This window comes from Pseudomonas sp. P1_F1_2 (assembly GCF_056405815.1).
The window spans coordinates 1-57,671 of sequence record NZ_JBFUBK010000019.1 but is presented as its reverse complement, the minus strand read 5'-3'; the positions used below and the strand labels follow the sequence as shown (position 1 = coordinate 57,671).

Annotated in this window: 40 protein-coding genes (1 of these 40 running past the window's edge); 11 read left to right on the top strand and 29 right to left on the bottom strand. The window is 60.4% G+C overall.

Annotated features, from left to right (window positions below; translation table 11 throughout):
* The 10 genes from AC1D2P_RS08230 to AC1D2P_RS08185 all read right to left on the bottom strand — a co-directional run.
* On the bottom strand, window positions 1-117 hold the start of the coding sequence (locus AC1D2P_RS08230) for a spermidine synthase (RefSeq protein WP_477758147.1). Its footprint begins 2,406 nt before the window's first position; the window shows 117 of its 2,523 coding nt (coding positions 1-117); it begins with the start codon at window positions 115-117; its stop codon lies beyond the left edge, outside the window.
* Window positions 118-357: 240 nt separating this feature from the next.
* On the bottom strand, window positions 358-1,947 hold the full coding sequence (locus tag AC1D2P_RS08225; RefSeq protein ID WP_046032173.1) for an arylsulfatase: 1,590 nt from the start codon (window positions 1,945-1,947) through the stop codon (window positions 358-360).
* Window positions 1,948-2,019: 72 nt separating this feature from the next.
* Window positions 2,020-3,048 (bottom strand): HAD family hydrolase, encoded by a 1,029-nt coding sequence (locus AC1D2P_RS08220; protein WP_477758146.1) that lies wholly within the window; start codon window positions 3,046-3,048, stop codon window positions 2,020-2,022.
* On the bottom strand, window positions 3,045-4,364 hold the full coding sequence (locus AC1D2P_RS08215; protein ID WP_477758145.1) for a BatD family protein: 1,320 nt from the start codon (window positions 4,362-4,364) through the stop codon (window positions 3,045-3,047). The genes AC1D2P_RS08220 and AC1D2P_RS08215 overlap by 4 nt, the downstream gene beginning before the upstream one ends.
* A complete protein-coding gene (locus tag AC1D2P_RS08210; RefSeq protein WP_477758144.1) occupies window positions 4,361-5,941 on the bottom strand; it encodes a VWA domain-containing protein in 1,581 nt (526 codons plus the stop codon). The genes AC1D2P_RS08215 and AC1D2P_RS08210 overlap by 4 nt, the downstream gene beginning before the upstream one ends.
* Window positions 5,942-6,934: a vWA domain-containing protein gene (locus AC1D2P_RS08205; RefSeq protein WP_046032177.1), complete on the bottom strand. Its 993-nt coding sequence runs from the start codon at window positions 6,932-6,934 to the stop codon at window positions 5,942-5,944.
* Window positions 6,921-7,409, bottom strand: coding sequence for a DUF4381 domain-containing protein (locus tag AC1D2P_RS08200; RefSeq protein WP_477758143.1), 489 nt, complete (start codon window positions 7,407-7,409; stop codon window positions 6,921-6,923). The genes AC1D2P_RS08205 and AC1D2P_RS08200 overlap by 14 nt, the downstream gene beginning before the upstream one ends.
* Window positions 7,406-8,335, bottom strand: coding sequence for a DUF58 domain-containing protein (locus AC1D2P_RS08195; RefSeq protein WP_477811380.1), 930 nt, complete (start codon window positions 8,333-8,335; stop codon window positions 7,406-7,408). Before AC1D2P_RS08195 ends, AC1D2P_RS08200 begins: the two co-directional genes overlap by 4 nt.
* 8 nt (window positions 8,336-8,343) lie before the next feature.
* Window positions 8,344-9,324, bottom strand: coding sequence for an AAA family ATPase (locus tag AC1D2P_RS08190; RefSeq protein WP_077432092.1), 981 nt, complete (start codon window positions 9,322-9,324; stop codon window positions 8,344-8,346).
* A gap of 11 nt (window positions 9,325-9,335) precedes the next feature.
* On the bottom strand, window positions 9,336-10,244 hold the full coding sequence (locus AC1D2P_RS08185; protein WP_109786579.1) for a transporter: 909 nt from the start codon (window positions 10,242-10,244) through the stop codon (window positions 9,336-9,338).
* On the opposite strand from AC1D2P_RS08185, the gene AC1D2P_RS08180 reads away from it, so the two are divergent.
* Entirely contained in the window at window positions 10,214-10,381 is a 168-nt protein-coding gene (locus tag AC1D2P_RS08180; protein WP_408980955.1) for an SWIM zinc finger family protein, read from the top strand. The two genes, AC1D2P_RS08185 and AC1D2P_RS08180, sit on opposite strands and share 31 nt — an antisense overlap.
* Window positions 10,382-10,854: 473 nt before the next feature.
* On the opposite strand, the gene AC1D2P_RS08175 is transcribed toward AC1D2P_RS08180, so the two are convergent.
* Window positions 10,855-11,280: a YciI family protein gene (locus tag AC1D2P_RS08175; protein WP_109786498.1), complete on the bottom strand. Its 426-nt coding sequence runs from the start codon at window positions 11,278-11,280 to the stop codon at window positions 10,855-10,857.
* Window positions 11,281-11,612: 332 nt separating this feature from the next.
* Between AC1D2P_RS08175 and tpx the strand changes: the two genes are divergently transcribed.
* From tpx to AC1D2P_RS08140, 7 genes are all read left to right on the top strand, one after another.
* Entirely contained in the window at window positions 11,613-12,113 is a 501-nt protein-coding gene (tpx, locus tag AC1D2P_RS08170; RefSeq protein WP_046032182.1) for a thiol peroxidase, read from the top strand.
* 179 nt (window positions 12,114-12,292) lie between these two features.
* Window positions 12,293-13,609 carry an MdtA/MuxA family multidrug efflux RND transporter periplasmic adaptor subunit gene (locus AC1D2P_RS08165; RefSeq protein ID WP_477758141.1) on the top strand — a complete coding sequence of 439 codons (1,317 nt, stop codon included), beginning with the start codon at window positions 12,293-12,295 and terminating at the stop codon, window positions 13,607-13,609.
* Window positions 13,606-16,710, top strand: coding sequence for an MdtB/MuxB family multidrug efflux RND transporter permease subunit (locus tag AC1D2P_RS08160; protein ID WP_223525500.1), 3,105 nt, complete (start codon window positions 13,606-13,608; stop codon window positions 16,708-16,710). Before AC1D2P_RS08165 ends, AC1D2P_RS08160 begins: the two co-directional genes overlap by 4 nt.
* Entirely contained in the window at window positions 16,707-19,814 is a 3,108-nt protein-coding gene (locus tag AC1D2P_RS08155) for an efflux RND transporter permease subunit (protein WP_046032185.1), read from the top strand. The genes AC1D2P_RS08160 and AC1D2P_RS08155 overlap by 4 nt, the downstream gene beginning before the upstream one ends.
* Complete coding sequence (locus AC1D2P_RS08150; protein WP_109786495.1) at window positions 19,811-21,292, top strand: efflux transporter outer membrane subunit; 1,482 nt, start codon at window positions 19,811-19,813, stop codon at window positions 21,290-21,292. Before AC1D2P_RS08155 ends, AC1D2P_RS08150 begins: the two co-directional genes overlap by 4 nt.
* Before the next feature lie 412 nt (window positions 21,293-21,704).
* On the top strand, window positions 21,705-23,786 hold the full coding sequence (locus AC1D2P_RS08145) for a putative bifunctional diguanylate cyclase/phosphodiesterase (RefSeq protein WP_046032187.1): 2,082 nt from the start codon (window positions 21,705-21,707) through the stop codon (window positions 23,784-23,786).
* Between the two features lie 273 nt (window positions 23,787-24,059).
* Window positions 24,060-24,806, top strand: a complete 747-nt coding sequence (locus AC1D2P_RS08140) for an SDR family oxidoreductase (protein WP_477811379.1) — start codon at window positions 24,060-24,062, stop codon at window positions 24,804-24,806.
* 145 nt (window positions 24,807-24,951) lie between these two features.
* On the opposite strand, the gene mapR is transcribed toward AC1D2P_RS08140, so the two are convergent.
* The 4 genes from mapR to AC1D2P_RS08120 form a co-directional block, all read right to left on the bottom strand.
* On the bottom strand, window positions 24,952-26,361 hold the full coding sequence (gene mapR / locus AC1D2P_RS08135; protein ID WP_046032189.1) for a GntR family transcriptional regulator MpaR: 1,410 nt from the start codon (window positions 26,359-26,361) through the stop codon (window positions 24,952-24,954).
* Between the two features lie 131 nt (window positions 26,362-26,492).
* On the bottom strand, window positions 26,493-27,920 hold the full coding sequence (ccoG, locus tag AC1D2P_RS08130; protein ID WP_109786493.1) for a cytochrome c oxidase accessory protein CcoG: 1,428 nt from the start codon (window positions 27,918-27,920) through the stop codon (window positions 26,493-26,495).
* A gap of 195 nt (window positions 27,921-28,115) precedes the next feature.
* Window positions 28,116-28,349 carry a DUF3203 family protein gene (locus AC1D2P_RS08125; RefSeq protein ID WP_109786492.1) on the bottom strand — a complete coding sequence of 78 codons (234 nt, stop codon included), beginning with the start codon at window positions 28,347-28,349 and terminating at the stop codon, window positions 28,116-28,118.
* Window positions 28,350-28,587: 238 nt separating this feature from the next.
* Window positions 28,588-28,758 carry a hypothetical protein gene (locus tag AC1D2P_RS08120; RefSeq protein ID WP_223525504.1) on the bottom strand — a complete coding sequence of 57 codons (171 nt, stop codon included), beginning with the start codon at window positions 28,756-28,758 and terminating at the stop codon, window positions 28,588-28,590.
* Between the two features lie 212 nt (window positions 28,759-28,970).
* Here AC1D2P_RS08120 and AC1D2P_RS08115 point away from each other — a divergent pair, with 212 nt between their 5' ends.
* The 3 genes from AC1D2P_RS08115 (at window position 28,971) to glgB (ending at window position 36,693) form a co-directional block, all read left to right on the top strand.
* Window positions 28,971-30,965: an alpha-1,4-glucan--maltose-1-phosphate maltosyltransferase gene (locus tag AC1D2P_RS08115; RefSeq protein ID WP_109786490.1), complete on the top strand. Its 1,995-nt coding sequence runs from the start codon at window positions 28,971-28,973 to the stop codon at window positions 30,963-30,965.
* Window positions 30,966-31,117: 152 nt separating this feature from the next.
* The gene (treS, locus tag AC1D2P_RS08110; RefSeq protein WP_109786489.1) at window positions 31,118-34,459 is read left to right on the top strand and encodes a maltose alpha-D-glucosyltransferase; all 3,342 of its coding nucleotides are present in this window, start codon (window positions 31,118-31,120) and stop codon (window positions 34,457-34,459) included.
* A 2-nt stretch (window positions 34,460-34,461) separates the two neighbouring features.
* Window positions 34,462-36,693, top strand: coding sequence for a 1,4-alpha-glucan branching protein GlgB (glgB, locus tag AC1D2P_RS08105; protein WP_477758140.1), 2,232 nt, complete (start codon window positions 34,462-34,464; stop codon window positions 36,691-36,693).
* Between the two features lie 147 nt (window positions 36,694-36,840).
* Here glgB and AC1D2P_RS08100 read toward each other — a convergent pair whose 3' ends face one another.
* From AC1D2P_RS08100 to AC1D2P_RS08035, 14 genes are all read right to left on the bottom strand, one after another.
* On the bottom strand, window positions 36,841-37,911 hold the full coding sequence (locus AC1D2P_RS08100; protein ID WP_109786487.1) for an autotransporter domain-containing protein: 1,071 nt from the start codon (window positions 37,909-37,911) through the stop codon (window positions 36,841-36,843).
* Between the two features lie 320 nt (window positions 37,912-38,231).
* Window positions 38,232-40,787 carry an autotransporter family protein gene (locus tag AC1D2P_RS08095; RefSeq protein ID WP_477758139.1) on the bottom strand — a complete coding sequence of 852 codons (2,556 nt, stop codon included), beginning with the start codon at window positions 40,785-40,787 and terminating at the stop codon, window positions 38,232-38,234.
* Window positions 40,788-41,074: 287 nt separating this feature from the next.
* Window positions 41,075-41,863 (bottom strand): endonuclease/exonuclease/phosphatase family protein, encoded by a 789-nt coding sequence (locus AC1D2P_RS08090; protein WP_477758138.1) that lies wholly within the window; start codon window positions 41,861-41,863, stop codon window positions 41,075-41,077.
* Window positions 41,864-42,153: 290 nt separating this feature from the next.
* Window positions 42,154-42,912 (bottom strand): PIG-L deacetylase family protein, encoded by a 759-nt coding sequence (locus AC1D2P_RS08085; RefSeq protein WP_109786578.1) that lies wholly within the window; start codon window positions 42,910-42,912, stop codon window positions 42,154-42,156.
* Between the two features lie 179 nt (window positions 42,913-43,091).
* The gene (gene glgX / locus AC1D2P_RS08080) at window positions 43,092-45,251 is read right to left on the bottom strand and encodes a glycogen debranching protein GlgX (RefSeq protein WP_046032198.1); all 2,160 of its coding nucleotides are present in this window, start codon (window positions 45,249-45,251) and stop codon (window positions 43,092-43,094) included.
* A 103-nt stretch (window positions 45,252-45,354) separates the two neighbouring features.
* Window positions 45,355-45,690 (bottom strand): DUF2934 domain-containing protein, encoded by a 336-nt coding sequence (locus AC1D2P_RS08075; RefSeq protein ID WP_477811378.1) that lies wholly within the window; start codon window positions 45,688-45,690, stop codon window positions 45,355-45,357.
* Window positions 45,691-45,711: 21 nt separating this feature from the next.
* Window positions 45,712-48,501: a malto-oligosyltrehalose synthase gene (locus AC1D2P_RS08070; RefSeq protein ID WP_477758137.1), complete on the bottom strand. Its 2,790-nt coding sequence runs from the start codon at window positions 48,499-48,501 to the stop codon at window positions 45,712-45,714.
* Window positions 48,498-50,576 carry a 4-alpha-glucanotransferase gene (gene malQ / locus AC1D2P_RS08065; RefSeq protein ID WP_223525509.1) on the bottom strand — a complete coding sequence of 693 codons (2,079 nt, stop codon included), beginning with the start codon at window positions 50,574-50,576 and terminating at the stop codon, window positions 48,498-48,500. The genes AC1D2P_RS08070 and malQ overlap by 4 nt, the downstream gene beginning before the upstream one ends.
* Complete coding sequence (gene treZ / locus AC1D2P_RS08060; RefSeq protein WP_477758136.1) at window positions 50,573-52,369, bottom strand: malto-oligosyltrehalose trehalohydrolase; 1,797 nt, start codon at window positions 52,367-52,369, stop codon at window positions 50,573-50,575. The genes malQ and treZ overlap by 4 nt, the downstream gene beginning before the upstream one ends.
* 18 nt (window positions 52,370-52,387) lie before the next feature.
* Complete coding sequence (gene glgA, locus AC1D2P_RS08055) at window positions 52,388-53,974, bottom strand: glycogen synthase GlgA (RefSeq protein WP_109786479.1); 1,587 nt, start codon at window positions 53,972-53,974, stop codon at window positions 52,388-52,390.
* Window positions 53,975-54,552: 578 nt separating this feature from the next.
* On the bottom strand, window positions 54,553-55,506 hold the full coding sequence (locus tag AC1D2P_RS08050) for a D-2-hydroxyacid dehydrogenase family protein (RefSeq protein ID WP_109786478.1): 954 nt from the start codon (window positions 55,504-55,506) through the stop codon (window positions 54,553-54,555).
* 13 nt (window positions 55,507-55,519) lie between these two features.
* On the bottom strand, window positions 55,520-56,545 hold the full coding sequence (locus AC1D2P_RS08045; protein ID WP_258665835.1) for an alpha/beta fold hydrolase: 1,026 nt from the start codon (window positions 56,543-56,545) through the stop codon (window positions 55,520-55,522).
* An 85-nt stretch (window positions 56,546-56,630) separates the two neighbouring features.
* Window positions 56,631-57,065 carry a YqaA family protein gene (locus AC1D2P_RS08040; RefSeq protein WP_046032206.1) on the bottom strand — a complete coding sequence of 145 codons (435 nt, stop codon included), beginning with the start codon at window positions 57,063-57,065 and terminating at the stop codon, window positions 56,631-56,633.
* Complete coding sequence (locus AC1D2P_RS08035) at window positions 57,065-57,511, bottom strand: DUF411 domain-containing protein (protein WP_046032207.1); 447 nt, start codon at window positions 57,509-57,511, stop codon at window positions 57,065-57,067. Before AC1D2P_RS08035 ends, AC1D2P_RS08040 begins: the two co-directional genes overlap by 1 nt.
* Between the last annotated feature and the right edge of the window lie 160 nt (window positions 57,512-57,671).

Sequence of the window (57,671 nt, the reverse complement as noted above, 5' to 3'; positions counted from 1 at the left end):
CACCAGCGCCGCCGCGCCCGAGACGAACAGCAGCAATGCTGGAATCAGCAGGGCCGGGGAGGTGGCGGTTTGCGGGGCAGGTATGGCCGACGACTTGCTGGCGACACGTGAGGACATTGCGGATTGCCTTGTGCAAAACATCTTCTGACGATGAACACAACACCCCGTAGCAGCTGCCGAAGGCGGCGTCCCGCTGCGCAGCAGTGGTAATCCGGACCACTCGGTGTGTCAGATAGGCCGAGGCGCATGTTTGACGAGGACTTCGTCCTCGAACGCAGCCTTCGGCAGCTGCTACAGGGTTGTGTTCACACAAAATAGGGCCGCTCGCCGGTAAAGGCGAGCGGCAGTCACGCGGTTCTACTGTGCAGCCGGTGCAGCTTTCATTTTTTCAGCGATTTTGGCATCTACCGCAGCACGAATCTGGTCAACGCTGAAGCTGGCCGGTTTCTGGCTTGGCGGATAGTCGATAAAGGTCTGGAGGAACACCGCCGCTTTACCCGTGGCCACGGCCGCCAGATAGACGTTTTTGGTCAGCCAATCGTAATACTGATCGGAAACCACATCGGCGCGTTCATACGGGTCCATTCTCAGGTTGAAGATTTTTGGCACCCGCAGGCACACAAACGGCTCACTCCACACCTTGAAACCGCCTGGTGCACGTTGTTCGCAGAACACCGCTTTCCAGTTGTCGAAACGCATCGACACCAGCAAACCGTCGTCGTTGAAGTAGTAGAACTCCTTGCGCTCGCCCTTAGGCTGTTGGCCGGTCAGGTAAGGCAGTTGGTTGTAGCCGTCCAGGTGCACCTTGAAGTTGGTGCCACCCGCTACCGGCGCCCAGCCTTTGAGCAGCTTGTCTTTTACGCTGTCTTCACCGGCGACTGCCAGCAGGGTCGGGAACCAGTCCAGGCCCGAGAACATCTCGTTGGAGACTTCACCGGCCTTGATCTTGCCTGGCCAGCGAACAATCGCCGGCACCCGGTAGGCGCCTTCCCAGTTGGAGTTCTTCTCGTTACGGAACGGTGTGGTCGCCGCATCCGGCCAGGAGAACTGGTTCGGGCCGTTGTCGGTGGTATAGACGACGATGGTGTTGTCGGTGACTTTCAGGTCATCGAGGGTTTTCAGCAGTTTGCCGACGTCGCCGTCGTGCTCAAGCATGCCGTCCGCATAGTCGTTGCCGGGCATGCCGCTCTGGCCCTTCATCGACTCGCGCACGTGGGTGAACAAGTGCATGCGGGTGGTGTTCATCCAGACGAAGAACGGTTTGTCTGCCTTGACCTGCTTCTCGATGAACGCTTGGGCGGCGGCGGTGGTCTCGTCGTCGATGGTTTCCATGCGCTTGGTGGTCAATGCGCCGGTGTCTTCGATCTTGCCGTCGGCAAAGCTGTGGATCACACCACGCGGAGCGTATGACTTGAGGAACGCAGGGTCGTCCTTGGGCCAATACGGGCGTTCAGGTTCTTCTTCGGCATTGAGGTGGTACAGGTTGCCGAAGAATTCATCGAAACCGTGGTTGGTCGGCAGGTATTCGTCCTTGTCGCCCAAGTGGTTCTTGCCGAACTGGCCGGTCGCATAACCTTGGGACTTGAGTGCCTGGGCGATGGTGATGTCGCGTTTTTGCAGGCCCACGGGTGCACCCGGCGCGCCAACTTTCGACAGACCGGTACGCAGCGGCGTCTGACCCGTGATAAAGGATGACCGTCCTGCCGTGCAGCTGTTCTCCGCATAGTAGTCGGTGAACATCATGCCTTCTTTGGCAATGCGGTCGATATTGGGAGTCTTGTACCCGACCACACCCATGGAATAGGCGCTGATGTTGGTCTGGCCGATGTCATCGCCAAAGATCACCAGGATGTTGGGTTTTTCAGCGGCCCCGGCTGTTGCCGAAATCGCCATCACCGAGGCTGCCACGAGGGCGAGTTTCGGTAGCCACTTGTGTATGCGAGTCATCTGACTTGCTCCTTTTTCTGACTTGCGCCGCCTAATGCGACAAACGTTTATTGCAGTCCTGCGTCACGCTTTTTATTGCACTTGCTCTGGGGTGGCGGACTCGTACGGGTAGATCCGGCGCCACTCGGCGGCCATGTCCACGACAGTCCAGCCACGGGATTTTGCTTCGTCCAGGGCCTTGTCCAGACGCCCGATTTTGGAGTCACGGTCGTACGCCCATTCACGCTTGGCGTCGGTGTGATGCACTAACCCCATGAATCGTTTGCCCGACCCGGCGGCGGTCCACTGCAACATTTGCTGGTCGCCGTCAGAGTTGCCGAAGGCCAGAATTGGCCGGCGTCCGATCACCGCGTTGATGCTTTCGGGCTTGCCCGGCCCGTCATCGTTGTGTGCCAGTTTTGGCGTGCGCAGGATCGAGGCCTTGCCGTCCTTGTACTCAAACGCTGTGACAAACGTCGTACCGATCACTTGCTCCGGCGGGACGCCATAGGACTTCTCGGCGAAGGCGCGCATGAACCCGGTGTCGCCGCCGGACACGATGTAGGTTTTGAAGTCCTGGCTGCGCAGGTAGTCGAGCAATTCCAGCATCGGCTGGAAGACCATCTCGGTATACAGCTTGCCGGTCTTTGGATGTTTGGCCTGGGCCAGCCAGGTCTTGGCGTAGTCGTCGAACGCTTCGGTGGTCATGCCGGTGTGGGTGGCAACGAAGATCTTCATGATGCCTTCCAGGCCGGCGGCTTCCAGCGCCTTGTGGTCGTTTTCCAGCACCGCTTTGAACGGCTGTGTGGTTTTCCATTCCGGGTGCTGCGCTGCGGTGCGCTTGACTTCCTCAAGGGCAAACAGCAGCTCGAAATACATTGGCTGCTCGCTCCACAGGGTGCCGTCGTTGTCGAACACCGCAATGCGCTCCTCGGGTTTGACGAAGTCCTTGCTGCTCTGATCGGTGACAGCCTGGACGAACTCGATGATGCTCTTCTTGGACGGGCCATCATTCCAGGAGGGCAACGGCTCTGCAGCCTGAACCAGCAACGGCAGGCTCAGGGCCAGCGCCAGCAAAAACTTGAACCCGAGAAGTTGGCGCAGTGATATCGGACTCGTCATGGGAATTCCTTCTCGTGAACGGGGTTGAGTGGCCGTAATGCCGGCGCGGCAGGTGTCTTGTTGGGCGCAGCCTGACTGTTCAGCGTAGTCAAGGATTGCTTGAGTTGGTGCAACGCCTGATCTTTGGCCGATTCACTGCCATAACAGGCGCGCAAAAAGTCCTGCAGGCGCGGTCCTAGAGCGCTCAGCTTCAGTCCCATGCGCCGCCGCCTGGCCCACAGATACAGCGCGCTCAATTGGGCAGGTTGGCCGTCGATCTGCGCCGGAATCTGCCGCCAGGCGTAGTCGGCGGACGCCAGCCAAACGGCGTGCCGGGCACGGCGCCGGGCCTGGACATCAAGGTAGGCACGGTGGATGGGCGGGCGGATAAACCAGCCGAGCACGGCAATGGCCAGCAGCAGTGCAATCGATGCTAGCCAATGCCCGGAGAGGTACAGGCGACTGGGCTGACCGAGTTTTTTCAGGTCTGCGGTAATTGAAAACACCGGGCGATAAGCGCTGTTGGCGGTGGCCTGGAAGGTGACCGCCGGGACTTGGGCGGTACGGGCCTGGCGGGTGCCGGCATCCCACCATTTCAATGAGATTGGCGGCAAGCTGTGCGAGCCATCGGTGTCGATCCGGTAGGTCACGGTGTCGATGCGCTGGCCACCGCTGAAATTGCCCCGACCGTCACCGAGGTTGCTGATCTGCGGGGCTTTCGGGTAACGGCTCAGACCGTTGACATCACTCAGTGATGGCGTCGGCAAGGACATCGCCAGGGCGCCATCGGCTTGCAACGTCAATTCCCGGGTAACGCTGTCGCCGACTTTGAGGGGCGTCGCAGAGTTGACGATTTTTTGCGTAAAGCGCAGCCCTTGCGCGACCAATACCGGTTCGCCGGGTGCAAACCCTGGCGGTTGCGCGGCGTCGAAGTGCAGGGGCTGGCTTTGGGCGCTGAGTTCGGTGGTGGCCTGACCGGGTGTGGCCCGCACAGTCAGCGCGGGTATGTCGAAGCCCTGAGCGAGATTGGGGGTGATCCGGTAGCGGTAGCGCATGCCGCTCAATGACTTGCCGTCGAGCGTCTGATTGAGGTGTTCGGCATGACCGTCCGGCGGCATGACCAGTGCGCCGGACAGCTTCAGGTCGGGCAGGGTGGGGGCTTCGGTGAACCAGCTGTCGGTGTAGACGTCGAGTTGCAGTTCGACGAGGCTGCCGACCATGACGTCTTTTGTGGGCTGCAGCGACACCTGGACTTTCAGCTCGGGTTCAGCGGCCACTGCTGCGGTGGTGAACAGGCAAAGGAGCAGGGCCACGACACGGTCTATCGAAAGACTCATGGTTTGCCCCCCGCCTGATCTTGCAAACTGAACTTCTGCTTCAGGAATTTCGCCGGTGAAGTGCTCAGGTTTTCCAGCCACTGTGCATCGGACGCCGCTTGCTCGGTCTGCACGGCTTTGCTCTGGCCCTTGCCCGGCGCCTTGTCCATTTTGATTTCGTCCGGTTTGACCTTGGGTGCATTCTGCGCGGCGCTGTCGGTGTCTTTCTGCAAGGCAATCGCCAACGCCAGATTGGCCGTGGCCTCCGGGAACTGCGGTTGCAACTTCAGCGCCTGGGTGTACGCGGCAATCGCCTGGTCAAATTTGAAACGACGCACGTAAATATTGCCCAGGTAGAAATACGCTTGCGGCGTTTCCAGTCGCGCAAAACTGGCCAGTGCCAGGTCGAAATCCGCCGCGTTGTAGGCAGCGATACCTTTCCAGTAGGGGTCGACAAAATGCGCGGCGGCTTGCGGGAAATGTTCATGCTCGAACGCCCAGCGACCTTGCTGGTCGGGGGTGAAAAACGCATCGGTCAACGCGTTGGCTTCGGCGGGGGCCGGTTGCCAGCCAATGCCCAGTGCCAATAACAGGCCTGCCATCCAGTTCAGGCTCCAGCCCCGGCGCACGCTGAACAACCCGATCAGCAGCAACGGCCAGCACAACCAATAACCGGCGTCTTTCCAGTGCAGTTCGCGCTGTTCATCGCTGGCGGCCTGGAAATGCTGCTGGGCGTGCAGTTCAATCCATTGCAGGTCATCGTCATTGAGCGTCAGGCTGCCCAACGGCGCGTCGACTGCGGAAGCCAGTTTTTCGAGCGCCGCCTGATCAAAACTGCCCAACACCGGGCGACCATTACTGTCGGTGCGCGGTTGGCCATTGGCGTCATGGATGATCCCGCCGTCTGCACTGCCGACCGCCAGAATCAGCACTTGCAGCGGGCTATCGTTCAATTGCTTATCGAGACCGCCAAGTTGTGATGTATCGGCGCCGTCTGTGATCAGCAACAGCGTGCCCGGGCTTTTGTCGGCAGCCAGCAGCCGTTTGGCTTGTTCGATGACCGCGCCGACGTCTTTGCCCTGTTTGGCGATCAGGTCTGTACTCAGGGCCTGGATGAAGGTGTTGAGCAGTTCGGGGTCGTCGGTCGGCGGCAGCACCAGATGGGCGCTGCCGGCATACGCGATCAAACCACTGCGTGACCCCGCTCGGCGCTGGATCAGGTCGTGCAGTTTGTGTTTGGCCGCTTCCAGTCGACTGGGCTGCACATCCGTGGCGTCCATGGAGGGCGACAGGTCGATGGCGATGATCAGCGGCGCGCGGTTTTCCAGAAAGTCCGGACGGTCCTGCTCCCAGGTGGGGCCGGCCGCCGCGAGGGCACCCAGCACCAACACTGCGCACACCAGATGCACGGGGCGCAAACGTTGTTGGTCCTGTGGCGTTATCAGCAGGTGCGGCAGCAAGTGTTCGGCAATATTGCTGCGCAAGCGCCGCTGTACGTCACGGCTGCGCCGCCAGAGCCAGGGCAACAAGGCGCCGAACGGCACCAGCAACAGCCACAGTGGGCGCAGGAAATGGAACTCGCTGAGGTTTATATCCACTCACCCCTCCTGCCGCTGGCGCGCGAGCATCAAATGAGGCCGGAGCAGGGCGCCCAAATGGTAGAGCGCGAGCAAACCGATAGCGGCCCCCAGTGGCCACCAGAACAAATCCTTTTTCGGCTGATGACTGAGGGTTTTAACCTGGTGTGGGGTCAGTTTGTCGAGGGTGCTGTACACCTGATTCAACGCATTGCGGTCCTCGGCGCGAAAGAACTTGCCGCCCGTGGCTTCGGCGATTTGCTGCAAACCTTGCAGGTTGACCTTGGCTTCTCCGGAGGCGTTCGGGTCACCGATACCGATGGTGTGAATCACCACGCCTTTGGCGGCTGCCATGGCCGCGGCGTGGTCCGGGGTAATCGCGCTGCTGGTGTCGTTGCCGTCGGTCAGCAGGATCAGCACTTTCTCGGGTTCATGCGCCTGCTCAAGCAATTTCAGGCTCAAGCCGATCGCATCGCCAATCGCGGTGTTCGGGCCAGCCATGCCAATGCCGGTGTCATCGAGCAACAGCGACAGACTGGCGTGATCCAGCGTCAGCGGTGCCTGCGGATAGGCGCCGCTGCCAAACACGATCAGGCCAAGGCGATCGTCTTTACGTTTGTCGATAAAGCTGTGGACCACTTCCTTGACCGCCGCCAGGCGATTGATTTTTTGCCCGTTGGCGTCGGTGAAATCGTTGGTTTCCATCGATTGGGAAATGTCGATGGCCAGCATCAGGTCGCGCACCGGTTGTTGGCGTTCGATGGGTTTTTCGACCAGTTCCGGTCGAGCCGCCGCCAGCAACAACAATGCCCAGACCATCAGGTTCAAGACCAGTTGCCAGCGATTGCTGCGTGTCCCGGCCTGGCTCGGTGCCTGACCGACCGCGCGGCTCATGGCGCTGAAAAAAGGCACGCGCACGGCGCTGCGGGCTTCGCGGTAATCAGGCAGGAAGCGGTAGGCCAACCATGGCAGTGGCAAAAGGATCAGCAGCCAAGGGTAATCAAACTGCCACATGATGCTGCTCCACCCAACGTTTGCTGGTGTTGAACAGCCGCTCGCGCTGTTCTTCCTTGAGCGTCAGCAGTGTGCTGTCCGGCGCATAGGCCAACTGCGCGAGTTGCTGGCTGAAATCTGCCGGCAGGGGCTGCGGACTGTGGCGCACCAAAAACGTTTGCCAGTCCTCACCCCCAAGTGCTGCCACAGGGTATGTAGTGGGCATGGACAGGGCGACGCGTTTGAGCAGTTCCGGGAGTTCGCGCAGGGCCCTCAGTTGATCGTCACTGCTTTGCAGTTCAGCCAGTCGCACCAGCCCTTCACGCCGATAACGATCACGGCGCCATTGCCAATACCGCCGTGCGCTGACCAGTAACACGGCAAGCACCAACACACTGAGCAGCGCCCACCAACCCCACGTCTGCGGCGCATAACTGACCGGCGCCGGCAGTGCGATTTCCTTCAGTTGGTCGATGCTCGGGATGTTCGGATTCATCGCCGGCCTCTGCCGAGTTCGGCTCGCAGCTGTTCCTGCGCATCGGTCGCGGTACTGAACATCATCAGCGGCACCTGGCTACGACGCAGCAACGTCGCGACATCCTTGAGCCGACCGCTGAGAAAATCCCCCAGCGGCTGATGCACGCTGCGTTGCTCAACCGCCAGTTCCACCTGCAATTGGYCTTGGGTCACCAGTAAACGGCCGTTTTTCGGCAGGTTCAGCGCCAAGGGGTCATACACCTGCATCGCGATCACATCGTTGTGCGCCGCCAATTGCCGCATTAATTGCAAGGTGCGTTCACCGGCGCCGGCAAAGTCGCTGACGATGCAGATCAAATGATCATGGCCGGCCACCGCCAGGCAATGTTGCAAGACCTTGTCGAGTTGGTCCTCACCTTCGGCGTCCGGGTTGGCGGCATTGAGCAGCTGATTCTGCTCGGCGATACGACTGCAAAAGGCCTCGATGCGTTTGCGACTGCGTAGCGGGGCGATGCTGTCGATGCGTTTGTCATTGAAGACCAGGCCGCCGACCCGGTCACCGGCGTTGAAGGTCATCCACGCCGCCAGCGCGCCGAGTTCGGCGGCAATCGCCGATTTAAAGCTGCGTTGCGAGCCGAAGAACATCGACATGCGCTGGTCGACCAGAATCAACGCGGGGCGGTCACGCTCTTCGGTGAAGGTTCGCACCACCGGTTTGCCGGTGCGCAGTGACGCTCGCCAGTCCAGATGACGCAAATCGTCGCCCGGTTGATAGCGGCGCAGTTCGTCGAAATTCAACCCGCGACCACGCAGCCGCGAAGCATGGTTGCCGGCGAGGAGGCTGCCCTGGGGCTGGCGCGCCAGAAAACTCAAGTCACGGGCCTTGAACTCCAACGCCATCAATTGCGCCAGAGAGACATAGACCAGGCCGTCCGTGCTTTTCATTTTCAACCTCAGGCCGGTATTGCAACTTTGTCGAGCAAGCGGTCGAGCACCTGGTCGGCCGTTACGCCATCCGCCACCGCGTCGTAACTCAGTTGCAAGCGATGACGCAGCACCGGGTGGACCACGGCGCGCACATTGTCCGGCGAAACGAAATCCTGCCCTTGTAGCCAGGCATCGGCGCGGGCACAGCGGTCAAGGCCGATACCGCCCCGAGGACTGGCGCCGATAGCGATCCAGCGGCCGAGATCGGCGTCATAGTCCGCCGGGTGGCGGGTGGCGTTGATCAGGTCGATCAGGTAGCGGTCGATGGCCGGCGAGACGTGAACGGCGCTGACTTCGCGACGGGCCGCGAAAACCACCTCCTGAGACAGTGCAAAACCTTGGGTCGGGGCCGTTTTAGCGCCTGCCGCAAATTCTTCTTCGCGCAGCAATCGCAACACCTGGCTCTCGTTTTCCGCGGTCGGGTAATCCAGCAACACCTTCATCAGAAACCGGTCCATCTGCGCTTCCGGCAGGGGGTAGGTGCCTTCCTGTTCAATCGGGTTTTGCGTGGCGACCACGATGAACAGTTCCGGCAGCACATGGCTGTTGCCGGCCACGGTGATTTGCCGTTCTTCCATGGCTTCCAGCAGCGCCGCCTGAACCTTGGCCGGGGCACGGTTGATTTCGTCGGCGAGGATCAGGTTGCCGAACAGCGGGCCGGGCTGGAACTGGATCTGGTTCTGGCCATCGACCTGATGCAGCACTTCGGCGCCGGTGATGTCTGACGGCAGCAGGTCAGGGGTGAACTGGATGCGGCTCATCTTCGCGTCCAGGTGCCGGGCCAGTGCCTTGACCGTGCGGGTCTTGGCAAGGCCGGGCAAGCTTTCCAGGAGCAAATGGCCGTTGGCCAACAGCCCCAGCAGAATCTGGCGGATTACCTGATCCTGCCCAAGTACGCTTTCGGCGATGCTGGCTTGCAGGGCGTTGAGGTCATTGAGTGCGGTCATGGGCGTTTCCTTTACCAGGCGTATTGCAAGCGTAAGGTCCAGGTGTTGACGTCGGGGGAGCCGCTGCGCTCGGACACCGTGTCCGAATAGGCGATCAACCCGCCAAACTGGGGCGACAGCATGAAGCCGACCGTGGCACCCAACAGGCTGCTTTCCTGTTTGTTGTCCTGCCAGTCACCATTGATTTTGGTTTCGCCGCCTCGGTTGTAGGTGCCATCGATCGAGGCCCACAGCGCGCGGTTGAAGCTGTAGCTGTAGTGACCTTCGATGGAATACAGCGCTTTTTGCTCAAGTGTGCCGTCGCCGTGGTAATCGTCGTTGTCGCCGTACAGCGAGACGTAGGTGTTGAGTTCAAGCCAGGTCGGGCCAATCGGCGTGCCGAAGGCAATTTCCGGCTTGAACGCCCAGCGGTTGGCGCCGATGTTGATGACCCGGTCCTTGTCGTAATCACCGGTGGGCGCGGTGATCCACAACGCCCCCGTCAGAAAGGTCTCGGGTGTCCAGGTGGCGAATTCTTGCGGGGTCAGCGCCGGGCCACCAAAAACGTTGTGCACCAGCACCACCTGCGTATCGCCCAGACCGCCGTTGTGCTTGGTGCCATTGAAGAACTGGCCATTATCGAACGAGGCGGAAACGTCGGCGTAAGGTTGCAGGACCTGAACCGCACTGTTACGCCCGTCGATGGCAAACGAGCGGGCAAAACGGGCGATGTACAGGTCCGCGTTCAGGGACAAGCCATCAAGCGGCAATGACGTATCGATCGGCGTGTTGCTATTAACGAGGTTGTAATAGCCGAACACCATGTTCAGGTCGGTCGGCAGGTTCTGCCAGTCACGCGCGTTGTCCGCTTGGCCCGCCAGTGGCGTCATGGATAGCGTGAGTGCGGTGAATGCGGCTTTCCTTGTCGTCTTCAGTCCCATCACGGTGCTCCTGCAGGTTTTGGGTGCGTGGTTCATGGCTTTGCGCCCACGAGTGTCAGTGGCGGCATTATCCATTGGCCGCGGGTGTGCTTTCGGACTTGAAATGTCGAACAGGTTCGGGGCGCCGAGGCAGGTGACGCTGGCGTTATGGGGAGCGAGGCGAGTGCCGGATGACTGGGCGGCGCTGAGCGAAAGGTTCCGTGCAGGGTTAATTTTGTTGAGTGCATCGGCGTTATTGGCCTGCACGTAAACGGCGGGCGAAAAGCGTGCTGCCGCCAACAACAAAGCGTTATTTTTTTATGCTGAAACATCATTCCCGATTCCCTTCTGGCTCATTGGGTTACTCGGCACTTCCTGGCCGTTAATACGTAATCAATTTCCCACCAAGCCCGTAGGACAAATCTGACGCTAGCAGCTAGTCACGACTTTTCCAGTCAAAAGGATTAAATCTTTGATTTTGTGCACAGAACTTCGTTATTTGTGTGTACTAAAAAGTTAATACCAAATCATGGGGTTACCGCCGATCCTGGTGTTCAGGCGACGCCGGATTCACCTGATACACCGCGTAAAACAATCACGCGTGCACCCGGCAAACCCGGCCTGAAAATGTTCAGCGTTTTTTGGCCTCGGCGCGCAGTCGTTCTTCCTGCTCGCGCAGTTCCGGGGTGAACTCGGCACCGAAATCCTCAGCTTCGAACACCTGGCGAATCTCGATCTCGGCCTCGGTGCCCGGCATTGGGTTCGGGCAGCGCTTGACCCAATCGATCGCCTCCTGTTTCGACTGCACCTGCCATATCCAGTAGCCGGCAATCAGCTCCTTGGTTTCGGCGAACGGGCCGTCGATGACGGTGCGTTTGTCCCCTGAAAAGTGAACACGTGTGCCTTTGCTGCTGGGTTGCAGGCCTTCGCCTTCGACGAAGATGCCTGCCTTGACCAGTTCTTCGTTGTAGTTGCCCATGGCGGTCAGCAGTTCTTCGCTGGGCATGATGCCGGCTTCGGAATCCTGGCTGGCTTTGATGATGATCATGAATCGCATGGCTGTATCTCCGCTGGATTTGACTGGACTCGCTGACTAGTCGAATGAACGTCGTCTAAATCGACAGTGCTGCCAAATTAAAGACCAGCGATTGAGCCCGTGGGTTTTCGGTTGCCTTTCGTCAAGAACACCAAGTGGTGGCCGGGGAGGGCTGTACGCTATAGAGCAACCCGGGCTGCGTGCCTGCGGCCATGCGGGGTTTGGAAGGGTTGTATCCAGTTTCGCCAGCAAGACTTCACGATTTGTATCTGGGCATAGGTCGTCGGGCGATTTCGTGGTTAACTTCGGCCTCTTCAAAATTCTCCACCACAACGTTCAGAAGGACTCAGTTCATGGCTCAAGTCACTCTTAAAGGCAACCCGGTTCAAGTCAACGGCCAACTGCCACAAGCCGGTTCCAAGGCGCCAGCCTTTTCCCTGGTTGCCGGCAATCTGTCCGACGTCACCCTGAAAGACTTTGCCGGCAAGCGCAAAGTGCTGAACATCTTCCCAAGCGTCGACACTCCGACCTGCGCCACTTCGGTACGCAAGTTCAACGCCCAGGCCAACGATGTCGCCAACACCGTTGTGCTGTGCATCTCCGCTGACCTGCCGTTCGCCCAGGCACGCTTCTGCGGCGCCGAAGGCCTGGAAAACGTGCAAAACCTGTCGACCCTGCGTGGTGCCGAGTTCATCGAGAACTACGGCGTTGCCATCGCAGACGGCCCGCTCAAAGGCCTGACCGCCCGTGCGGTCGTGGTTCTGGATGAAAACGACAACGTCCTGCACAGCGAACTGGTCAAGGAAATCGCTGAAGAACCGAACTACGAAGCTGCACTCGCCGTTCTGAAATAAGCGACAGCTTTACAATTGTTAACGGCCTGGCCCTGCCCAGGCCGTTTTCATTTGTGATTCAGTGTCTTGGCCAAACAACCTGTTACGTAAGCCGAAGGTAAATTGCCGGTAAAGCCGCTTTGCTTAATAGCCGCCAGTGCTTATCGTTCAGCCTCATGTAGAAGAAGCCCACGCGCCCAATGGTTGATCATTCAATGCAATCCTCCGCTTCCCGTAGTCCTCGTCGCTGGCTGTTCGGCCTGCTTGTCCTGTTGGTCATCGCAGGCGTGTGCTGGAAATTCTGGCCCACCAGTGCGACTCACAAGGAGGGCACAGGGCAGAAAGCCGTGGCCGGCCATACCGGCAAGTCCGGTGGCATGCGCCCGGGCTTCGGCGGGGCGACCGGCCCGGTGCCCGTGCGTGTGGCCCCTGCGGTCAAGGGTGATTTCCCGCTGTACTACAAAGCGCTCGGCACTGTCACTGCACTCAACACCATCAATGTGCGCAGCCGTGTGGGCGGGGAGCTGATCAAGATTTCCTTCGAAGAAGGGCAGATGGTCAAGGCCGGTGACCTGCTGGCAGAAATCGACCCACGCCCGTACCAGAACGCCTTGCTCCAGGCTGAAGGCACGTTGCTGCAAAACCAGGCGCAATTGAAGAACGCCCAGGTCGATGTCGAGCGTTATCGCGGCCTGTACCGTGAAGACAGTATCGCCAAGCAAACCCTGGACACCGCCGAGGCCCTCGTCGGTCAGTACCAAGGCACCGTCAAGACCAACCAGGCGGCGGTCAACGACGCCAAACTCAATCTCGAATTCACCAAGATCCGCGCACCGATTACCGGGCGTGTAGGCCTGCGTCAGCTGGACGTCGGCAACCTCGTCGCCGCCAACGACACCACGGCGCTGGCGATCATCACCCAGACCCAGCCGATCAGCGTCGCTTTCACCTTGCCGGAAAACAGCCTCGACGTTGTACTGGCACGCTATCGCACCGGGGCCAAACTGGCCGCCGAAGCCTGGGATCGTGGCGACACCCAATTGCAGGCCACCGGTGTGCTGCAAAGCCTGGACAACCAGATCGACGTCACCACCGGTACGCTGAAGTTCAAGGCACGCTACGAGAACCGCGATCAAGCGCTGTTCCCCAATCAGTTCGTCAACGTCCACTTGCTGGCCGACACCCTCAAAGGGGTGGTGCTCGCGCCGTCGGCGGCGATTCAGTTCGGCACCAACGGCACCTTCGTCTATGCCCTGGACGGCGACAAAAAAGTCACCATTCGCGCGTTGAAAGTCGGCGCCAGCGACGGGCTCAATACCGTGGTCACCGAAGGCCTGGCCCCCGGGGATCGCGTAGTGCTTGAAGGCACCGACCGCTTGAAGGAAGGCAGCGAAGTCGAAGTGGTCAATAACCCCCAGGAAGTGCCGGCCACCCCGACCGAACACCTGCAAGGCAAATCGGCGGCGGACATGACTGAGCCGGCAGCCGCCGACAAGGCGAAAAAGGGCGGCGCATGAACATCTCGCGGCTGTTCATCCTTCGCCCGGTCGCCACGACCCTGAGCATGCTGGCCATTGTGCTGGCCGGTTTGATTGCCTATCGGTTGCTGCCGGTGTCGGCGTTGCCACAAGTCGACTACCCGACGATTCGCGTCATGACGCTCTATCCCGGTGCCAGCCCCGATGTCATGACCAGCGCGGTCACGGCGCCACTGGAGCGCCAGTTCGGGCAAATGCCCGGCCTGACCCAGATGGCTTCGACCAGTTCGGGCGGTGCCTCGGTGCTGACGCTGCGCTTCAGTCTCGACATCAACATGGACGTCGCCGAACAGCAGGTGCAAGCCGCGATCAACGCCGCCACCAATTTGCTGCCCAAGGACCTGCCGGCACCGCCGGTGTACAACAAGGTCAACCCGGCGGACACCCCGGTGCTGACCCTGGCCATTACCTCCAAAACCATGTTGTTGCCCAAGCTCAATGACCTGGTTGACACGCGCATGGCGCAGAAAATCGCCCAGATCAGCGGCGTCGGCATGGTCAGCATTGCCGGGGGCCAGCGCCAGGCGGTGCGGATCAAGGTCAACCCCGAGGCCCTGGCGGCCAACGGTCTGAACTTGTCGGATGTGCGCACGCTGATCGGCGCCTCCAACGTCAACCAACCCAAAGGCAACTTCGACGGCCCGACCCGGGTGTCGATGCTCGATGCCAACGATCAACTGACTTCGCCCAAGGATTACGCCAACCTCATTCTGGCCTACGCCAACGGTGCGCCGTTGCGACTCAAGGATGTCGCGGAAATCGTCGACGGCGCCGAAAACGAACGCCTGGCGGCGTGGGCCAATGAAAACCAGGCCGTGCTGCTCAACATTCAGCGCCAGCCCGGTGCCAACGTCATTGAAGTGGTCGACCGGATCAAGGCTTTGCTGCCAAGCATCACCGACAACCTGCCGGCCGGCCTCGACGTCACGGTACTGACCGACCGCACCCAAACCATTCGCGCCTCGGTCAAGGACGTGCAGCATGAATTGCTGATCGCCATCGCATTGGTGGTGATGGTTACTTTCCTGTTTCTGCGCCGCGCCAGTGCCACGATCATTCCTTCGATTGCCGTGCCGCTGTCGTTGATCGGCACGTTCGGCGTGATGTACCTCGCCGGTTTCTCGGTGAATAACCTGACCCTGATGGCACTRACCATCGCCACCGGTTTTGTGGTGGACGATGCGATCGTGATGCTGGAGAACATTTCCCGGTTTATAGAAGAGGGCGACAGCCCGCTGAATGCAGCGCTCAAGGGCGCGAAGCAAATCGGTTTCACCCTGATTTCCCTGACGCTGTCGCTGATCGCGGTACTGATTCCGCTGCTGTTCATGGCTGACGTGGTGGGGCGCCTGTTCCGGGAGTTTGCGATCACCCTGGCGGTGGCGATCCTGATTTCGCTGGTGGTGTCCCTGACCCTGACGCCAATGATGTGCGCGCGTTTGCTCAAGCGTGAACCCAAGGAAGAAGAGCAGGGCCGTTTCTACCGGGCCAGCGGCGCGGCGATTGACTGGATGATCGCCGCTTACGGGCGCAAATTGCAGTGGGTGCTCAAGCACCAGCCACTGACGTTGATGGTGGCCGTCGGCACCCTGGCGTTGACCGTATTCCTTTACATGGTGGTGCCAAAAGGCTTCTTCCCGGTGCAGGACACCGGGGTGATCCAGGGGATTTCCGAGGCGCCGCAGTCGATTTCCTTCGCGGCCATGAGTGACCGTCAGCAAGCGCTGGCCAAGGTGATCCTTGCCGACCCGGCGGTTGAAAGCCTGTCGTCCTACATTGGTGTGGACGGTGACAACTCGACGCTGAACAGCGGTCGCCTGCTGATCAACCTCAAGTCCCACAGCAATCGTGACGTGGGCGCAACCGAGGTGATTGCACGCCTGCAACCTGAAGTGAACAAGCTGGTAGGCATTCGCCTGTTCATGCAGCCGGTGCAGGACTTGACCATCGAAGACCGCGTCAGCCGCACCCAATACCAGTTCAGCATGTCATCGCCAGATGCAGAGCTGCTGAGCCGGTGGAGCGGGCGCCTCGTCGAAGCGCTGGCCCAACGACCCGAGCTGACCGACGTTGCCAGCGACTTGCAGGACAAGGGTTTGCAGGTCTATCTGGTGATCGACCGTGATGCCGCTTCGCGGGTCGGGGTGTCGGTGTCGAACATCACCGATGCGCTGTACGACGCTTTTGGCCAGCGGCAGATTTCGACCATCTACACCCAGGCCAGCCAGTACCGCGTGGTGCTGCAATCGCAGTCCGGGGAGAAGATCGGCCCGGATGCGCTGAATCAGATTCACGTGAAAACTACCGACGGCGGGCAAGTCCGCCTGTCCAGCCTCGCGCACATCGAAGAGCGTCAGGCGCAACTGGCAATCACCCACATCGGCCAGTTCCCGGCGGTGATGATGTCGTTCAACCTGGCACCGGGCGTGGCGCTGGGGCATGCCGTCGAGATCATCGACCAGGTGCAGAAAGACATCGGCATGCCGATTGGCGTGCAGACGCAGTTCCAGGGCGCGGCCGAGGCGTTCCAGGCCTCGCTGTCGAGCACCTTGCTGCTGATTCTGGCGGCGGTGGTGACCATGTACATCGTGCTCGGCGTGTTGTACGAGAGCTACATCCACCCGATCACCATTCTCTCGACCTTGCCTTCGGCGGCGGTCGGCGCGTTGCTGGCCTTGATCCTGAGCGGCAATGACCTGGGCATGATCGCGATCATCGGCATCATTTTGCTGATCGGCATCGTGAAGAAAAACGCGATCATGATGATCGACTTCGCCCTCGATGCAGAGCGCAATCAGGGCATCGACCCGGAAACCGCGATCTATCAAGCCGCGTTGCTTCGTTTTCGGCCCATTCTGATGACCACCCTGGCGGCGTTGTTCGGCGCCGTGCCGCTGATGCTGGCCACTGGTTCCGGCGCGGAATTACGTCAACCGCTGGGGTTGGTGATGGTCGGTGGTTTGCTGCTGAGTCAGGTGCTGACCTTGTTCACCACGCCCGTCATCTACTTGTACTTCGATCGCCTCGGTCGGCGCTGGGGCCGTAAGTCTGAAGCCGTGGAAGCGGTAGAGCAGCCATGAACCTGTCCGGACCTTTCATCAAGCGCCCGGTCGCGACGATGTTGCTGAGCCTGGCGATCATGTTGCTGGGCGGCGTGAGTTTCGGCCTGTTGCCGGTGTCACCGCTGCCTCAGATGGATTTCCCGGTAATCGTGGTGCAGGCCAGTCTGCCCGGCGCGAGTCCCGAGGTCATGGCCTCGACCGTGGCTACGCCGCTGGAGCGGTCCTTTGGCACCATCGCCGGGGTCAATACCATGAGCAGCCGCTCCAGTCAGGGCTCGACCCGGGTGATCCTGCAATTTGACCTCGACCGCGACATCAACGGTGCGGCCCGGGAAGTGCAAGCCGCGATCAACGCCTCGCGTAACCTGCTGCCGAGCGGGATGCGCAGCATGCCGACCTACAAAAAGGTCAACCCGTCCCAGGCACCGATCATGGTGTTGTCGCTGACGTCGGACGTGCTGGAAAAGGGCCAACTCTACGATCTGGCCTCGACGATCCTGTCCCAGAGCCTGTCACAAGTGCAGGGCGTGGGCGAAGTGCAGATCGGCGGCAGTTCGTTGCCGGCGGTGCGTATCGAACTCGAGCCGCAGGCGCTCAATCAGTACGGCGTGGCGCTGGATGATGTGCGCAACACCATCGCCAATGCCAACGTGCGTCGGCCCAAGGGCTCGGTCGAAGACGGCGAGCGGTTGTGGCAAGTGCAGGCCAACGATCAGCTGGAAAAAGCCAAGGATTACGAGTCGCTCATCATCCACTACAACGGCGGTGCAGCCTTGCGTCTGAAGGATGTGGCCAAGGTCAGCGATGGCGTCGAGGACCGCTACAACAGCGGCTTCTTCAACGACGACGCGGCGGTGTTGCTGGTGATCAACCGTCAGGCGGGCGCCAACATCATCGAGACGGTCAACGAGATCAAGGCGCAGCTGCCGGCGTTGCAGGCGGTGCTGCCGGCCAGTGTCAAGCTGAACCTGGCGATGGACCGTTCGCCGGTGATCAAGGCGACCCTGCACGAAGCGGAAATGACCCTGCTGATCGCGGTGACGCTGGTGATTCTGGTGGTCTTCCTGTTCCTCGGTAACTTCCGTGCCTCGCTGATTCCGACACTGGCGGTCCCGGTGTCGCTGGTGGGCACCTTTGCGGTGATGTACCTCTATGGCTTCTCGCTGAATAACCTGTCGCTGATGGCGCTGATCCTGGCCACCGGTCTGGTGGTCGACGACGCCATCGTTGTACTGGAGAACATCTCCCGGCACATCGACGAAGGCGTGCCACCGATGAAGGCCGCGTACCTGGGCGCCCAGGAAGTCGGCTTTACCTTGCTGTCGATGAACGTTTCATTGGTCGCGGTGTTCCTGTCGATCCTGTTCATGGGCGGCATCATTGAAAGCCTGTTCCGTGAGTTTTCCATCACCCTGGCAGCGTCCATCGTCGTGTCGCTGGTGGTTTCGCTGACGCTGACGCCGATGCTCTGCGCCCGCTGGCTGAAGCCGCATACGCCGGGCCAGGAAAACCGTTTGCAGCGCTGGAGCCAGCGCGCCAACGAATGGATGGTCGGCAAATACGCGACGAGCCTGGACTGGGTATTGCGCCACCGCCGATTGACCTTGCTCAGCCTGTTTGTGACGATCGGAGTGAATATCGCGTTGTACGTGGTGGTGCCCAAGACGTTTTTGCCGCAGCAGGATACCGGTCAGCTCATCGGTTTCGTGCGCGGTGACGACGGTCTGTCGTTCAGCGTGATGCAGCCGAAAATGGAAACCTTCCGCCGCGCCGTGCTCAAGGACGACGCGGTGGAAAGCGTCGCCGGGTTCATTGGCGGCAGCAACGGCACCAATAACGCGTTCATGCTGGTGCGCCTGAAACCGATCAAGGAACGCAACATTTCCGCGCAAAAAGTCATCGAGCGCCTGCGCAAGGAAATGCCCAAGGTCCCTGGCGCACAGTTGATGCTGATGGCGGACCAGGACCTGCAATTTGGCGGCGGTCGCGAACAGACGTCGTCGCAGTATTCCTACATCCTGCAAAGCGGTGATCTGGGCGCGTTACGCGAGTGGTATCCAAAAGTCGTCACCGCGCTCAAGGCGCTGCCGGAGTTGACGGCGATTGACGCTCGGGAAGGTCGTGGTGCGCAACAAGTCACGCTGATTGTCGATCGCGATCAGGCCAAGCGCCTGGGCGTCGACATGGACATGGTCACCTCGGTGCTTAACAACGCCTATAGCCAGCGGCAAATCTCAACGATTTACGACAGCCTCAACCAATATCAGGTGGTGATGGAGGTCAATCCGAAATACGCACAGGACCCGATCACCCTCAAACAGGTGCAGGTGATTACAGCCGATGGCGCACGGATTCCGTTGTCGACCATCGCCCATTACGAAAGAAGCCTGGAAAACGACCGGGTCAGCCACGAAGGCCAGTTTGCCTCCGAAAGCCTGTCGTTCGACATGGCCGAAGGCGTGACGGTAGAGCAGGGCGCCGCAGCCATCGAAAGGGCGATTGCCACGCTCGGACTTCCCGAAGACGTGATCGCGAAAATGGCGGGCACCGCCGATGCGTTCGCCGCGACCCAGAAGAGCCAGCCGTGGATGATTCTCGGCGCGCTGTTGGCGGTCTATCTGGTGTTGGGTGTGCTGTATGAAAGCTACATTCATCCGCTGACGATTCTGTCGACCTTGCCGTCGGCCGGGGTCGGTGCATTGCTCTCGATCTACGCGCTGGGCGGCGAGTTCAGTTTGATTTCGCTGCTGGGCCTGTTCCTGCTGATTGGCGTGGTGAAGAAAAACGCCATCCTGATGATCGACCTCGCGCTGCAACTTGAACGCCATCAAGGCCTGGCACCGCTGGAGTCGATTCGCAGTGCTTGCCTGCAACGCCTGCGACCGATCCTGATGACCACGCTGGCGGCGATCCTCGGTGCCGTGCCGTTGCTGCTGAGCCGTGCCGAAGGTGCGGAAATGCGCCAGCCACTGGGCCTGACCATCATCGGCGGGCTGATTTTCAGCCAGGTGCTGACCCTTTACACCACGCCAGTGGTTTACCTCTATCTCGACAAACTGCGCCATCGCTTCAATAAATGGCGTGGGGTACGTACCGATGCTGCTTTGGAAACTCCGCTATGACTGACCGTTCGCTTATCCATCTGGCCGCCCCGCTGGCCGCTGCCCGAGGCTCGCGTTTGCTGAGCCTGGCGCTGTGCGCGGCAATGCTCAGCGCATGTGCCGTGGGCCCGGATTATCAGCGCCCGCAAGCGGCCGCGCCGGTGCAGTACAAGGAAGCGGCGGGGTGGCGTCAGGCCAGCCCCAGCGATTCCCTGGCACGCGGTGCCTGGTGGGAGTTGTATGGCGATCAGCAGCTCAATGGCCTGATCGAAAAACTCAACAGCTCCAACCAGACCGTGGCCCAGTCCGAGGCACAATACCGCCAGGCACAAGCCTTGGTGCGCAGTGCCCGCGGGGCGTTTTTTCCGACGGTTGATTTGACCGTCGGTAAAAACCGCTCCAGCCAGGGCACCGGCAGCAGCAATTCGAGCCTGACCAGTTCCTCCAGCGGTATTCGTGACACCTACACCGCCCAGGCCGGTGTCAGTTGGGAAGCGGACGTGTGGGGCAAATTACGCCGAGGCCTTGAAGCCGACACCGCCAACGCCCAGGCAAGCTATGCCGACCTGGCTGCCATGCGTCTGAGTCAGCAGTCGGAGCTGGTGCAGAACTACCTGCAATTGCGCGTGATCGATGAACAGAAGCGCTTGCTTGAAGCGACAGTCGAGGCTTATCAGCGTTCGCTGACAATGACCGAAAACCAATACCGCGCCGGTGTGTCCGGGCGAGACGCGGTGGCGCAGGCGCAGACTCAACTCAAAAGCACGCAGGCAGACATGGTTGACCTGATCTGGCAGCGCGCCCAGTTCGAGAACGCTATCGCCGTATTGATCGGGCTGCCCCCGGCCGAGTTTAGTCTGGCGGAAACCACCACCATCCCGACCTTGCCCGAAGTGCCGGTGGGCCTGCCTTCGCAATTGCTTGAACGTCGCCCGGACATCGCTTCCGCCGAGCGTTCAGTGATGGCGGCCAACGCCAACATCGGCGTGGCCAAGGCTGCCTATTACCCGGATTTCACCTTGAGCATGAACGGCGGGTATAGCAGCAGCACCTATTCCAACTGGATCAGCGTACCCAATCGCTTCTGGTCGGTCGGACCGCAGTTGGCAATGACCTTGTTTGATGGCGGCCAGCGTTCGGCCGAAGTCGATCGCAGCGAAGCCGCCTACGACGAGACGGTGGCCAAGTACCGCCAGACCGTGCTCGATGGCTTCCGTGAAGTGGAAAACTACCTGGTGCAGCTCAAGGTGCTGGAGCAGGAAGCCGGCGTGCGCCAGGAAGCGCTGGAGGCGGCGCGTATCTCGTTGCGCCTGACCCAGAATCAGTACAAGGCCGGTTTGATTGCTTATCTGGATGTGGTGGTGGTTCAAGCCACGGCACTGAGTAACGAGCGCAACGTGCTGGATTTATTGCAGAGCCGGTTGATTGCCAGCGTGCAATTGATTGCCGCGCTGGGTGGCGGTTGGGACGGGGCGTTGCAGGTCAGCGAAAACCAGTAGTCMCCCTGTAGTCGCTGCCGAGCCCGCGTTTGCTCGTAGCAGCTGTCGAGCAGCGCGAGGCAGCGTTAGCTTGTAGCAGCTGTCGAGCAGCGCGAGGCTGCGTTCGGCTGCGAAGCAGTCGTGAAACCAGGCGACGCGGTGTTTCAGGAAAACCGCGTGCGGTGGATTTACGACTGCTTCGCAGCCGAACGCAGCCTCGCGCTGCTCGGCAGCTGCTACAAGCTAACGCAGCCTCGCGCTGCTCGGCAGCTGCTACAAGCTAATGCAGCCTTGCGGGCATCAAACAAGCGTTTCATCGGGTTGATGGCTATTTGGTTATTTTGTAAGTGCGTTCTTTTACGCAATCAGTACAATCGCCGGCATTTGCCCCCAGAGTAAAAACCCTCTACGCCGGGCGCTCGCGAGAAGTCTCATGCTGATCGGTAGCTATTCCCCCACGCTGGTTATCATTTCGCTCTGTGTAGCGATTCTCGCGTCCTATACCGCGCTCGACCTGACCGGGCGTATCGCTACGGCCAGAGGCCGGGCGGTGCATTTGTGGACGGCGGGCGGAGCCTTCGCCATGGGCATCGGGGTGTGGTCGATGCACTTCATCGGCATGCTCGCGTTCAATTTGCCGATCGACCTGGGCTACGACTTCACCATCACATTGCTGTCGCTGCTGACCGCGATCCTTTCTTGCGGATTTGCCCTGTGGCTGGTCAGCCAGCCACGGTTGCCGGCCTGGCAACTGGCGTTCGGCGCGTTGGTGATGGGTGCCGGGATCAGTGCGATGCACTACACCGGCATGGCCGCCATGCGCATGCAACCGGGCATCGATTACGACCCGACGCTGTTTGGCACCTCGCTGCTGATCGCCGTTGGCGCCTCGGGCGTGGCTCTCTGGATCGCCTTCCGGCTGCGACAGCACACGCCGTATGTGGGTCTGTTCCGTGGCGGCGCGGCGGTGGTCATGGGCATCGCCATCGTCGGCATGCACTACACCGGCATGGCGGCAGCGCGCTTTCCTGAGGGCAGTTTCTGTGGCGCTGCTGCCAGCGGCTTGAATGGCAAGGGCCTGGACAATCTGGTGCTGATCACCACGCTGGCGGTGTTGAGCATCGCTTTGCTGACGTCAGTGCTCGATGCGCGACTGGAAGCACGCACCGCTGACCTGGCGCGCTCACTGACCGAGGCTAACCGCGAACTGACCCAACTGGCCTTGCACGACCCCCTGACCGGTTTGCCCAATCGCGTCTTGCTGGCTGATCGCATCGAGCAGGCCATGTCCAAGGTCAAGGAGCAGGGTGGCTGTTTTGCGCTGATGTTCATCGACCTGGATGGTTTCAAACCGGTCAACGATGCCTTTGGCCACCACATGGGCGATCAGTTGTTGCGCGAAGTCGGGTTGCGCCTGCGTGAAGATTTGCGTAGCCAGGACACGTTGGCGCGCATCGGCGGCGATGAATTTGTGCTGCTGGTGCGGCTCGCCGAGCCGGATGACGCGCTCGGCCTGGCGGCGCGTCAGGTGGGGTTGATCGCGCGCTCGTTCCGGGTGGCTGAACATGACTTGCAGATTTCCGCCAGCGTCGGCATCGCGCTATACCCGGGTAACGGCCAGAACGCCCAGGATTTGCTGATGAACGCCGACGCGGCGATGTACCACGCCAAGGGCGCCGGTAAAAACGGCTACAGCTTCTTCGACGCGTCGATGAACAGCAACGCGCGCAAACAGCTTCAATTGTTGCAAGACCTGCGCAATGCGCTCGATCAGGAACAGTTCAGCCTCTATTACCAGCCCAAGTTCGACGCCAGCAACGGCCGGCCGGTGGGCGCCGAAGCGCTGCTGCGGTGGGAACACCCGACACGGGGCATGATGCTGCCGGACACTTTTATTGATCTGGCGGAAAAGACCGGGCTGATCATTCCGCTTGGCGAGTGGGTGCTCAACGAAGCCTGCCGTCAGATGCGCGAATGGTATGTGCAGGGTTACACCGACTGGCGGATCGCGGTGAACCTCTCGGCGTTGCAGTTCTGCCATGCAGGCCTGGTTCAAAGTGTGGCCAAGGCCCTGAGCACGCACCGGCTGCCGGCCAATAGCCTGACCCTGGAAATCACCGAAACCACCGCCATGAGCGATGCGGACGCCAGCATGACGGTGTTGCAGGAGCTCTCGACCATGGGCGTCGATCTGTCCATCGATGATTTCGGGACGGGTTATTCGAGCTTGATGTACCTCAAGCGCCTGCCCGCTAATGAGTTGAAGATTGACCGTGGGTTTGTCCGCGACTTGGAACACGACAGCGACGACGCGGCGATTGTCTCGGCGATTGTTGCACTCGGTCAGGCCCTGGGCTTGCGGATCGTCGCCGAAGGTGTCGAAACCGGCGTGCAGCAAGACTTCCTGACCAAACTGGGGTGTGATTCGTTGCAAGGCTATCTGCTAGGGCACCCGCAGCCGGCCGACCGCTTCATGGTGGACATCCGGCGCGCAGAGAAACTGTCGACGGCCTGAAGATCCCACCGTCTGTAGCAGCTGCCGAGCCTGCGAGGCTGCGTCCGGCAGCGCAGCTGTCGTGAAATCTAGCGGCGTGGTGTTTCAAACAGGCCGCTGTGAAGGTCTTACGACTGCTTCGCAGCCGGACGCAGCCTCGCAGGCTCGGTAGCTGCTACGGACGGTAGCGTGGCGGGGTGTTGGTAATGTCTGTTGATGTGTGACCATGCAAAAGCCGGCAATGACGGTTATCCTTGATTCCGATTGCTTACGCTGGAATGGGGGAACGCCTACATGGACAAAGTCATCGTCATCACCGGTGGCGGTCGCGGTATCGGTGCCGCTACTGCTCTGTTGGCCGCCAGGCAGGGATATCGGGTTTGTATCAACTACCAATCTGACGAGACCGCCGCGCAAAGCGTGCTGGAGCAAGTTCGAGCACTGGGCGCTCAAGCCATTGCGGTGCGCGCAGATGTCAGCATTGAAGATGAAGTGATCGCGCTGTTCCACCGGGTGGACACCGAACTGGGTCGGGTTACGGCGCTGGTGAACAACGCCGGCACCGTCGGGCACAAATCCCGGGTCGACGAAATGTCCGAATTCCGCATTCTCAAAATCCTCAAGACCAACGTCCTGGCACCGATACTTTGCGCCAAGCACGCGGTCCTGCGCATGTCACCCAAACACGGCGGACAGGGTGGCAGCATCGTTAACGTGTCTTCGGTGGCCTCGCGTTTGGGCTCGCCCAACGAGTACGTGGATTACGCCGCGTCCAAAGGTGCGCTGGACAGCTTTACCATCGGCTTGTCCAAGGAGGTCGCGGGCGAGGGCATTCGCGTCAATGCCGTGCGGCCGGGCTTCATCTTCACCGACTTCCATGCCCTGAGCGRTGACCCGGACCGGGTCAGCAAGCTTGAATCGGCGATTCCGATGGCGCGCGGCGGACGCCCGGATGAAGTAGCGGAGGCGATTGTCTGGTTGTTGTCGGACAAGGCTTCTTATGCGACCGGGACGTTTGTTGATCTCGGCGGTGGGCGGTAAGCCTTAGCCATTGGGATTGATCGTTCCCACGCTCTGCGTGGGAATGCATCCTGTGACGCTCTGCGTCACTTTCCAGTGCCGAACGCGGAGCGTCCGTAGCGGCATTCCCACGCAGAGCGTGGGAACGAGCGGCACCATCAATCGTTCAGAACGACCGCACAATCCGCCCCAACGTCTCCATGGCTTTCTCCGCCGCCTCATTCCAGGGGCTGCCGTAATTCAAGCGGATGCAGTTGCGAAACCGCTGCGTCGGCGAAAAAATCGGCCCCGGCGCGATGCTGATGCCCTGCGCCAAAGCCATCTGGAACAACTTCAGCGAATCCATCTGCGCCGGTAATTCCAGCCACAGGAAATAGCCGCCGGCCGGTTGGCTGACGCGGGTCTGTGCCGGAAAATAGCGGGCGATGGCGGCGAGCATGGCGCTTTGCTGTTCTTCGAGGGCGTAACGCAACTTACGCAAATGCCGGTCGTAACCACCGTGTTGCAGGTAATCGGCGATGGCTGCCTGCGCCGGCATCGAGGCGCACAGTGAGGTCATGAGTTTCAAGCGTTCAATTTTTTGCGCGTAACGCCCGGCGGCGACCCAACCGATGCGGTATCCGGGGGCCAGGCTTTTGGCGAACGAGCCGCAATGCATCACCAACCCTTGCGTATCAAACGCCTTGGCCGGTTTCGGCGCCTGCTGACCGTAATACAGCTCGGCGTAGACATCATCTTCAATCAGCGGTACTTGATGACGGCGCAGCAACTCGACCAATTCCTGCTTTTTCGCCTCGGGCATGGTCGCGCCCATGGGGTTCTGGAAGCTGGTCATGCACCAGCAGACTTTGATCGGATGACGTTCCAGCGTCTGGGCCAGTACACCCAGGTCGATGCCGTCCCGAGGGTGCACCGGAATCTCCACCGCCTTGAGTTTCAGGCGTTCCAGAATTTGCAGGCACGCGTAGAACGCCGGCGCTTCAATAGCCACCAGGTCGCCGGGTTCCGTGACCGCTTGCAGGCACAGGTTCAAAGCTTCCAGCGCGCCGTTGGTGATCAGCAACTCTTCCATCGGCAGCATCAGCCCGCCGACCATGTAGCGCAGGGCGATTTGTCGACGCAATTGCGGGTTGCCGGGCGACATGTCAGTGACGACCATGCGCGGGTCCATTTCCCGGGCAGCGCTGGCCAGCGAGCGCGACAGGCGTTGCAGCGGGAACAGGGAGGGGCTGGGAAAGGCGGAGCCGAACGCGACGGTATTAGGGTCCTTGATCGAGTCGAGCACCGAGAACACCAGTTCACTGACGTCGACTTCGGTGGACTCGTTGACTTGGCTGCTGATTACCGGCTCCGAAAACGGGCTCGGGGCGTGGGCGTTGACGAAGTAGCCGGAGCGCGGCCGGGCGCGGATCAGGCCTCGGCGTTCGAGCAGGTAATAGGCCTGGAACACCGTGGACGGACTGACGCCGTAGGTTTGACTGGCGTAGCGCACGGATGGCACGCGCTGGCCGGGACCGAGGACGCCGGAGCGGATCAGTTCGGCGATGTCGTCGGCGAATTTTTCGTAGCGTTTCATCGGGTGCCTGGATGGGTGATATTCAGAAAAACCGAGGTGACTTCTTCGCGAGCAGGCTCGCTCCCACAGGTATTGCGATGTCCTTGTGGGAGCGGGCTTGCCCGCGAATGGCAGCACCGCAGTCTAAGGGATCAGCGGTTCATCGGCGCAACAAACCGGCTCTTCGCTTCGCTATAAATGTCCGGTTCATCACTGTCGACAACCCTGAACGTGATCGCCTGCGAGCTGCTGGCTGGCCGCTCCGTGGTCATTGCCACCGACACCGGCACATCGACAATCTCGCCGGGCGCCAGGCTCAGCTGCGTTTTGCCCTGCAACTGAAAGCCGTCACCCTCGACCAAGGTCAAACGATAGTCCTGACGCTGCTGTGTTTTGTTGATGACCTTCAGGCTGTAGATGTTTTCGATCTGGCCCTGGCTGTTCTCGCGGAACAGTCCACGGTCCTTGCTCACGTCCAGCGACACCATTGGCCGCTCCACCAGCGCGAGGGCGAGGGCGCCGATCATCACCAGCAGCACCGCCGTGTAACCGATCAGCCGTGGCCGTAGCAGGTGCGTCTTGCCACCCTGCAATTCATGTTCCGAGGTATAGCTGATCAGCCCGCGGGCGTAGCCCATTTTGTCCATGATCGAATCACAGGCGTCGATGCAGGCCGCGCAACCGATGCATTCCATCTGCAAGCCATCGCGAATGTCGATGCCGGTCGGGCAGACCTGCACGCACAACTGACAGTCGATGCAGTCACCCAGGCCGACTTCGGCCGGTTTCACCTCACGTTTGCGCGGGCCACGATTTTCGCCTCGGGCAGCATCATAAGAAATGGTCAGGGTGTCCTTGTCGAACATCACACTCTGGAACCGCGCATACGGGCACATGTGCATGCACACGGCTTCACGCAACCAACCGGCGTTGATGTAAGTGGCACCGGTAAAGAACAGCACCCAGAACAGGCTGACACCGCCCATATGCCAGGTCAGCAGTTCTTCGGCCAGCGGCCGGATCGGTGTGAAGTAGCCGACAAATGTCAGGCCGGTGAGCAGGCTGATCGCCAGCCACAGCGTGTGCTTGGCTGAGCGGCGCAAGAGTTTGTTCAAGCCCCATGGCGCGGCTTGCAGCTTGATTCGCTGGTTGCGCTCGCCTTCCGTGATCTTCTCGCACCACATGAAGATCCAGGTCCAGGAACTCTGCGGGCAGGTGTACCCGCACCAGACCCGGCCCGCGAACACGGTGATCGCAAACAGGCCGAATGCGGCGATGATCAGCAGCGCCGAGAGCAGGATGAAATCCTGCGGCCAGAAGGTCGCGCCAAAGATGTGGAATTTGCTCTCGGAAAGGTCCCAGAGCACCGCCTGGCGGTCGCCCCAGTTCAGCCACACCGTGCCGAAAAACAGTAAAAACAGAAAACCCGCACCGCTCAGGCGCAAGGTGCGGAACAGGCCGGTAAAACTGCGGGTATGGATCAAGTTGTCGCTGGACTTGGCCTTCAGCTTTGGACGCGAAGGCTCAAAAGTCTGTACAGGGGCGCTTTCAACTAATCGGACGGGGATTCTATCGCTCATGGTCTGTCGCTCATCAGCCTCCATCAGGCCAGCGCACTATGAGCGTCGATCTGTTTGCATAACAGACTCAGGTATTGCAATAAAAAGCGGATCAGATGAGCGCTGACCCGCTACCTGCGACAACTTGAAGCACCTGCCACAGCAGGACGTGCGTGCGTGAATCAGACGTGCGCGGACAGTGTTGATCAGCGTCAGTCAAATCACCGAATCACTGTCGGTGACCTTCAAATGCCGGCGACCGTCCACCGCGCCTGCTACGGTCAATGCGTCGGCTTCTGCTTCGGTGATGTAGACGCGCTGTCCGTTCAGGTCGACAGCGGACATGGCTTTTTCCGAGTCGGTGATGATGGTGACGTCGGGGCACAGGCGAATTTCCTCGCCGTTCTCCAGGATAAAAAAGCAGGTCTGGTTTTCGATGCGCACGGTCATGGGGCGGGTCCTTTTTTCTGCTAGTACATGAACGTTAGGGCGCATTTGACGACCATCGTTCGCTGCAACCGATTAGTGGTCAGCGCGGTCCACCCGCTAACAACACGCACAAGGACCCCAGCATGAACGCCTGGTGGCATGAGAGCCCGGGACGCTCTGCGTCCCATTTGGAGCTGGACGCGGAGCGTCCGTTGAGGCATTCCCACGCAGAGCGTGGGAACGATCATCGCCGTCATTGTCATGAGCACGGTTTCACAATCACTGGCGGCATTGTGCTCGGTGGTTCTTCCCGCGGTGGTGGTTGGGTGCCGGGCGGGTCTTGCTCGGGCACCGGCTCCGGTTCGGTGGGTGGAATGACCGGGCTGTCGATGTTCGGATCAGGCGTTTCGGCGGGGATTGGAATACTCATTGTTGAAATCTCCGAGTGTCAGTCTGCGGTGGCACATGGCGTAACTCGTGCTTAAGTGGATTGACCTGCTGACGCGCGAATTGATTCCCCGGCAATCAGCCTGGGCAAATCACTCTGAACTTTTATCGAATCCGGTGGCTCCCAACCTAAGCGAATCCATTCAGGGAAACCCGGTACAAGAGCGTCCATGGGGCGTGAAGGAGCGATGCTCGATGACTGCGCAAAAACCGACAGAGCTGAACTACAACCCTCACATGCCGCTGTCGCAGGCGTTACTGCTGCCGCGAATCGCGATTGAAAACACCCAGCCGACCCTTGATGGCGGACAGTTCGCCGTCAAAGCCGTGGTGGGGCAGGACGTGGTGGTGTCCAGCAAAGTGTTTGCCGACGGTCACGACAAACTGGCGGTGCGGCTGCGCTGGCGCGCCGACGGCGATGACATCTGGCAAAGTGAAGTCATGGCCGACCAGGGCAACAATGGCTGGCAGGGCCAGTTCCGCGTCGAGCGTCAGGGGCGCTATCTGTTCTGCATCGAGGCCTGGATCGATCAGTTCGCCAGTTTCTGCTACGAACTGGAAAAGAAGCACGCAGCGCGAATCCCCGTCAGTCTTGAGTTGCAGGAAGGACGCACGCTGGTCCAGCAGGCCGCCGGGCGCAGCGAAGGTCCGTTAAGCGAACAATTGGCGGCGTTGCACCATGAGTTGTCCGGCCTGCTCGAAAACGAGCAGGTCGCGCTGTTTGTGCACCAACGTAGCGCCGAGCTGATGGCTCAGGCCGATCATCGCGCCTACGTGAGCCTGAGCCCGGAGTACCCGCTGGATGTCGAGCGGGAGCTGGCGCAGTTCGCCAGTTGGTATGAGCTGTTCCCGCGCTCGATCACCGATGATCCGGCCCGTCACGGCACGTTCAATGACGTGCACTCGCGGTTGCCGATGATTCAGGACATGGGATTCGACGTCCTGTATTTCCCGCCGATTCATCCCATCGGACGCAGCTACCGAAAAGGCCCGAACAACTCCCTGACTGCCGGTCCGGACGATCCGGGCAGTCCCTATGCCATCGGCAGCGAAGAGGGCGGGCATGAGGCGATTCACTCGCAACTGGGCACCCGCGAAGACTTCCGCCACCTGGTCGCCACGGCGGCGGACTACGGGATTGAAATCGCCCTCGATTTTGCGATTCAGTGTTCCCAGGACCACCCGTGGTTGCAGCAGCACCCGGGCTGGTTCAACTGGCGGCCGGACGGCACGATCAAATACGCCGAAAACCCGCCGAAGAAATACCAGGACATCGTCAACGTCGACTTCTACGCTAACGATGCCATCCCGAGCCTTTGGGTCGAACTGCGCGACATCGTGGTCGGTTGGGTTGAAGAGGGTGTGAAGATCTTTCGCGTCGACAACCCTCACACCAAACCGCTGCCGTTCTGGCAGTGGCTGATCGCCGATGTGCGGGCGCTGTACCCCGAGGTGATTTTCCTCGCGGAAGCCTTTACCACGCCGGCGATGATGGCGCGGCTGGGCAAGGTCGGCTATTCGCAGAGCTACACCTACTTCACCTGGCGCAATACCAAGCATGAGCTGGCGACGTATTTCACCGAGCTCAACGAGTCACCGTGGCGCGAATGCTACCGGCCGAATTTTTTCGTCAATACCCCGGACATCAACCCGTTTTTCCTGCATGAGTCGGGGCGCGCGGGCTTTCTGATCCGCGCGGCGCTGGCGACCATGGGTTCGGGTTTGTGGGGCATGTACTCGGGCTTCGAGTTGTGTGAGGCGGCGCCGATACCGGGCAAAGAGGAATACCTCGACTCCGAGAAGTACGAAATCCGCCCGCGGGACTTCAATGCGCCGGGCAACATCATTGCTGAAATTGCCCAGCTCAACCGGATTCGTCGGCAAAACCCGGCGCTGCACACGCACCTGGGTTTGAAGGTCTATAACGCCTGGAACGACAACATTCTGTATTTCGGCAAACGCAGCGCGGACGGCGGCAACTTCATTTTGGTGGCGGTCAGCCTGGACCCACACAACGTTCAAGAAGCCACTTTCGAATTGCCGCTGTGGGAAATGGGCCTGCCCGATGACGCCAGCACCCAGGGCGAGGACTTGATGAACGGCCACCGCTGGACCTGGTATGGCAAGTACCAGTTCATGCGCATCGACCCGGCCTACCAGCCGTTCGGGATCTGGCGGATTACCGTCTAGCACGATCATTCCCACGCTCTGCGTGGGAATGAAGCCCGGGACGCTCCGCGTCCCACCCGGAGCCGAACGCGGAGCGTCCGTTGAGGCATTCCCACGCAGAGCGTGGGAATGATCTGGGGTGTGGCGTTTTCTGTTTTTAACAGGAGTTTCAAATGGCGAAGAAACCCAAGGCAGCCACGTTCATCAAAGACCCGCTCTGGTACAAGGACGCGGTGATCTATCAGGTTCACGTCAAATCGTTTTTCGACTCCAACAATGACGGGATCGGCGACTTTCCGGGCTTGATCGCCAAACTCGATTACATCGCCGACCTTGGCGTCAATACCATCTGGCTGTTGCCGTTCTACCCCTCGCCGCGCCGCGACGATGGCTACGACATCGCCGAGTACCGTGGCGTGCATGCCGATTACGGCACCATGGCCGACGCCAAACGCTTCATTGCCGAGGCGCACAAGCGTGGCCTGCGGGTGATTACCGAACTGGTCATCAACCACACCTCGGATCAGCACGCCTGGTTCCAGCGCGCACGCAAGGCCAAACCCGGTTCGGCGGCGCGAGACTTCTACGTCTGGTCCGATGACGATCAAAAATACGACGGCACGCGCATCATCTTTCTCGACACCGAGAAATCCAACTGGACCTGGGACCCGGTCGCCGGCCAGTACTTCTGGCACCGTTTCTACTCCCACCAGCCCGACCTGAACTTCGATAACCCGCAAGTCATGAAAGCCGTGCTCTCGGTCATGCGTTACTGGCTCGACATGGGCATCGACGGTCTGCGCCTGGATGCCATCCCGTACCTGATCGAACGTGACGGCACCAATAACGAAAACCTCCCCGAAACCCATGATGTCTTAAAGCAGATTCGTGCCGAGATCGACGCCAATTACCCGGACCGCATGCTGTTGGCCGAAGCCAATCAATGGCCGGAAGACACCCAGTTGTATTTCGGCGACACCGACGCCAAGGGTTTGAACGGCGACGAGTGCCACATGGCCTTTCATTTTCCGTTGATGCCGCGCATGTACATGGCGCTGGCTCAGGAGGATCGCTTCCCGATCACCGACATCCTGCGCCAGACGCCGGAGATCCCGGCCAACTGTCAGTGGGCGATTTTCCTGCGCAATCACGATGAGCTGACCCTGGAAATGGTCACCGACAAGGAGCGCGATTACCTGTGGAATTACTACGCGGCCGACCGTCGGGCGCGGATCAACCTGGGGATTCGCCGGCGCCTCGCGCCCTTGGTGGAGCGCGATCGTCGTCGCGTGGAACTGCTCAACAGTTTGCTGCTGTCGATGCCGGGCACGCCGACCCTGTATTACGGCGATGAAATCGGCATGGGCGACAACATCTACCTCGGTGACCGTGACGGCGTGCGCACCCCGATGCAATGGTCGATCGACCGTAACGGCGGGTTTTCGCGCGCCGACCCGGCCAGCCTGGTGCTGCCGCCGATCATGGACCCGCAATACGGCTACCTGTCGGTCAACGTCGAAACCCAGGCGGGCGATCCGCATTCGTTGCTCAACTGGACCCGGCGCATGCTCGCCGTGCGCAAACAATCCAAGGCGTTCGGGCGCGGTACGCTGAAAATGCTGTCGCCGAGCAATCGCAGGATTCTGGCCTACACCCGTGAATTCACCGGGGCCGATGGCAAACACGAAATCATCCTGTGTGTGGCCAACGTCTCGCGCAGCGCGCAAGCGGCAGAACTCGACCTGTCGGCCTACGTCGGCATGGTGCCGGTGGAGATGCTCGGCGGTAACGCCTTTCCACCGATTGGTCAGTTGAATTTCTTGCTGACGCTGGCGCCTTACGGCTTCTATTGGTTCGGGCTTGCAGCCGAAAACCAGATGCCGAGCTGGCACGTTGAACCGGCGCAGAGCCTGCCGGACTTCACCACGCTGGTGCTGAAGAAGCGCATGGAAGAACTGCTCGAGGCGCCGTCCCGTGGCACGCTGGAGCAAGGCATCCTGCCAAGCTGGCTGCAAAACCGTCGCTGGTTTGCCGGCAAGGACGCGGCCATCGAACAGGTCAGCCTGGCCTACGGCGTGCGTTTCGGTGATCCGCTGCACCCGGTGCTGCTGAGCGAAATCGAAGTGACGAGTGCCGGCCAGACCCATCGCTATCAGTTGCCGTTCGGCTTTATCCCCGAAGACCAGGTGGGGGCCGCGCTGCCCCAGCAATTGGCCTTGTCGCGGGTGCGACGCGGGCGTCAGGTGGGGTTGATCACCGACGCCTTTAGTCTTGAACACTTTGTCCGTGCAGTGTTGCAAGGCATGCACAACGACACAGTGCTGCCTTCGAGCGCGGGTGACATCCGGTTCGAACCGACCGCAGAGCTGGCGAAACTCGGTCTGACCGACGAATCGCCTGTGCGTTATCTGTCCGCCGAGCAATCCAACAGTTCGGTGGTGATCGGCAACAGCCTGGTGCTCAAACTGATCCGCAAACTCGCCTCGGGTGTGCACCCGGAACTGGAAATGAGCGCATACCTGACCCAGGCCGGGTTTGCCAATATTTCGCCGTTGCTGGGCTCGGTGGTTCGCCGCGATGAACAAGGCGAGGACACGTTGTTGATGATCGCTCAGGGCTATTTGAGCAATCAGGGCGATGCCTGGGAATGGACTCAGAACAACCTTGAACGCGCCTTGCGTGACGAGTTGGCCGACGCCGTGTCCGAGCAGGAGCAGCACTACAACGCACTCGGCGAGCTGAAGGATTTTGCCGGCATGCTCGGCCAGCGCCTCGGGGAAATGCATCAGGTACTCGCGACCCCGACGAAAGACCCGGACTTCGCCCCGCAGGTCACCACACAGAAAGAAGCGCTGGCCTCGGCCAAGGATGTGGCAGCGCAAATGGAACATGCACTGAAGTTGCTCAAACACCATCAAAATGAACTGAGCCCGGCGGACAACGCCTTGGTCAGTCGTTTGCTGGACAACAAAAAAACCATCCTTGGCCATGTGCTGGAACTCGGTAAAAAAGCCGCCGGTGGTTTGCGCCTGCGTGTCCACGGTGATTTGCACCTGGGGCAGGTGCTGGTGATCAAGGGTGACGCCTACCTGATCGATTTCGAGGGCGAGCCGGCGCGGACGTTGCATGAACGTCGGGGTAAGCACAGCCCATACAAGGATGTCAGTGGTGTGTTGCGCTCTTTCGATTACGCCGCTGCGATGACGATCAATGTGCACAACGTCGACAACACCGCGCAGGCACAGGCTGCCCGCCAACGGGTGGCCGAGCGCTACTTGATTGAAGCAAAACAGGCATTTGTCGACGCTTATCGGCTGGCGGCAGCTAGTCTTGCTCATGCGTGGCAAGATCCGGAAGGCGAGGACGCCGCGCTGGCGTTGTTCGGTCTGGAGAAGGCGGCCTATGAAGTGGCGTATGAGGCCGAAAATCGACCCACTTGGCTGCCGGTGCCCTTGCACGGCTTGTATGGATTATTGAGTGGGCTTAAACCCTTTTCCGATCTTGGTGGAGAGTAGTCATGAGTTTCTCGAACAAGGAACAGGGTCACGCCAAAGAGGCGCTACTGCCCAGGTCTCGGGATATCGATGCGTTGGTGCGCGCCGAACATCACGACCCTTTTGCAATTCTCGGTCCCCATGGCGACGGTGCCGGCGGGCAATTCATTCGAGCCTATTTGCCGGACGCGTTGAGCGTGCAAGTGTTGGCCAGGGACACCGGAGAGGAACTGGGCAACCTTGAAGCCACCCAGACACCGGGGCTGTTTGTCGGGCACTTCGATCGGGCGCAGGCGTACCTGTTGCGCACTCGCTGGGCCGGTGGCGAACAGGTGTGCGAAGACCCTTACAGCTTCGGCCCACTGCTCGGCGAAATGGATTTGTACCTGTTCGCCGAAGGCAATCACCGCGACCTGAGCAGCTGCCTCGGTGCGCAATTGAAGACGGTCGATGGTATCGACGGCGTACGTTTCGCCGTGTGGGCGCCCAATGCCAAACGCGTTTCGGTGGTGGGTGATTTCAACAACTGGGACGGTCGCCGCCACCCGATGCGCCTGCGTCATCCCACCGGTGTCTGGGAGCTGTTCATTCCGCGTCTGCGAGCAGGCGAAGCCTACAAATACGAAATTCTCGGCACCCACGGTATCTTGCCACTCAAGGCTGACCCGATGGCGCTGGCCACCACCTTGCCGCCAGACACCGCTTCGAAGGTCGCGTCACCACTGACCATCGACTGGCAGGATCACGCGTGGATGCAATCGCGGGGCGAACGTCAGCGTCCGACTGCGCCGCTGTCGATCTACGAATTGCACGCCGGTTCCTGGCAATGTGAACTGGATGACTTGGGCGAAGTCGCTCGCCAGTACACCTGGCACGAGTTGGGTGAGCGGCTGATTCCTTATGTGAAGGATTTGGGGTTCACCCACATCGAGCTGATGCCGATCATGGAGCACCCGTTCGGCGGCTCGTGGGGCTATCAACTGCTTTCGCAATTCGCCCCGAGCGCGCGGTACGGTTCACCCGATGACTTTGCCGCGTTCGTCAACGCCTGCCATCAGGCGGAAATCGGCGTGATTCTCGATTGGGTGCCGGCGCATTTCCCCACCGATGTCCATGGCCTGGCGCAGTTCGACGGCACGGCGCTGTACGAATACGGCAACCCGCTGGAAGGTTTTCATCAGGACTGGGACACGCTGATCTACAACCTGGGCCGCACCGAAGTGCACGGTTACATGCTGGCCTCGGGGTTGCACTGGCTCAAGCATTTCCACGTCGATGGCCTGCGTGTCGATGCGGTGGCCTCGATGCTCTATCGCGACTACTCGCGCAAGGCCGGCGAATGGGTGCCGAACCGCCATGGCGGTCGGGAGAACCTCGAAGCCATCGACTTTTTGCGCCATCTCAACGACGTGGTGGCACTGGAGGCGCCTGGGGCGCTGGTCATCGCCGAAGAATCCACGGCGTGGCCGGGTGTCAGCCAGAGCACGCAACAGGGCGGTTTGGGCTTTGCCTACAAGTGGAACATGGGCTGGATGCACGATTCGCTGCATTACATCCAGCAGGATCCGGTGTACCGCGCGCATCACCACAACGAACTGAGTTTTGGCCTGGTGTACGCCTGGTCCGAGCGATTCATCCTGCCGATTTCCCACGATGAAGTGGTCCATGGCAAGCATTCGCTGATCGACAAGATGCCCGGTGACCGCTGGCAAAAGTTCGCCAATTTGCGCGCCTACTTGAGCTTCATGTGGACGCACCCAGGCAAGAAGCTGTTGTTCATGGGCTGTGAGTTCGGCCAGTGGCGCGAGTGGAACCACGATCAGCAACTCGACTGGTACCTGTTGCAGTACCCCGAGCACAAAGGGGTGCAGAAACTGGTCGGCGACCTCAATCGGCTGTACCGCGAAGAACCGGCGCTGCATGAGCAGGACGATGCCCCGCAAGGCTTCCAGTGGCTGATTGGCGACGATGCGATCAACAGCGTCTACGCGTGGTTGCGCTGGAGCAAGGAGGGCAGGCCGGTGTTGGTCGTGGCCAACTTCACCCCGGTGCCGCGTGAGGGGTATCGCGTGGGCGTGCCGTTCGCCGGGCGCTGGACCGAAGTCATCAACAGCGATGCGGCGTTGTATGCCGGTTCCAACTACGGCAACAGTGGCGGGGCGTTCAGCGAGGAAACACCGAGCCATGGGCAAGCACTGTCGTTGGTGTTGAACCTGCCACCGCTGGCGGTATTGATCTTGCGCCCGGAGGGTTGATCTGTCATCGCGGCAAGCCACGCCTGTAGGAGGCGAGCTTGCTCGCGATAGCGGTACTTCAGTCGAAATCAAAGGTGACTGACATACCGCTATTGCGAGCAAGCTCGGCTCCTACAGGTGTGGTGACAGCCAAAACGACACAAACTTTTACCACCGCATCCGCACACCCAGACTCCCAATCAACCCGTTCAAATCATTGTCATCTACATCACTGCTGTAATCGGCGCTGACATACAAGCTGACCGCTGGCGTGACTCTGGCCACCAGTCCCAACCCCACTTCAACCGTTGATGAATTACGGCTGCTACTGATCTTGTCGACCTGGTCGAGCGTCACGGTATTGCCGGTGTACACGGTGTGCCACAAGTTGGTTCGCACGTAGGGTTCGACCCCCAGGCCGTTGATGTCGTAACTACCTTTCAATCGGGCGCCGACCCGTCCGCTCCAGGACGACAGCTCGATCGATGACGCATTGCCCGAGCCGGCGTACGGCGTATCCAGGGTAATGCGCTGATTGATCAATTGCGCCTGGGGTTCGACCACCCAGTTATCGGTCAGGCCAATCGGGAAGCCGCCTTCCACCGACAAGGTCATCGCACTGCCTTCTGTGGCTAGTCGTTCACCCTGTTCGTTGCGGCTGAAGCCGCTGACGCGGCCGCCGCTGGCCGTCAAATCCACATGCCAGCCTTGAGGGCCGATCAGGCTCCAGTAAGCGCCGAGGCTCTGGCCTTGCAGGTTAAGGGTGTCGCTGTTGGGGTCGGCCAGGGCCGGGCTGGTCAGCAAGCCGTTGCTGTTGCCTTGCAAGCGGGTTGTGCCGCCGATCAGGCCGACTTTCTGGGTATGGCCGCTGCTGCTTTGCAAGGTGAGGATCGCCGGGCCTTTGAGTTCAGTGCTGCCAGGGATCGAGAATCCCTGCGACAGGTAGTCGGTCTGCGCCTGCCGCGACGGTTTGCCGTACACCTGATCCCAGGTTGAAGGGGCTTCGTCTTCGATGGTCAGGCTTGAGCTTGTTGTATCGGATGCGGCGCCGAAGTGGCCGGGATAGAGCGCGATGATGCTGGAGGGCAAGGCAAGTACCGGAACTTCCTGGCGATACCACGGGGCGGTTTCTTGCTCTGTCGGTCCCGCCTGGACCTCCAGGGTAGAGCACAGCAGGATAGAGCTCGAGACAGTGCAAAAAGTGACTTTAATCTCTTGTTGGGTGAATGAAGTTTTCATGGGGGTCTACCTTGCAATCGCATGCGGTATCTCGCTGTGGCGTCTCTCCTACCCCGAATGAGGGGCGACCGAGTGGATTGGGGCACGCCTTTGGGCGCCCGGTTTGGCGGGTGTCTTGGGGATGCCCCTGATGGTACTTCGGGGGTAGTAAGGTGTAGCTAAGAAGACCGTTGACAGTGCGTCAAGAAAATGGTCGATAAATGGTATGGGTATTTTGTGTGTTACAAGTGACTGATTTACGGCGCGTATCTAAGCGCTTGTTTGTTCGATAAACCGTCAAAAAACTCTCGTGTTGGCACTTTTTTGAGACACTCTGCCAGTTACCAACTGACCCTCGCCCCTACGTTTACGGCCATCGCGCGCAGCTGATTGCTGTCGATGTTACTGCTGTAGTCTATGCCGCCATAAACGCTCACTGCTTTGGCGAAGATTAGCACCAAGCCGACTCCCAGGTCGGCCGAAGACGAACGCTGTTCAGTATCGATCCGTTCAGCACCGGCGAAGGTCACCGAGTCGGTGCCGGAAAAGGTGTGCCATAGATTGGCGCGCACATAAGGCTCCAGCGGCCGGCCACTGACTTCATAGCGCCCCTTGAATCTTGCACCGAGGCGACCGGTCCAGGCGTTGTCGGAATTGAATGAGACGTGGGAAACACCGTCATCCTGGCTGTCCAGCGAAACTTTTTGGTGGATGACTTGTGCCTGGGGTTCAATCACCCAATTACCCCCGATTGGAAAGGGGTAACCGGTTTCTGCTGATAACGTCAGCACATGACCGCGGTTATCCAACTTAAGACCCCGTTCGGAGTGCGCATCGCCGTCCAGCCGGGTGCCCATGATGACGGTGTCGACGTACCAGCCCCCAGGGTTGGTCAATGTCCAATACAGGCCATAACTGTCGCCTTCAACTTCTACGTTGCCAGCACGTTTGCCTTCGAACCCTTCGTTGAAACCGTCGACATCCCCCTGCAAACGCGTGTGACCGACAAAAAAACCGGTGCGTTGGGACTGACCTCCGGAGGTCTGCGAACTGTACAGGTCGTTACCCACCTGGAAACCACTGAGCGACCCATTCAGGCGTGGCGTCACGGTACCGGCCCGGGTCTGATCAAGGTTCTTGCCATAGGCTCGGCCCCAGCCAGCGCCCAATGCCCCGGTTTCATTGAGCAGCATCTGATCACCTTGGCGATCATGGAAGGTGCCGAGTGCGCTTAGGGTCAGTTGTGCGGCGGCGGGCGGCAGTATCGACCAGACGGGAACTTCCTGGCGATAAAGCGGGATTGGTGCCGCACCCGATACAGCGGCTGGTAAAACCGGTAATGGAGGACTGCCCGCCGGTGCCTCGGCGGGCACGGGCGTTGCGACAACCGGAACGATGAGTTGCGGCAATGTCGGATCGGGGTTGGGAACGGCCATGGTGGCCGGGGCCACGACTGCCGAGCGCAAATACCAACTGTTTTCTGTGCCCGGTGTGACGCCGCCCTTGAACAGTCGGTAATCGAAGGCACCGGCCGACACCGAAGTCTTGAGCGCAAAAGCATTGGCGTTGCTGACGGCCGTGCCTTGGGCCTGCACCAGTTGAATACCGTTCTGTTGCGTCAGCCCACCGGTCCCGCCCAGGTTGCTGACAGTGATCAACGTGCTGCCCGTTATCGACCCATTGATGACCACCAGTTTGTCGCTGGGTGAACTGTCGTCACCCACCAGGCTTTGCAGCAGCAACTGACCGCCGTTACCCGCGTAGCTGCCTTGCACGGTCAGCGTGTCATTGGTGCGGTTATTGCCGCTGCTCAGATCGAGGGTCCCTGCGTTATTCAACGTGGCAAGCTTTCCCGCGATAAAGGGCATCATGCTGCCCTGAGCGGACGTCAGCGTACTGCTGCTATCAATGTTGAACACGCCGGTGCCGCTGGCGCTGTCTCCCAGGACAAAAATGCCGGCAAGGTCCATTTTCGAACCGTTGCTCAGGTTGACCGACTCCCAGTTGGAGTAGCGCGCAGGGCCGGCGGTGGTGACGTGGTCGAAAGTCAGTACATCGTTGTCGTTGCCGCCATCGATTGCCGGGGTCAGGGCGAGGGTGCTTTCGGTCAGGTTGCGCAGGGTCACGCTGTCATTGCCGTCACCCATCAGGATGGCGGAACGGAGGATACCGCCGCCGTCCCAGAGCAGTTTGTCATTGCCGAAACTGGCGCGAACCTGGCCGACGATTTCCCCGCCTGTCACGGTAATGCTGTCATTGCCGCCGCTGACGCTGAGGTTGCCACCAATCCGCCCACCGGAAAGGATGATGGTGTCCTTGCCAAAACCGGTCACCAGATTGCCCAGGATCTGCCCACCCGACATGACATAGGTATTGTCGTCGAGCTTCATGTCGACCCGGCCGATGACTCCCCCGGTCATTTCTGCAAAGTCACCGTCTTCGAACACGTCGACAATGGTGCCGCCGGTCATCAGGAATCGGTCGAACCCGTCGCCTTGCGCCAGGGACTTAATCCTGCCGCCGTTCATGATGAACGTGTCAATGCCACTCTGTTGATGGACTTCGCCGGTAATTATCCCGTTGTCGATTTGCAGTGTATTGGCGCCAGTACCTTGATCGAGCACGCCAGCAAGGGTGCCCGAGCGCATCAATACCTGGTCACTACCTGCACCAAAGGTCACATTGCCATTAATGGTTCCAGTGCCATTGGCGGGGAAGGTCAGGACGTTATTACCCGACAAATCGGTGAGTGGCCCGCTAATGCCACTGTCGCACACATAGTTGTCGTTGCCGGCGGTAGATATGAGCGAACAGGCCGCATCGGCGATTTGCGACCAGCCCACACATAGCCAGAACGTCAAGGCGCAGGCCGAATAACGGTAGTGGGTCGCTTCCATGTTCGTCTCCACGCATCGATCGGCGCCACGACACCGTCACTCGTGGTGAGTGACAGCGTGTCAGGCGCACTTGGCAGCGCGAATTGCGAGACGACATCGGTAATGCAGGGTCCGAACTGAAAAGTCTTTGGCAACAGTGGCTGCTACGGGTTGTATATCCGAACGTGCAACGGATACGGATAGTTGCACCGTAACAACAGATGTTGAACGCCGCTACTGTCAGAAATAACAGGTAGGGGCGCGTATTTTCGTTCGAAGCAAGGACTTGAATGGAGCCCACCGGTCATTCAAAGGTGCACTTCCACCGCTAACGGCAGATGATCCGACAAATGCGTCCAGGGTTTGTTGCCGAGAATTCGTGGATCATGGCTGCTGGCATTGCGCAGGTAAATCCGGTCCAGGCGCAGCAAGGGAAAGCGGGCGGGGTAGGTTTTGGCCGGGCGCCCATGGGCGCGTTCGAAGGCCTCATGCAAATAGTCGCGACGGGCGAGGGAGACATTGCCTTGCAGCTGCCAGTCGTTGAAGTCGCCGGCGATGATCACCGGGGCCTGGTCGGGCAGGGACTCGAGCAATTGACACAGGAGCTGCAACTGCAACTGGCGATGGCTTTCGAGCAGGCTCAGGTGCACGCAAATCGCATGCACTTCTGCGTGCCCCGGCACTTCCAGCACGCAGTGCAACAACCCGCGTCGTTCGGGGCCGGTGATCGATACGTCAAGGTTACGAAATTCACGGATCGGGTATTTCGACAGTAAGGCATTGCCATGGTGGCCATTGGGGTAGACCGCATTGCGCCCATAGGCAAAATCCTTCCACATGCTGTCGGCGAGGAATTCGTATTGCGAGGTCTGCGGCCAGTTGTAGTAACGGGATGAATGCCGATCGTGTTCACCCACCACCTCCTGCAGGAACACAAGGTCGGCGCCTGTACTGCGCACCGCCTCGCGCAGTTCCGGGAGGATGAAACGCCGGTTGAGGGCGGTGAACCCCTTGTGAGTGTTGACCGTCAGCACCCTCAGGCGATGAATCGTCGGGGACGGGTGCAGGGCGGCCCGCTGCTCGGGATCGCTGGTCACGTTTGCTCCTCGAATCAGGACTGCTTATGCATGCGACTGATGTCGCTGCGAGCAGTTCAGTGCCACTGCAATTTTGTAGCGCTTGTAGCAGGTGTAGCAGGTGTAGCAGGTGTAGAGCCTGCGAGGCTGCGTTCGGCTGCGTAGCGGTCGTAAAACCTGCACATGCGATCTTTATGAAACACCGCGCCGTCTGATTTCACGACTGCTTCGCAGCCGGACGCAGCCTCGCAGGCTCGACAGCTGCTACAGCTGCTACAGCTGCTACAGCTGCTACGGCTGCTACGGGTTTTTCAGATGAACACGATTTCGTAAGGCATGCGTATGCGGTCCAGGATCACTCGGGGCAGCAGGGGGGCAATGCCCAGGGCCGGCTCGCCGTCGAGCTGGCTGGCATAGGCGTGGGTGGCGTGGCTTTTGCGCGCGACGGTCCAGGTGTCGAGGCGCACTTTGCGCGCTCGGTGCCAGGGCATCAGGCCATGGTCGCGAGCCGGCCAGTGCCACGCCCAGACAGGCATTTCATGGAACGTCGCGCCGACCTGGCTCGCCGCGAGGGCACAGGCACGACCGACGGCGTTATGATCAGACATGCCGTCTTCGCGCCAGGTACTGAACACGACGTCGCCAGCGCGCAAATAACGGGCAATGAATTGGGTCAGTTGCGTCTCGTGTTCGGCCAGGGCGTTGTCGGTGAAGCCGCCACGAATCCATTTCAGGCTGTGCAACGGCAAGCCAAGCCGGCGCAAGGCTTCGACGCTTTCCTGGCCACGAAACACGCTCAGGCGCTTCTCCGACCATTGTTGCGAACCCGGATGGGGAGCGCTGCCATCGGTGATCGAAATCAATTGCAGGGGATGTTCGAGGGTAGAGAGCAGTTGCAACAGGCCGCCACAGAAGACCACTTCATCGCCGGGATGCGGCGCGATCACCACGGCGCGGGCGCCGGTGGGGACCARGGTCTGGGTGTTGATGACCGGGATATTGTCCAGCTGCAGCGCACTGTTCCAGATTTGTGCTGGCTGGCTGCTGTCGATGATGCAGACGGGTTTCATCGGGCCTACGTCCTTGTTCTGTTTGATGACAATTGTGCAACGCTCCGTACCCTGGATTGTCGGCAACAGAGTATTGCTCAAGTCACGCTGTTCGTCGCGTGACGGTTTCATCTAAGTCCGTTTATTTTTAGTCGACTTGTAGCCGATTGCGTAAAGCGCCGCCCAAACCTGCGCGTGCGTCACTCTTCGTCCTCATGCTGCAATTCGAACAGCAGCAGTGAGCGGGCGGTCACTGAGTACTCGTGACCGAACTCGAAACGTTCCTGCCCACGAATCGACGGTTGATTGGTATCGATCATGCAAGTCCAGAAGCCACCATCCGGCACTTCCGGTAACGTGAAGTTGACGATGTCGTGGTGCGCGTTGACCACCAGCAACAGGGTCGCGTCCGCGCCTTTTCGGCGGATGCCGGTTTCCTGGGCGCGGCCGTCGAACAAGATCCCCAGGCACCGACCGTGGGCCTCTCCCCATTGTTCCTGGGACATTTCACCACCGTGCGGCGAGAGCCAGGTCACGTCCTTGACGCCAATGTCCTCGTTGTAATTGCCCACCAGGAAGCGCCCGCGACGCAGGATCGGGTAAGTCAGACGCAGCTTGATCAGGCGTTTGACGAATTTGAGCAAGGCCTTGCCGTCTTCGCTGAGGTCCCAGTTGACCCAGCCGATCTCGCTGTCCTGGCAATAGGCATTGTTGTTGCCTTCCTGGGTCCGGGCGAATTCGTCGCCGGCGACCAGCATCGGCGTGCCTTGAGACAACAACAGCGTGGCGAAGAAATTGCGCATCTGTCGCTGGCGCAGCTCGTTGATCTCGGGGTCGTCGGTCGGGCCTTCAACGCCGTGATTCCAGGACAGGTTGTTGTTGCTGCCGTCCTGGTTATTCTCGTCGTTGGCTTCGTTGTGTTTGTCGTTGTACGACACCAGGTCGTTGAGGGTGAAACCGTCGTGGGCGGTGATGAAGTTCAACGAAACGTAAGGGCGCCGGCCCCGCTGGTTGAACATCTCGCCCGAGGCGGTCATGCGGCTGGCGAAATCGGCGAGTTGGCCATCGTCACCTTTCCAGAACGCGCGCACGGTGTCGCGAAACTTGTCGTTCCATTCCACCCAGCCCGGCGGAAAGTTGCCCACCTGATAGCCACCGGGGCCGCAGTCCCAGGGTTCGGCGATCATTTTCACCTGGCGCAGCACCGGGTCCTGGCGGCAGGCCACGAGGAAACTGTGGCGCTCATCGAAACCGTCGTGGTAGCGACCGAGAATAGTCGCCAGGTCAAAGCGAAAGCCGTCGACGTGCATTTCCGAGGCCCAGTAGCGCAAGGAATCCGTGACCATTTGCAAGACGCACGGATGGCTCAGGTCCAGCGTGTTACCGGTCCCGGAATCGTTGATGTAGAAGCGTTTGTCGTCGGGCTGCAAGCGGTAGTAGGAGACGTTGTCGATGCCGCGCATCGACAGGGTCGGCCCTTGTTCATTGCCCTCGGCGGTGTGGTTGTAGACCACGTCGAGGATCACTTCCAGATTGGCTTCGTGCAGGTGCGCGACCATTTCCTTGAACTCGGCAATCTTGCCGCTGGCCAGGTAGCGTGGGTCCGGGGCGAAGAAGGCAATGCTGTTGTAGCCCCAGTAATTGGTCATGCCTTTGTGCAGCAAGTGTTGATCGTTGACGAAGGCGTGGATCGGCAGCAATTCAACGGACGACACGCCGAGCTTGCGGATGTGCTCCAGCACATCATCGACCATCAACCCGGCAAAGGTACCGCGCACATTTTCGGGAACCGAGGGGTGGCGCATGCTGATGCCGCGCACGTGGGTTTCGTAGATGATCGTTTTATCCCACGGCACGCTCACGCGATGGTCGTGGCCCCAGGTGTGTGCGGGGTCGATGACCTTGCATTTGGGCACGAAGGGCGCGCTGTCACGCTCATCGAAACTGAGGTCGGCGTCGGGGTGGCCGATGGTGTAGCCGAACAATGCTTCGGACCATTTCAATTGACCGACCAGTTGCTTGGCATACGGGTCGATCAGCAATTTATTGGGGTTGAAACGATGCCCATTGGCCGGGTCGTACGGGCCATAGACGCGATAGCCATAGATCAGCCCCGGATGGGCGTCGGGCAAGTAGCCATGGTAGATCTCATCGGTGTATTCAGGCAGCTCGATGCGTTCAAGTTCCACCTCGCCCGAGTCATCGAAAATGCACAGTTCGACCCTTGTGGCGTTGGCGGAAAACAACGCGAAGTTGACCCCCAGACCATCCCAGGTTGCGCCCAGCGGGAAGGGCAGGCCTTCACGAATTCGCGAGGCCTCGGCGCGAGGTTCTGGCGCGGCTTTCTTTGGCGTGGTCATAGGTGCTCCTGCAAACGGGGATCAAGTTTTTTTCGAGGACGAGCATGCCCAAAGTGGCGAGCGAACTCGCCACGTCATCGATCAAGGCAAAGCGCTTGGAACGTCAGGTGACCGGTGGCTTCTTCGWCGCGCGAGGCTTCTTCTCCAGCGCTTTTTCTCCCGGCGGAATTACTTTCGACGCTGCAGCGGGTTTGGCCTTGGCTTTGGGTTTGGCTTCGCTGGCTTTACCGTCCAGCGCGCCATTGGCCTTGCCGGCCGCAGGTTTCGCCGCGGCGGTTTTGCTAGCGGTGGCTTTCGGTGGTTTTTTCGGCGCCAGGGCTTCCGCTTCGGCCAGCTTGCGTGCCATCTCCCAGTGTCGGGCTTCCTGGCCCTCGGGTTTGCCCTCCGATTCCCAGATCTGATAGGCAAATTCGCGAACGCGTTTATCGTCGGTACTCATCGCAATGCTCCTGAACTGAACTCAAGCTTGGGTAAAGAGTTGGATAAAGAGATTGACCGGGACATCCCCCAGCGCGGCGCCGATGTTCAGCTCCCTGTTTTTTGTGACTGCGACGCTGGAAAAAAGTCCCTTCAGATTTTCGTCGGAGCAGGCGAACGGCAATTTGACCCGTGTATCGCCCCACTGCGGCGCATCAATCCTGGGTTGGGCACTGTTTTTCAGCAGTTCGGCGCAGCGTATCGGCACGATCACGATGGCGTGTTTTCCTCCCCGCGTGCGGGCAAAGGCCAACACGCGATGAGCCTGGCTGCCGACCACTTCAAGGGCTTGATAGGTCCCTCGCGAAAACAGCTCGGCATGCTCGGCCCGCAGGTTCAACACGTGGGCGATCAGCGATTGCTTGATGCGCCCGTCACGCCAGTTCGCCAATAGTTCTGGCAGGTCCGCAGTTCGCTGAAGTGCTCCCTGAAGTGCCCGTTGACGGCTGCCGTAATCCACCGGCCGGCGGTTGTCCGGGTCGACCAGGGTGAAGTCCCAGAAGTCGTTGCCCTGATAGAGGTCCGGTACCCCCGGCACCGTCATTCGCAGCAAGGTTTGCGCCAATCCATTGAGTGCGCCGGATGTTGCAATCGCGTGAACCGCTTTATCGAGAGCCGCGCGCAGCAGTTCACCTTCGGGCGCCGAAAACAGACGCTGGATGAACACCTGCATGGCGTGTTCATAGGGTTCGTTCGGCGCGCTCCAGCTGCTTTGCAATTTGGCTTCGCGCAGGGCTTTTTGTTGCCACTGCCAGAGACGTTTCGCGTAGTCCTCCAGTGCCGGCTCATCGTCGCCGCGCAGGGTCAGCGGCCAACTGCCGAGGATCGCCTGATAGAGGATTAATTCGTCGCCCGCCGTCGGCATCTGGTCGTCGTCGCGCAGTGGCCGGGCGAGCGTGCGCCACAGGGGGACTTGCTCGGCATACCAGGTGCTGAGTTCGCTCAATACGGCCAGGCGAGCGCGGGTGTCTTCGCCGCGTTTGTGGTCGTGGGTGGCGGTGGCCAGCAAGTTGTCCGGGAACTCGGACAGGCGCTGGGTGCAGGCCGCGTGAAAGTCCGACACGGGGGCGCTGAACTGTTCGGTGCTGAACCCCACGTCGTTGCGCGACAGCAGCACCGCCGAACGATAGAACGCGGTGTCTTCGACCGCTTTGGCGGCGGCTGGTGACGTCAGTTGCTGAAAGCGCACGCAAGCGTGTTTGAGGATCTTGCGCTGACGGCCCACCGGACGCTTGCGCCAGGGCTCTCCGCCGAGCCAGCGGGCCAGGCAATCGAGCACCGGCCAATCGGCTTCGTTCAGGGTCAGCCGAGCGCCGTTCAGCGCCTGCTGGAAAAATATCTCGTCTTCAGGAGAGCGGCCACGGGGGCTGATATACGTGCGGTACACCGGGAAGTGCACGATCAATTCCTGCAACGCCCGGCGGATCGCACCGAGGGTCAGGTCGCGGGTCATCAGGTCGTCGCGGGCGACTTGCAGCAAGGCCTGGGCAACGCTTTCGAAATCACCGGCCAACGAACCATTGAGGATTTGCTGCCGTGCCAGTTGGGCTTCCTGGCCAAAGTCGGCGGGCCGTTCGCTGTAGCGCTGCCAGAGTTTGCCGAGGGTGAGGGCGCCTTGCGGATCATGTTGCAGCAGCGACACCTGGTTCATGAACTCATACCCGGTGGTGCCATCCACCGCCCAGTCGCGGTGCAGGGTTTCACCCTGGCCGAGGATTTTCTCGACGTAGATCGGCAGGTGTCGAGCCGGTGACAGGCGATTGACCCGACGTCGCAGTTTGCGGCAGTAACCACGGGGATCGGCGAGGCCATCGATATGGTCGATGCGCAGGCCGTCAATCAGGCCTTGCGCCACCAGTTCGAAGATTTTCGCGTGGGTGGCCTCGAATACCGCCGGGCGCTCGACGCGCAGGCCGCCCAGTTCGTTGACATCGAAAAAGCGCCGCCAGTTGATGTCATCCGCCGCTGTGCGCCAGCTTGCCAGGCGATAGCTCTGGCGCTCAAGCAAGGCGTGCAAGCGCTGGAAGCCTTCGGGTGTGAGCGAGTCGTAGGCGCCGAGGTGCTGCTCGATCGACTGGCGCATCAGCGGGTCGCTGGCCAGTTCGCGCAACTCGGTTTTGAGTGGCGCCGCCAGGCGATGAGCGTCGGTTTGGTAACTCAGAGTGGTGAAGCGTTCTGCCAACGATTTAAGCGGTTCGGCACCGGTTGTCAGCAGTTCGCCGAAGTGCATCGGGCAGATCGGAAAGCGGTGATCGTAATGCTGCACGTAAAAACTGCCGCCTTGCGCATCGAAACGCAGGGGCAGGGCGCCGTCCTGTAACGCGATGCCGTAGTCGCTGCCAAGGAAGGGCAGCAATAACTGGCCTTCCATCAATGGGTCCGGCGAGTGCCACTGAATGTCGAAGAACTCGCCGAAGGGACTCAAGCGCCCCCATTCCAGCAAATCCAGCCACCAGGGATTATCCGCGCCACCCACGGCCATGTGGTTGGACACGATGTCGAGGATCAGCCCCATCCGCTGTGCGCGCAGGGCATCGACCAGACGCCGCAGCGCCGCCTCGCCACCCAGCTCGGGATTGACCGTCGTCGGGTCCACCACGTCGTAGCCATGCAGGGAGCCTGTGCGGGCGGAAAGCAGGGGCGAGGCATACACGTGGCTGATGCCCAGACTGGCGAAATACGGCACCAGCGGCACCGCTTGATCCAGGGTGAAGCCTTTATGAAATTGCAGCCGCAGGGTCGCCCGCGGCGGTTGGATAAACACAGGCGTCATTGGTCACGCTCACCTGCCTGAAGCCGCGCACAGGCGAGCAGTTCCAGGCGCCGGGCCGCGTCTGGATCATCGAGCAGGGCCTCGCTGTCGCCGGGCAGGCGCCGTGACCAGTTCGGGTGAGTGTCGATAGTGCCGGGCAGGTTGGCCTGCTGTTCGATACCGAGGGCATCTTCCAACGGCAGCAACACCAGTGGTGCGCGGGTATGCCCGAGAAACCGGATGCTGGCGTCGAGCACCTGATCGGTTTCGTAGGATTCTTCGCGAAAATTCTGCGGATCTTGGCTCAACACCCGACGCAAGCCTTCACGTTCGCGCTCGCGATGTTGGCGCCATTCAATTTCGCCATTGGCGTCGATCAGGCTGAGCCGGGCGTTCCAGTCAATGTCACGACCATGCCACCAGCCATTGAGCGTCGGCAAGTCATGGGTGCTGGTGGTCGCCAGCGCGTTGTCCGGCCAGTCGAGGATCGGTTTGAAGTGGGCGTTGTCCTGTTCGAACAGCAACACGCGCATGCCGAGGATAGAGCGTGCAATGAGTTTTTCCCGCAGGCCATCGGGCACGGTGCCGAGGTCTTCGCCCAGCACAATGGCTTGATGCCGATGGGATTCCAGCGTCAGGAGCCGCAGTAAATCGTCGACCGGGTAATACAGGTACGCGCCGTCGCTGGGGGGCGCGCCGTTGGGGATCACCCAGAGTCGTTGCAGGCCCATGATGTGGTCGATGCGCAAGCCGCCGGCGTGGGCGAAATTGGCGCGGAGCATTTCGATGAAGGCGCGAAACCCGTTACGCACCAGGCCCTCGGGCGAAAACGCGGAGATGCCCCAGCCCTGGCCGGTACGGTTGAGGATGTCCGGCGGCGCACCCACGGTCAGCGAGGCGAGCAACTCGTCTTGCCGGCTCCAGGCCTGACTGCCGCCGCCGTCGGCCCCCACCGCCAGGTCGGCGATCAGGCCAATGCTCATGCCGGCGCTCCGGGCGGCGGTTTGCGCGCGCTCCAGGCACCGGGTAATCAGCCACTGGCAGAAGGCGAAGAAGCCGATGCGTGCCACGTTCTCTTCAGCGAATTCGGCGAGGGTGGCGCTGCGCGGGTCGCGCCATTGCTCGGGCCACTCGCGCCAGTCGAGGCTTTCACCCAAGGCGGCGCGGTGCTCTTGAAGGGCTTCGAAGCGACAGTGGTTTTCCAGCGCTTCACCCGAGGCATGGCGAAAGCTGCTGAAGTCTTCATGCAGCGGGTGTTCGCCGTGGACAAAACCTTCGTATAACGCCAGCAATACACGGTGCTTGGCTTGCGCGGCCACGGGCCAGTTAATCAGTGGCTGTTGTTCGAGCTGTTGCAGTTCGGTGGTCAGCCCGGTGGCGTCAATCGCCGCGCGCATCGCACGTTCACCGAGGACGGCTCCGGGTGCGGCGTACAGACTGTTGAGAAACAAGCGGCTGGACGGCGAATACGGGCTGTAGCGCTGGGTGTCGCTGCTGAACATGGCGTGCAACGGACTGATCGCCAACGCCTCGGCACCGCGTTCACCCGCCACCCGGGCGAGGTCCTCCAGCGCCTGGGTATCACCGAAACCGCCATCGCCGACACGGCGCAATGAGTACAGCTGCACACTCAGGCCCCAGGTACGTGGGATCGGATTGTCGACCGCGTCGCCGACGCTGTAGCAACGGTCGGGCGCCACCGCGAGGGTGAAGGATTGCCCGTCGATGCTGACGTGCTGGTAGCCGACCGGAATCAGCCCCGGCAGCACGGCCTGAGCGTCGAGTTTCAGGTAGATCCGCGAGCCGTCTTCGAGATGAATGTCGCAGGGCGTTTCGGGCTCGAAGTACCGCGCCAGATCGAGGCCGCCACCGACGTCGACCGTCATCAGCGGCGGCAGGTGGTGGGTTTGCTGGACGGTTTGCAGCTCTAGCAGGCTCGCATCGATTTCCTGGGCGCTGCCCGCCGGATGGCCGAGGCCAGTGAGGACCGCGCGCAACACCGACGGCGCTACTTTCTGTGGGCGACCATTGGCGTCGATCCAGTCGACGGCCAGGCCTGCGCGGCTGGCCAGTATTTCTAGTTGCGCGTCGCTCATGGGCGCTCTCCATTTGAATCTGGCAAAGGGGCTGCGGCCGTGAGGCTGACGAGCGCGCAATACGGGGCAAGTTTGCCCTGGTGCAACAGGCCGGCCGAGTGGGGCGGGTGTTCGAACAGCAAGATCGTGTCGGCCTGTGGGGTGTGGACCACCGGCGCGTCGCTGAGGTTCAGGTCAATGCGCAGCTCACTGCCATCGCCCAGTCGCCAGCGGGCGCTCACCGCCGCGTAGCCCAATACGTCGGTGCCCAATGCCTGGGTGCCGGGCAGGCGCGGGATGAGGTGCTGGTGGCGCAGTTGCAGCAGGCGCCGGTACAGCTCGTGTATTGCCGGCAGTGCGCTGGCGCTTCGCTGCGGTTGCGAGGCTTGGAAGGTCTGCGGCGCATTGGGGTCGGGAATCTGTTCGCGCTGCTGCGGATCGGCAAAGGCTCTGAACGCTGCGAATTCATTGCGCCGACCTTCGCGCACCTGTTCTGCAAGCTCGCCGTGGTGGCTGGTGAAAAACAGGAACGGTGACTGTGCCGCGAATTCGTCGCCCATGAACATCAGCGGGATCATCGGCGACAGCAGCAGCAACACGGTGGCCGCATAAAGTGCATCGGGGTGGGTCAATTGGTGCAACCGTTCGCCTAACGCGCGGTTGCCGATCTGGTCATGGTTTTGCAGAAACAGCACAAAGGCTGTCGGCGGCAAGTGACTGCTGGGCTCGCCACGTGGCGTGCCGTGGCGGTTGATATGGCCCTGAAACACGAAGCCCTGGCTCAGGCAGCGAGCGAGTTGTTCGGTGGGTTGTTCAGCGTAATCGGCGTAATAGGCGTCGGTTTCGCCGGTCAGCAACACATGCAGGGCGTTGTGGCCGTCATCGTTCCACTGTGCATCGAAGCCTTTTTCCAACAGGCTGGCCTGATTGTGTTCGTTTTCCACCATCAGCCACACATGGCGTGTGGGTTCGGTTTGCTGGCGCACCCGTCGCGCCAGTTCTTCAAGGAAGTCCGGGCTTTCAATGGCGTGCACCGCGTCCAGGCGCAAACCGTCAAAGCGATATTCGAGCAGCCACATCAATGCGTTATCGATGAAAAAATCCCGCACCTCGCGCTGCCGGAAGTCGATGGCCGCGCCCCATGGCGTGTGCTTGTCGTCGCGGAAAAACCCCTTGGCGTAATGATGCAGGTAATTGCCGTCCGGGCCGAAGTGGTTGTAGACCACGTCGAGAATCACCGCCAGGCCGAGGCCGTGGGCGGTGTCGATCAAGTGTTTGAGTTGCTCGGGCGAGCCATAGGACGCCTGGGGGGCGTAAGGGAAAACACCGTCGTATCCCCAATTGCGCTCGCCGGGAAACTGCGCCAATGGCATCAGTTCAATAGCCGTGATGCCGAGTTCAGCGAGGCGCGACAGGTGCTGCTCGACGGCGCTGTAACCGCCGAGTACACCGACGTGCAGCTCGTAGATGATCGCTTCGTTCCATGGCCGACCTTGCCAGGTGTTGTGTTGCCATTGATAGGCCAGCGGATCGACCACCACGCTGTGGCTGTCGATATCGCCGGCCTGCGCGCGGGAGGCCGGGTCCGGCACCTCGAGCTCGCCATCGATGTTGTAGCGGTAACGGGTGCCCGCGAGGCAGCGGGTCTTGATCACGAACCAACCATCCGCCTGAGGCAGCAGCGGCAAGGATTGTCCATTTTCCAGTTCGACACTGACGTAAAACGCATCAGGCGCCCACAAGGCAAAACGCGTGTGCTCTGCGTCCAGCATGATTGCGCCGTGGGGCCAGGTCTCAAGGGTCCGTAACGGCATCGTTGAAAACCTCTTCTCTTATTGTCGGCCCGATTTACCCAAGGCCTTCGCCACAAGCTGTTCGTAGAGTTCGGCGTAGGGTTCCACTGCCTTGCACCAGTTGAAGGGGGCTGCCATCGCCCGGCAACGCATCGCATGCAGCAGGTCGGGGAAGGCGAACACCTTGAATGCACGGCTCAGGGCTTCCTGGTAACTCTCGACGGAGGATTCGTCGAACAGGAATCCGGTGACGCCGTTTTCAATGGTGTCGGCCAGGCCGCCAGTATTGCGCGCCACCGGCAACGAGCCGAAACGCTGGGCGTACATCTGGCTCAAGCCGCAGGGTTCATAACGCGAAGGCATCAGCAGGAAATCGCTGCCGGCGAACATGCGACGGGCGTCAGTTTCGTTGAAGCCGATGCGCACGCCGATCTGCCCCGGAAAACGCAAGGCCAGCTCACGCATGGCTTGTTCTTCTTCCGGCTCGCCACGGCCGATGATTGCAATCTGGCCGCCGGATTTGACGATGTATTCGGAGACCGCTTCGGTCAGGTCCAGGCCTTTCTGATAGACCAGCCGCGAGACCACTGCAAACAGCGGACCCTTGGAGTCTTCCAGGCCAAACAGTTCGCGGACGTGCGCGGCGTTGACCGCTTTGCCGTCCCAGTCGCCAATGCTGAACGGGCAGAACAGGTGGGCGTCGGTGGCCGCGTCCCAACTCTCATCGATGCCGTTGGGAATGCCGCTCAGCAGGCCTTGCTGGGTCTTGGCGGCAAGAAAGCCATCGAGACCGCAGCCGAAGGCCGGCGTGGTGATTTCCTGGGCGTAAGTGGCGCTGACGGTGGTGATGTGGCTCGAATACGCCATGCCGGCCTTGAGGAACGACATCTTGCCGTAGAACTCCATGCCTTCCTGTTGCAGGGCGTGTGCGGGTATGCCGAGTTCAGGGCACGAACCCAGACTGGTCACGCCCTGGTAGGCCAGGTTATGGATGGTGAACAGCGTTGGCGTACGCTGCCCGCGCCAGTGCATGTAGGCCGGCGCCAGGCCCGCAGGCCAGTCATGGGCATGCACCAGATCCGGGCACCAGTGAATTTGCGCGAGATTGGCAGCGATATCGGCGGCGGCGAGGCCCAGGCGGGCGAAGCGAATGTGGTTATCTGGCCAGTCACGGCCATTGTTGGCGCCGTACGGCGAACCTTCGCGCTCGTAGAGCTCAGGGCAGATCAACACATAAATGACCAGACCGTCCGGCATGTCCATGCGCCCGATCTTGCAGGGCGGCAGTGCGGCGTGCCCACCCAGTTCACCAATGATATGAATCGGGTTTTCGCTGTGCAGCACTTGCGGGTAACCGGGAATGAGTACCCGCACATCGTGCAGGTGCGACATGGCGCGAGGCAGCGCGGCGGAAACGTCGCCCAGGCCACCGGTTTTCACCAGATCGGCAATTTCGGAGGTGACGAACAACACTTTTTTTCTGTTTGGATTCTGACTGGCAGCTGGTGTCAGCGTCTTGGTCCCGGGGACGCTGATCGATTGCGCGCTCGGTGCATTGACGGCGCTCGATTCGCCGACCTGCTGATGAGCACGTTCTCCCTGAATATCTAAAGCCGCACTAATCATATGAATCTCCCGTGGTGTTGATCTAATGCTTAGGTCTGGCACAAAGGGGGTGGCCCTATCCTGTGGCCGGGCGCAAACGCGCACGCATCGTGGCAAATGCTGCCCAATGCGTTGAAGCAGATGGGTGGAGGGGCCGTTGCAAGGAATGCACCAGTCGCTGTAGCCCTACCTTTAACCTGACCCATGGCCAGGACCGAAAGTTTCGAGTTTTTTACAGCCAGATGACCGACCGGTTTTACCTCGCGAAAATGAGTCTAGGCCAGATCCTAGAGCGGGGCGGGTCAAGTGGTGAAATTGTTCGACAATCGGTTTCTAGAGGGTAAAAGAACAACGTCCGGAAGGGGCAAACGCACCGACGAAGTGCATGTTTATTTTTGGGGGCGGGTCAAAACGGGACTGGCGAGTCACGGAAATGGGCGTGGGGGGAGAGGTGGTGCACTGTTGCGGTGCGTTCAGTTTGTATTTTTTATGTCGGTTTTTATGGCCCTTTCGCGGGCAAACCCGCTCCCACACGATTTTGTGAACGCTACAAATCAATTGTGGGAGCGGGCTTGCCCGCGATGAACGATCACTCGGTCTCAGGTGAGCTGCCGGATTGGATTCCCCACCGACCATGCCTGAATATCCTCGATCATCTGCGAAAAGAACAAATGGTAGTTCTGTCGGCTCACATACCCGACATGCGGCGTCGCCAGCACGTTCTCCAGGGTCCTGAACGGATGATGTTCAGGCAGTGGCTCCACTTCGAACACATCCAGTGCCGCCCCCGCCAACCGATTCTTCTGCAACGCCTTGATCAGCGCCGCCTCGTCGACAATCGGCCCGCGCGCGGTGTTGACCAGCAGTGCCGTGGGCTTCATCCAGTCCAGCGCCTGTGCGTCGACCAGGCCCCGGCTGCGCTCACTGAGCACCAGATGCACCGACAACACATCCGCTTGTTCGAACAGTTCCTGCTTGCTGACATAGGTCACGCCGACTTCGGCTGCCGCGTCACTGGTCAGGTTCTCGCTCCAGGCAATCACCCGCATGCCGAACACTTGCCCGAACTGCGCGACGCGCTTGCCGATGCTGCCCAGCCCAAGGATCGCCAAGGTCTTGCCGTATAAATCACCGCCGAGCCCTTGTTGCCATTGACCGGCGCGCAASGCGTTGGCTTCGACCACGAGGTTGCGAGTGGCGGCCATGATCAGCGCCCAGGTCAGTTCTGGCGCGGCATGTTTGTAGCTGTCCGTGCCGCAGACCTGAATCCCCAGCGCAGCCGCCGCTTTGAAATCCAGTGCCGCGTTGCGCATGCCGCCGGTCACCAGCAGTTTGAGTTTCGGTAGCCGCCGCAGCAGGTCTTCATCGAACCGGGTGCGTTCGCGCATCACGCAGATCACTTCATAGGCGCCCAGACGCTCGGCCAGGGTTTCATTGTCGGCCGGGTAGTCATGGACAAAACTCACCTCGCCGACGTTTTCCAGCACCGACCAGTCCACCACGTCGCGAGCGACATCCTGCCAGTCATCGATCACCGCAATCTGCACCGCCATCCGCCTTACCTCATCAATGAACAGGGTTGGTTTTGTTCAGCCAGTCGAGCAAGGCCTTGTGAAATTGAGCCGGTTCTTCCATCTGCGGCGCGTGGCCCATGCCGGGAAATTCAATCAGGGTCGACTGCGGAATCAGTTTTGCCACTTCCTTGCCCAGTACGTCGTAGTGACCGAGTCTGGCCTTGACCTCTGGCGAGGCAATGTCACTGCCGATGGCGGTAGTGTCGGACGTCCCGATCAGCAACAGCGTGGGCATCTTCAGGTCTTTGAATTCGTAATACACCGGTTGGGTGAAGATCATGTCGTAGATCAGCGCCGAGTTCCACGCGACCTGTGTATGCCCCGGGCCTTTGTTCAGGCCGGCGAGCATGTCGACCCAGCGATCGAACTCTGGCTTCCAGCGGCCACCGTAGTAGGTGTTGCGCTCATAGGTGCGGATACCGTCGGCATTGAGCTGCAGTTCGCGCGCGTACCATTGATCGACCGTGCGGTAGGGCACGCCAAGGGCTTTCCAGTCTTCCAGGCCGATGGGATTGACCAGCGCCAGTTGTTCGACTTGATCGGGATATTGCAACGCATAGCGGGTGGCGAGCATGCCACCGGTGGAATGGCCGAGGAGGCTGGCCTTCTGAATGCCCAGGGCCTTGAGCAGTTGTTGGGTGTTGGTTGCCAGTTGCTGGAAGCTGTACTGATAGTGATCGGGCTTGCTGGAGGTGCAGAAACCGATCTGGTCCGGTGCGATGACGCGATAGCCGGCCTCGCTGAGGGCTTTGATCGAACTGTCCCAGGTTGCGCCGCAGAAGTTCTTACCGTGCATCAGGACGACGCTGCGCCCGTTGGCCTTGCCATGGGCGGCGACGTCCATGTAACCCATTTGCAAGGATTTGCCTTGGGACTCAAAGGCGAAATGCTTGACGGTGTAGGGGTATTCGAAGCCTTGCAATTCAGGGCCGTATTCCGGTCCTTCGGCATGGGCGGCAAGGGGCAGTGCGGCGGTCAACAGCAGGCTGGGCAGCCAGCGGGAGAGGGCGAGGGGCATGGGTGAACTCCGTAGAAAATCCGCCGATGCTGAATCGACATGATTAGCGCGACATTAAACACAGGCAATCGCCGCGCCTGATCGTTCAACCCACCCAGCCCAACGTGGCCAGGGCCAGCACGCCATAGCGGGCGCCTTTGGCCAGGGTCACGATCACCAGGAATCGCCCCAGGGGCTCACGCATGACGCCAGCCACCAGCGTCAGCGGGTCACCGATGATCGGGACCCAACTCAGCAACAAGGACCAATGGCCGTAACGCTGATAGTGCTTTCGCGCCTGTTCCAGATGTCCAGGGCTGACCGGAAACCAGCGCCGGTCGCGAAAGCGTTCGATGCCGCGCCCCAGCCACCAGTTCACCAGCGAACCGAGCACATTGCCCAGTGTGGCGACGGCCAACAGCGACCAGAGCCAATAGCGGTCGCTGAGCAACAACCCCACCAGCACGGCCTCGGACTGCAACGGCAGCAGCGTCGCGGCACCGAACGCCGCGAAGAACAGCCCGAGGTAAGCACCCGACATCAATGGGCGGGGTAATCCGCCACCACGACATCCGTGCCGTCCTTTTTCAGGCCGATCACTTGATAGGCATCGCTCATGCCGTCCATTTCCATCCCGGGCGAACCCATGGGCATGCCAGGGGCTGCAACACCGAGCAGATCGTCACGCTTGCTCAACGCCAGCACCTGATCCGCCGGGACATGGCCTTCGACGAACTTGCCGTTGATCAATGCGGTATGACACGACGCCAGACGCGGCGGCACGCCGTGCTGTTGTTTGAATTCGCTCATGTTGGTTTCGACATGGTCTTCAACCTTGAACCCGTTGGCTTCAAGGTGGCTGATCCATTTTTTGCAACAGCCGCAGTTGGCGTCGCGGTGAACTTCGATGGGGATCAGGTCGGCGGCCTGGGCCAGGGAGGAAATGAGAAGGGCGCTCAGGGCGGCCAGACGCAGGTGGGTTCGCATGGGAGGGATCTCGACTCGGGTGACGGTCAAAAAAGACGCATTTTGACCAGTTTAGCCACGGATGAGGGAGGAGAGTGTTTCTAAGTAATGCAGAAATAACTGCACAGACAATGCAAAACCAGTAGGAGCCGAGCTTGCTCGCGATAGCAATGTGTCAGCC

Excerpts from the sequence above, each read along its gene's own strand:
- AC1D2P_RS08145 (WP_046032187.1), top strand. The coding sequence starts at position 21,705 with ATGCTGATCGGTAGCTATTCCCCCACGCTGGTTATCATTTCGCTCTGT.
- AC1D2P_RS08070 (WP_477758137.1), bottom strand. The coding sequence starts at position 48,501 with ATGACGCCTGTGTTTATCCAACCGCCGCGGGCGACCCTGCGGCTGCAA.
- AC1D2P_RS08215 (WP_477758145.1), bottom strand. The coding sequence starts at position 4,364 with ATGAGTCTTTCGATAGACCGTGTCGTGGCCCTGCTCCTTTGCCTGTTC.
- AC1D2P_RS08150 (WP_109786495.1), top strand. The coding sequence starts at position 19,811 with ATGACTGACCGTTCGCTTATCCATCTGGCCGCCCCGCTGGCCGCTGCC.
- AC1D2P_RS08175 (WP_109786498.1), bottom strand. The coding sequence starts at position 11,280 with ATGCGATTCATGATCATCATCAAAGCCAGCCAGGATTCCGAAGCCGGC.
- AC1D2P_RS08220 (WP_477758146.1), bottom strand. The coding sequence starts at position 3,048 with ATGACGAGTCCGATATCACTGCGCCAACTTCTCGGGTTCAAGTTTTTG.
- AC1D2P_RS08040 (WP_046032206.1), bottom strand. The coding sequence starts at position 57,065 with ATGTCGGGTGCTTACCTCGGGCTGTTCTTCGCGGCGTTCGGTGCCGCG.
- AC1D2P_RS08035 (WP_046032207.1), bottom strand. The coding sequence starts at position 57,511 with ATGCGAACCCACCTGCGTCTGGCCGCCCTGAGCGCCCTTCTCATTTCC.
- AC1D2P_RS08190 (WP_077432092.1), bottom strand. The coding sequence starts at position 9,324 with ATGACCGCACTCAATGACCTCAACGCCCTGCAAGCCAGCATCGCCGAA.
- treZ (WP_477758136.1), bottom strand. The coding sequence starts at position 52,369 with ATGCCGTTACGGACCCTTGAGACCTGGCCCCACGGCGCAATCATGCTG.
- ccoG (WP_109786493.1), bottom strand. The coding sequence starts at position 27,920 with ATGAGCGATAGAATCCCCGTCCGATTAGTTGAAAGCGCCCCTGTACAG.
- AC1D2P_RS08205 (WP_046032177.1), bottom strand. The coding sequence starts at position 6,934 with ATGTGGCAGTTTGATTACCCTTGGCTGCTGATCCTTTTGCCACTGCCA.
- glgX (WP_046032198.1), bottom strand. The coding sequence starts at position 45,251 with ATGACCACGCCAAAGAAAGCCGCGCCAGAACCTCGCGCCGAGGCCTCG.
- AC1D2P_RS08200 (WP_477758143.1), bottom strand. The coding sequence starts at position 7,409 with ATGAATCCGAACATCCCGAGCATCGACCAACTGAAGGAAATCGCACTG.
- AC1D2P_RS08180 (WP_408980955.1), top strand. The coding sequence starts at position 10,214 with ATGCGGCTTTCCTTGTCGTCTTCAGTCCCATCACGGTGCTCCTGCAGG.
- AC1D2P_RS08225 (WP_046032173.1), bottom strand. The coding sequence starts at position 1,947 with ATGACTCGCATACACAAGTGGCTACCGAAACTCGCCCTCGTGGCAGCC.
- malQ (WP_223525509.1), bottom strand. The coding sequence starts at position 50,576 with ATGAGCGACGCGCAACTAGAAATACTGGCCAGCCGCGCAGGCCTGGCC.
- AC1D2P_RS08095 (WP_477758139.1), bottom strand. The coding sequence starts at position 40,787 with ATGGAAGCGACCCACTACCGTTATTCGGCCTGCGCCTTGACGTTCTGG.
- treS (WP_109786489.1), top strand. The coding sequence starts at position 31,118 with ATGGCGAAGAAACCCAAGGCAGCCACGTTCATCAAAGACCCGCTCTGG.
- glgB (WP_477758140.1), top strand. The coding sequence starts at position 34,462 with ATGAGTTTCTCGAACAAGGAACAGGGTCACGCCAAAGAGGCGCTACTG.
- AC1D2P_RS08155 (WP_046032185.1), top strand. The coding sequence starts at position 16,707 with ATGAACCTGTCCGGACCTTTCATCAAGCGCCCGGTCGCGACGATGTTG.
- AC1D2P_RS08125 (WP_109786492.1), bottom strand. The coding sequence starts at position 28,349 with ATGACCGTGCGCATCGAAAACCAGACCTGCTTTTTTATCCTGGAGAAC.
- AC1D2P_RS08120 (WP_223525504.1), bottom strand. The coding sequence starts at position 28,758 with ATGAGTATTCCAATCCCCGCCGAAACGCCTGATCCGAACATCGACAGC.
- glgA (WP_109786479.1), bottom strand. The coding sequence starts at position 53,974 with ATGATTAGTGCGGCTTTAGATATTCAGGGAGAACGTGCTCATCAGCAG.
- AC1D2P_RS08165 (WP_477758141.1), top strand. The coding sequence starts at position 12,293 with ATGGTTGATCATTCAATGCAATCCTCCGCTTCCCGTAGTCCTCGTCGC.
- mapR (WP_046032189.1), bottom strand. The coding sequence starts at position 26,361 with ATGAAACGCTACGAAAAATTCGCCGACGACATCGCCGAACTGATCCGC.
- AC1D2P_RS08045 (WP_258665835.1), bottom strand. The coding sequence starts at position 56,545 with ATGCCCCTCGCCCTCTCCCGCTGGCTGCCCAGCCTGCTGTTGACCGCC.
- AC1D2P_RS08185 (WP_109786579.1), bottom strand. The coding sequence starts at position 10,244 with ATGGGACTGAAGACGACAAGGAAAGCCGCATTCACCGCACTCACGCTA.
- AC1D2P_RS08100 (WP_109786487.1), bottom strand. The coding sequence starts at position 37,911 with ATGAAAACTTCATTCACCCAACAAGAGATTAAAGTCACTTTTTGCACT.
- AC1D2P_RS08115 (WP_109786490.1), top strand. The coding sequence starts at position 28,971 with ATGACTGCGCAAAAACCGACAGAGCTGAACTACAACCCTCACATGCCG.
- tpx (WP_046032182.1), top strand. The coding sequence starts at position 11,613 with ATGGCTCAAGTCACTCTTAAAGGCAACCCGGTTCAAGTCAACGGCCAA.